The sequence below is a fragment of the Streptomyces sp. NPDC111802 genome (assembly GCF_055634335.1).
Genome location: NZ_JBVKCZ010000005.1, coordinates 1 through 57,671, shown reverse-complemented (window position 1 = coordinate 57,671; position 57,671 = coordinate 1). Strand labels below are relative to the sequence as shown.

Below are 57,671 nucleotides of genomic sequence, written 5' to 3'. Positions count from 1 at the left end.
CGTGGTCGAGGGCCACGAGGAGGATGGCCAGGGCGTAGATCGCGAGGCCCAGGAGGAGGGCGTTGCCCAGGACGCTCTTGTAGCCGTGGTGGTCGACGTCGAGGAAGGGGTAGAGATAGCGGCCCGGCGTGCCGGGGGCGAGTAGTTCGCCTCGGGTGAAGGTGAAGGCCAGGTAGGTGAGGGGATAGAGGAGCCACGTCGTCGCCTGGCGCAGGTGCAGGTGGCCGGAGGATGTGAGGAGCAGCCAGTCCAGCAGGGCGGCGACGGGGGTGGCCGTGTGCAGGACCTGGTTGGTGATCGCGTGCCAGCCCGTTGGGTCGGTCGCCGTACCCGTGAGGACGCCCGGCAGTGCGAAGGAGCTCCCCTCGTTCGCCAGGAGCAGGTGGTAGACGAGGCCCGTGATCACGGCGTAGAGCAGCGTGGCGCCCGTCAGGGTCGAGGGGAGCGGGCGGCGCGCGGTCCAGGCTAGGCGGGCCGAGAGGGCGAAGACCACGGCCAGCAGGACGTTGCTCTGGATGGCGAAGTGACTCAGGGTGCGAAGGGGGCTGCCGAGGGCCAGTTCCACGGTCACCGCCGCCGTCGCCGCCAGGGCCACCAGCAGGCGGAATACGGCGGCCAGACGTCGGGGTGTCGGGGCCACCACCGCCGTGGCGGGGACGTGGGAGGGGAACAGGACGGGTATGCCCGGTATCGCGGGGAGATCCGGGATGTCCCTGGGTATCGGGGCGGTCATGCCCTCACGCTAAGCAGTGTGGGCGAAATGGGCGATATGGGTGGGCCGGGTGGGTTACGCCCCGCCCGGCACGGCCTCCCAGTTAGCCCCACAGCAACCTCGTAGCCCCACAGCCTGGCCGCCTCCGTGCGCGGGCGTTCACTGTCTCGCCCGGTCGGCTACTCCCGCTCCACCAACGTCAACAACGTCGCCTCCGGCGGGCACGCGAAGCGGAACGGGGTGTAGCGGTTTGTGCCGCAGCCTGCTGAGACGTGCAGGTAGGAGGTGCGGTCCTCCGCCGTGTGCGTCGACAGGCCCTTCACCCGGTCCGTGTCCAGGTCGCAGTTGGTGACCAAGGCGCCGTAGAAGGGGATGCAGAGCTGGCCGCCGTGGGTGTGACCGGCCAGGATCAGGGGGTAGCCGTCGGCCGTGTACGCGTCCAGCACGCGCAGGTACGGTGCGTGGACCACGCCCATCGCGAAGTCGGCGGCGCCCGACGGGCCGCCCGACACCTGCTCGTAGCGGTCCCTCTTGATGTGCGGGTCGTCCAGGCCGGTGAGCTCCACCGCCACGCCCTCGACCTTCAGCGTCCCGCGGGTGTTCGTCAGGTTGAGCCAGCCCGCGGCGTCGAAGCCGTCGCGCAGGTTCTCCCAGGGGTTGTGGATCGCGCCGACGGCCGGCGGATTGCCGTTCAGGCCGTGGCGGCCCTGGGTCTTCTCCAGCAGGTAGCGGGCGGGATTGCGTAGCTTCGGGCCGTAGTAGTCGTTCGAGCCGAAGACGTACGCGCCGGGGAACTCCATCAGCGGGCCCAGCGCGTCCAGCACCTCCGGCACGCCCTCGGGGTCCGACAGGTTGTCGCCCGTGTTGATCACGAAGTCGGGGCGCAGGCCGGCCAGTGAGCGCAGCCAGCGCTGCTTCTTGCGCTGGCCGCCGACCATGTGGATGTCGGAGACCTGGAGCACCCGCAGCGGCCGCATACCGGCCGGCAGGACGGGGATCGTCACCCGTCGCAGGCGGAAGGAACGGGCCTCGAAACCCGCCGAGTACAGCAGACCGGCGGCGCCAACCGCCGTGATTCCCAGGGGTACTCCGTATCGCGCGCGCATACGACCATCGTGTCAGACCGGGCGAGCGTCCCATGGCGGCAGTCCTTCGCCCCTCCACGCACGCCCCTTGAAATCAACGGGCGTTCCCGGCCCCGCACCTGCGACAATCAACCCCATGACCACGCTCAAGTCGAAGCTTCAGGAAGACCTCAACGCCGCGATCAAGGGGCGCGACGAGCTCCGCTCCTCGACGCTCCGGCTGACGCTCGCCGCGATCACCAAGGAGGAGGTCGCGGGCAAGGAGAAGCGCGAGCTCTCCGACGACGAGGTGCAGAAGGTGATCACCCGCGAGGCGAAGAAGCGCCGTGAGGCGGCCGAGGCCTTCGCGCAGGGTGGTCGCGCCGAGCAGGCCGAGCGGGAGAAGGCGGAGGGCGAGGTGCTTGCCACGTACCTGCCGAAGCAGCTCAGCGACGACGAGCTGAACGAGATCGTCGCCCAGGCCGTGCAGGAGGCCAAGGCGGCAGGCGCCGAGGGGCCGCGTGCCATGGGTGCCGTCATGAAGATCGTGAACCCGAAGGTCGCGGGGCAGGCCGAGGGTGGCCGGGTGGCCGCGGCGGTGAAGAAGCTGCTCGCGGGCTGACCCCACCTCCCCACGCCCCACGGCCCCACGCCCCACGGCCCCACAGCGCAACGGCCCCTACTCCCTCGTACGAAGAGATCTCGTACGAAGGGATAGGGGCCGTCGTTGTCCCACGAGCCCTCGGCCCGGCCGGGTCACCGCCTAGTCGCGGCCCCCGTTCCCGTTCCCGTTCGTCTGTCCCTGCCACCAGCCCTCGGGGATCGAGAACGACGGCGACGGGGCCGTACCGCCGTCCGCGCCCCCGTCGGCGCCGCCGTTGCCCCCACCGTTGTTTCCGCCGCCGATCAGGCCGCCGATGAGGTTGTCGTCGCCGTTGTTCCCGTCGTCGTCGCCGTTGTCGTCACCCCGGCCCCGGTCGCGGTCCTCGTCCGGGATGTGGATGGTGTTGAACTCGTCGACGGGCTTGCCCTCGAGGGCGCCGATCATGGCGTCCCGCCAGATCGGGCCAGGCACTCGGCCGCCGTAGACCAGGTCGTTGTAGACGCCGCCGATGTAGATGTTGCGCATCTTGACCTTCTGGGTGGCGCTGCCGACCCAGACCGCGCCCGAGAGGTTCGGCGTGTAGCCGACGAACCAGGCGTTGCGGCGCTCGTCCGTCGTACCCGTCTTGCCGGCGCTGTCGCGGTCGGTGAGACCGGCTTCCTTACCCGTACCGGAGTCGACCACGCCCTGCAGAAGGCTGTTGATGGTGTCCGCGGTCTGCTCGGACATCGCTCGCGAGCATGTCGACTTCGGCACCTCCAGGGACTTCTGCCGGCCGCCGACCTTCTGCGAGATCGACTCGAAGACGATCGGCGTGCAGTACATGCCGCGGGAGGCGAAGGCGGCGTACGCGCTCGCCATCGTCAGCGGGGAGAGGCCGACCGAGCCGAGGGCGATGGCGGGGCGCTCGGGGAGCTTGTCGCCGTTGCCCTGGCGGACCTGCAGCTTGTCGGTCATGTTGACCACCGGGCACAGGCCGATGTCGGCGATCATCTGCACGAAGTAGGTGTTGACCGACAGCTCCATCGCCTTCTTCAGGCGGTAGGGGCCGTGCTCCGACTCGCTCTCGTTCTCCAGCTTCTCGCCGTTCAGATTGGTCCACGGCGTGCTGTCGCACGTCTGGACCGGGCTCGGGTACTCCATCTCGTACGGCGACGGGTACTCCTGCGTCGGCGGCCGCCCCTCCTCGAGCGCGGCCGCCGCGACGAACGGCTTGAACGTCGAACCGGTCGGGAAGCCGTAGTTGGAGCCGCCGTACGCCGAGTCGACCGAGTAGTTGATCTCGGTCTCGTTCTTGCCGTAGCCGAACGGCTTCGACTGGCCCATGCCGAGGATCTTGCCGGTGCCGGGCTCGACGAGGGTGGCCGCGGCGGCGACCTTGTCGTCCTGGTAGACGTGGTCCTTGAGCGAGGCCTGGACCGACTTCTGGGCCTGCGGGTCCAGGGTCGTCGTGATCGTCAGGCCGCCCTGGTTCCAGATCTTGGCGCGGGCCTCGCGGTTCTTGCCGAAGACCGGGTCGCCGAGGAAGACCTTCTCGACGTACTTGCAGAAGAAGCTGGCGCCCTTGACCGCGGTGATGCAGCCGTTCTTGGGCTTGCTGACCTTCAGGCCCAGCGGCGTCTCCTTGGCCTTGTCGGCCTCGCCCTGGGGGACGTCGCCGAGGTCGGCCATGCGCTGCAGGACGATGTTGCGCCGCTTGGTGGCCTCGGCCTCGTCGTTGATGGGGTCGTAGCGGCTGGGCGACTGGACGATGCCGGCGAGCAGCGCGGCCTCTTGGAGCTTGAGGTCCTTGGCGGACTTGGAGAAGTAGCGCTGGGCGGCGGCCTCGACGCCGTACGCCTGCTGGCCGAAGAACGTGATGTTCAGGTAGTTCTCGAGGATCTTCTTCTTGCCGAGCTCCTCCTCGACCTGGATCGCGTACTTCAGCTCCTTGATCTTGCGGCCGAGGGTCTGCTGGGTGGCCTGCGCGACCTTCGTCGGGTCGTCGCCGGCCTCCTCGACGAAGACGTTCTTCACGTACTGCTGGGTGAGCGTGGACGCGCCCTCGCTCACACCGCCGCTCTGGGCGTTGCGGTTGAGGGCGCGCAGGACGCCCTTGAGGTCGACCGCGCCGTGCTGGTAGAAGCGGGCGTCCTCGATCGCGACGATCGCCTTCTGTATGTACGGCGAGATGTCCTTGAGGTCCACCACCGTACGGTCGCGTGAGTAGACCGTGGCGATCGTGCCGCCCTTGGAGTCCAGGATCGTGGTGCGCTGACTCAGCGGCGGTGTCTTGAGGTTGGTCGGGAGCTCGTCGAAGCTCTCGACGGACCCCTTGGCCGCGAGTCCCAGCGCGCCTACGGCGGGCAGCGCGATACCGGCCAGCACGGCTCCCGCGAGCACACTGACACCGAGGAACTTGGCGGCCTGCTGGGTCGGCGACAGACCACCGCCCGAGCGGTTCTTTGGCATGAGGGCAGCCTAAACCGTAGAGATGAGCGAACCGAGGGCCGATCGTGTGTGAGCCCGGCACGGCGATGTGAGACAGGCCATGGGCGGGGGCGGGGTCCCTGGGCCACGGTGCGACTCAGCCGGCGTCTGCCCGTGGGCGGCACTCGCTGATGGATGCAACCCGATGCAGCCCGCAGCCCGATGCGGCCCATTCGCCGGACAGGCGCGCAGGCGTTGGCCTAAGCTGCTCTCAACTGTCACAGCAGCGCGGCCACGTATCAATACGTCCGGCGACCCCGAATCGTTCTGGCGGTAGCCCACTTTTTTGGTGGGGGCGTGTCCGAATCCGCCTTGTGTGTCATCTGGCGTCCGTTGTGACCCAATAGAACTGTCCTGGATTGCCGGAAAAGTCACGCATGTCGCAGGCTCACTCCCCCGGGTGATCTGCCGCTTACGCATAGTCCGTTCGGGCCATTCAAGATTGGGCCCGAAGGGGGTGTTGCGCTGTGCCCACCTTCCGTAACGTCCTCAACTGGCGGCGGTGAATATGCCGCTGCCGCCGTGGGGGAGCCTCGATTCGGGAGAGGACGGCGCCGGTATGGGCTGGGTAGTCGACTGGAGTGCGCAGGCGGCCTGCCGCACTACCGATCCGGATGAACTGTTCGTTCAAGGTGCAGCGCAGAACAGGGCCAAGGCGGTGTGCACCGGATGTCCGGTGCGTACGGAGTGCCTGGCGGACGCGCTCGACAACCGCGTGGAGTTCGGTGTGTGGGGAGGAATGACGGAGCGCGAGCGCCGTGCGCTGCTACGCAGGCGGCCCACGGTCACCTCGTGGCGCCGGCTGCTGGAGACAGCGCGCACGGAGTACGAACGCGGGGCTGGCCTGCTTCCGCTCGACGACGACGAGGTGTACGAGAGCTTCGCGGCGGTGGGCTGAGGGCACCGCGGGCTCGCTGCGTGTGTGCGCCCGGGGCTCTCCTCAGGCGCTCGTCCCAGGCAGCTGCGGTCAGGCGTCAGACGCTCGTCTCGGGCAGCTCCGGCCGATGGGCCGCGAGTCGGTTTCCGATGTCCCGCAGCCCCGTCAGGTCGTGCACATCGCCGGGCAGCGCGGCCACTTCGGCCACGGCCACCTCGGGGTGGAGCGCGGTGAAGCGGTCACGTGTGCGCTGCTCGCGGAAGAGAAGCTGCATACGCTCGGCATGCAGCTTCAGCAGGCCTGCGGTGAGCTGGTCGACGGACCGCTCCACATGCGGAACTTCGGCCGGCGAGCCGACGGACTGTGGGTCGAGGGGCTGCGAGCCGACGGACTGTGGCTCGACGGGCTGTGGGTCGTCCGTGGCTGAGGTTCGCTCCAGGTCCGTGGCGGCGGGGGAGCCTGCGTCGGGAGCCGGTGCCTCGGAAGCGGCCGATTCTGAACTGCCGTACGTGTCGGGGGAGTTACGAAGTCCAGCTTTCCCGCCCTCCTGATCCACAATGCGAGGCTCTTCAAGATTTTCCGCGGCGGCGAGCGCCCGCTCGGCCGACAGCCGGCCGGCGTCGCTGCCGTGGACCCGGTTGAGTACCAGACCCGCCAGCGGCATGTCCTCCGCGGCCAGCCGCTCCACGAAGTACGCGGCCTCCCGCAGCGCGTCCCGCTCCGGCGCGGCCACCACCAGGAACGCCGTCCCGGGCGCCTGAAGCAGCTTGTACGTCGCGTCCGCGCGCGTACGGAACCCGCCGAACATCGAGTCCATCGCGGCCACGAATGTCTGTACGTCCTTCAGCAACTGCCCGCCGAGCAGCTTGCCCAGCGCTCCCGTCATCATCGACATGCCGACGTTCAGAAACTTCATCCCCGCGCGCCCGCCGACCTTCGCCGGGGCCAGCAGAACGCGGATCAGCTTGCCGTCGAGGAAGGACCCGAGCCGCTTGGGCGCGTCCAGGAAGTCCAGCGCGGACCGGGACGGCGGGGTGTCGACGACGATGAGGTCCCACTCGTCCTTCGCCCGCAGCTGGCCCAGCTTCTCCATCGCCATGTACTCCTGCGTGCCCGCGAAGCCCGCCGAGAGCGACTGGTAGAAGGGGTTGCCCAGGATCGCGGCGGCCCGCTCGGGGTCCGCGTGCGCCTCGACGATCTCGTCGAAGGTGCGCTTCATGTCGAGCATCATCGCGTGCAGCTCGCCGTCGCCCTCGACGCCCTTCACCCGGCGCGGGGTGTTGTCCAGCGAGTCGATGCCCATCGACTGGGCCAGCCGGCGCGCCGGGTCGATGGTGAGCACGACCACCTTGCGGCCACGCTCGGCGGCCCGCAGCCCCAGCGCCGCGGCGGTCGTGGTCTTGCCGACGCCGCCCGAGCCGCAGCACACCACGATGCGGGTCTTGGGATCGTCGAGCAGTGGGTCGAGGTCGAGCACGCGCGCGGGGGACAGGGCGTGGGGCTGGCGGGCGGCGTCCTGTGCCGCGCCCGGTTCCGGACGACTCATGACATCCCCTGCTTCCGACGTACCGCGTACGGCTCCCGACTTGTGAACGGACTCATGACAGGCTCTGTTCCCGCAGTTGGCGAGCGAGTGCGTACAGGCCGGCCAGGTCCATGCCCTCGGCGAGCAGCGGCAGTTCGTGCACCGGCAGCTCCAACTCGCTCAGGACCGCACGCTGCTCGTGCTCCAGCGCGTGCCGCTCGGCGTACTCGTCGGCCTGCACCAGCAGCGGGTCCACCAACCGCTCGGCGTTCCCACCGCGCCGCGCCCCGCCGAGCCCGGCCGAGGACAGCGACTTGGCGACGGCCGCGCGCGGGACGCTCCGTACGAGTTCCAGATCGGTCGCGTCCAACACCTCGGGTCGCACCATGTTCACGATGATCCGCCCCACCGGCAGCCGCGCCGCTCTCAGCTCGGCGATCCCGTCCGCGGTCTCCTGGACGGGCATCTCCTCCAGCAGCGTCACCAGATGCACGGCCGTCTCCGCCGACTTCAGCACCCGCATCACGGCCTGCGCCTGATTGTGTATCGGCCCGATCCTGGCGAGCCCCGCCACCTCGTCGTTGACGTTCAGGAAGCGGGTGATGCGTCCGGTGGGTGGCGCGTCCATGACCACACAGTCGTATACGAACCGCCCGGCCTTGTCCTTGCGCCGCACGGCCTCACAGGCTTTCCCGGTGAGGAGTACGTCTCTGAGGCCCGGCGCGATGGTGGTGGCGAAGTCGATGGCGCCGAGCTTCTTCAGAGCCCGGCCCGCGCCGCCCATCTTGTAGAACATCTGGAGGTAGTCCAGAAGGGCCAGTTCGGGGTCTATGGCCAGGGCATACACCTCCCCTCCCCCAGGAGCGACGGCGATCTTCCGCTCCTCATAAGGCAGCGCCTCTGTCTCGAAGAGCTGCGCGATGCCCTGCCTGCCCTCGACCTCGACGAGAAGCGTCCGCTTCCCCTCCGTGGCGAGGGCGAGCGCGAGCGCGGCGGCGACCGTGGTCTTTCCGGTCCCGCCCTTGCCGCTGACGATATGGAGCCTGCTCACGTCTTCGAGCCTAACCAGTCGGTGCGCCGGCCACGCGGCAGCCTGTGGACAACCTGTCGGTGATCGGCCGCACGGCACCTTCCGGGCAACGGATAAAGTCGGCCACATGACCAAGTGGGAATACGCAACCGTGCCGCTGCTCGTCCACGCTACGAAGCAGATTCTGGACACCTGGGGCGAGGACGGCTGGGAGCTCGTCCAGGTCGTGCCCGGGCCGAACAACCCCGAGCAGCTCGTGGCCTATTTGAAGCGGGAGAAGCAGGCATGAGCGCGGTCGAGACGAAGCTCGCCGAGCTGGGCCTGACGCTCCCGGAGGTCGTGCCGCCGCTCGCCGCGTACCAGCCGGCGGTCCAGTCGGGGGTGTACGTCTACACCGCCGGCCAGCTGCCCATGGTGGAGGGCAAGCTTCCGGTCACCGGCAAGGTGGGCGCGGAGGTCACCGCCGAGGAGGCCAAGGACCTCGCCCGTATCTGCGCCCTGAACGCCCTCGCGGCCGTGAAGTCGGTGGCGGGCGACCTGGACCGGATCGCACGCGTGGTGAAGGTCGTGGGGTTCGTGGCGTCGGCGTCCGACTTCACGGGGCAGCCAGGTGTCATCAACGGCGCGAGCGAGCTCCTGGCGGAGGTCCTCGGCGACAAGGGCGTGCACGCGCGCAGTGCGGTGGGCGTGGCGGTGCTGCCGCTGGACGCGCCGGTGGAGGTCGAGGTTCAGGTGGAGCTGGCGGGGGCGTAGAGCCTTCGGCGGGAAATCGGCGGCAGCGGGCCGGTGAATCGGTGGCGGCTCGGCGGCGAAGCCGTCGTATGCCGACTGTCGTGTCGCGGCGGCCCGGTGGGGATCGCAGCAGCCTGTCCGGGATGATGCCCGGACAGGCTGCCCGGACAGGCTGAACATCGCTGAGCGGCGGCGAAAATGAGCCGCTGCCGGGCCTCCCGGCAGGGCACAGTGGCCCCATGGCCGAGACTGTTCTCCGCAAAGGGCTCGACGCCCAGGGGTACATCGCGCGCGAAGGGTCCCTCGCGCGCGTTTCCCGCGACTTCAGGCCCGTCGTCGCCGCCGCGCGGGACCGCGTTCTGGACGTGTTCGGGGCGCGGCTGCACAGTGCTTATCTCTACGGGTCGATCCCGCGCGGCACCGCGCGCGTGGGGCGCAGCGACCTGGATCTGCTGGTCGCCCTGCGCGAGGAGCCGACCGAGGCGGACCGGGCGGACGCGCGCGTGCTCGACGAGGGGCTGGACAAGGAGTTCGCGCAGATCGACGGGTCGGGGACGCTGGTCAGCAGCCGCGGACAGTTGCTGAGCGAGCTGGAGAGGTACGACGGCGGGTGGTTCGTCGCCTGTCTGTGCACGCCCCTGCTGGGGGAGGATCTCGCCGAGTATCTGCCGCGCTACCGGCCCGACACGCTGCTCGCGCGCGAGACGAACGGCGATCTCGCCCTCCTGCTGCCTCGGTGGCGGGCGCGCATCGCTGGCGCCGACGACAGCGATGACGCGCGCCGGCCGCTCGTCCGGTTCATGTCGCGGCGTCTGGTACGGACGGGGTTCACGCTGGTCATGCCTCGGTGGGGCGGGTGGACCAGTGATCTGGCGGAGATGGCCGAGGTGTTCGGGTCGTACTACCCCGCGCGGGGCGAGCAGATGAAGGTCGCGGCGGGGCTGGGGTGTGAGCCGACGGGTGACGCGAGTGTTCTCCGGTCGTACGTCGATGATCTTGGGCCGTGGCTTGCGGGGGAGTACGCGCGCGTGCATGGCGTCAAGGCGCCGCGGCCTGATGACGTGGGGGCGGGTGGGGGCTAGAGGGGGGTGGGCGCGGGCTGGATGGGGAGGGTGCGGGCTAGATGAGGCCGTGCTCCTCCAGGTAGTCCAGCTGTGCCCGTACCGACAGCTCGGCCGCCGGCCACAGGGAGCGGTCCACGTCCGCGTACACATGGGCGACGACCTGGGCCGGGGTGCGGTAGCCGTCCTCGACGGCCGTCTCGACCTGGGCGAGGCGGTGGGCGCGATGGGCGAGGTAGAACTCGACCGCGCCCTGCGCGTCCTCCAGGACGGGCCCATGGCCCGGGAGCACGGTGTGCACGCCGTCGTCGACCGTGAGGGACCTGAGCCGTCGCAGCGAGTCCAGGTAGTCGCCGAGGCGGCCGTCGGGGTGCGCCACGACCGTCGTGCCGCGGCCCAGGATCGTGTCGCCGGTCAGGACGGCCTGGTCGGCGGGGAGGTGGAAGGAGAGGGAGTCGGCGGTGTGTCCGGGCGTAGGTACGACCCGCAGCTCCAGTCCGCCGACGTTGACCACGTTCCCGGCGCTGAGCCCTTCGTCGCCGAGCCGTAGCGCCGGGTCGAGGGCACGCACGCGCGTACCGGTGAGTTCGGCGAAGCGTACGGCGCCCTCGGCGTGGTCCGGGTGGCCGTGGGTGAGCAGGGTCAGGGCGATGCGCTTGCCGGACTTCTCGGCCATGGCGACGACGTTGCGCAGGTGGCCGTCGTCGAGGGGGCCGGGGTCGATGACGACGGCCAGGTCGGAGTCGGGCTCCGAGAGGAGCCAGGTGTTGGTGCCGTCCAGCGTCATCGCGGAGGCGTTGGGTGCGAGGACGTTGACGGCGCGGGGGGTGGCGGGGCCGGTGAGGACCCCGCCTCGCGGCTGGCCGGGGAGGGCTGCTGCGTCCGTCATGCGTGGGGGCCTTCCGGGGCTGCGGGCGGTGCGGGCGCTGTGGGGGTTGCGTGCACGGTCATGCGGGGGCTCCGCCGGTTGGGATGTGCTTCGTGAACTCGTCGTGGCCGGGCCAGGCGAGGACGATCTCGCCGTCTTCCAGGCGGGCCTGTGCCAGTACGGGCGTGAGGTCGCGGGTGGGTGCTGCGGCGAGGGCCTCGGCGGCGCTGTCGTACGCGGTGAGCTGGCGCAATGTCGCGATGGTGGGCGGCATCATCAGCAGCTCGCCCTTGTCGTACGAGGCGGCGGCGTCCGCGGGACGGATCCACACCGTGCGGTCGGCTTCGGTGGAGGCGTTGCGGGTGCGCTGGCCCTCCGGGAGGGCGGCGACGAAGAACCACGTGTCGTAGCGGCGGGGTTCGAACTCCGGGGTGATCCAGCGGGTCCAGGCGCCCAGGAGGTCGGAACGTAGCGCCAGGCCTCGGCGGTCCAGGAACTCGGCGAACGAGACGTCGCGGGCGACCAGGGCCGCGCGGTCCGCTTCCCAGTCGTCGCCGGTGGTGTCGCCGACGACGGAATCGGCGGTGGGGCCGGCGAGCAGGACGCCCGCCTCCTCGTATGTCTCCCGTACGGCGGCACAGACGATGGCCTGGGCTTCCGCCTCCGCCACGCCGAGCCGTTGTGCCCACCACGCGCGCGTGGGGCCGGCCCAGTGGATCTGCTGCTCGTCGCGCGGGTCCACGCCGCCGCCGGGGTAGGCGTACGCGCCGCCGGCGAAGGCCATGGAGCTGCGGCGGCGGAGCATGTGCACGGACGGGCTGGTGCCGGTGCCGGTGTCCCTGAGCAGCATGACCGTGGCCGCCCGTTTCGGAGCGACGGGGGTGAGGCTTCCTTCCGCGAGCGCACGGATACGGTCTGGCCACTCCGGTGGGTACCACTGCCCGTTTGCCATGGGCGGAGGCTATCTCGTGGTGGGCGGATGTTCGAGGGGTGGCTGGGTGGGGTGCCTGGGGTGCTCGTAGCGCCGACGGTTTGGTGGGTGGGTCGGGGCCGTGCCGGGGGGTGTCCGTCCTCGGTCGGGCGGTTGCCGTCGGGCAGAGAGGGGACGTTTCTTGACGCCCGCCGCTGCGGGCGGACACCCCCCCCGGCACGTCCCCTTGCCGCCGTACGCGACTACCGGCCCGTGGGGGTACGCCTCCTCCTCGACGCCGGTCCGCGCCATCCAGCCCGTCCGGCGTTTGAGGACGAGGCCCGTTCAGGACCGACGGGGGTCCAGGGGGCGGAGCCCCCTGGTGGGGTCGAAGGGGCGGAGCCCCTGGGGACGGGACGGGTAGGGGCGGCGGGGGCGAGAAACCACCACGTTCAACCACAACGGGGCCCCGCCTCGCAATGAGGGGGACCCCGGTGTCGTACGGCTCGATGGGTCTATCGCGACCGCTTCGCCAACCGCTCCACGTCCAGAAGGATCACCGCACGAGCCTCCAACCGCAGCCAACCACGCTGCGCGAAGTCCGCCAGAGCCTTGTTGACCGTCTCACGGGACGCGCCGACCAGCTGGGCCAGCTCCTCCTGCGTCAGGTCATGGACGACGTGGATGCCTTCCTCGGACTGCACACCGAAGCGGCGGGAGAGGTCGAGCAGCGCGCGCGCCACACGGCCGGGGACGTCCGAGAAGACGAGGTCGGACATCGCGTCGTTGGTGCGGCGCAGTCGGCGGGCGACGGCGCGCAGCAGCGCGGTGGCCACCTCGGGGCGGGCGTTCAGCCAGGGCTGGAGGTCGCCGTGGCCCAGGCCCAGCAGCTTGACCTCGGTCAGCGCGGTGGCGGTCGCCGTGCGCGGGCCCGGGTCGAACAGGGACAGCTCGCCGATGAGCTCGCCGGGGCCGACGACGGCGAGCATGTTCTCGCGGCCGTCGGGGGACGTGCGGTGGAGCTTGACCTTGCCCTCGGTGACGACGTAGAGCCGGTCGCCCGGGTCGCCCTCGTGGAAGAGGGAGTCGCCACGCGCGAGGGTCACCTCACTCATGGAGGCACGCAGTTCCGCGGACTGCTCGTCGTCGAGAGCCGCGAAGAGCGGATTGCGCCGCAGAGGGTCGTCCACGAGTTCTCTCCTTGTCGACCTGCTCAGGGGATCGCTCCCCCGCGTACCAGGGGACCGTGTTCCCCATTTTGCCGGACGGTCCAAACAGTGTGATCTGTCACAAGGATGCCGCACAGGTGTCCCGAGGTAAGCGGCAGGGGTCCAATTGGGGGCCGATCTTCAGGGTCCGGGGCGGATGTCAGTGTCGGGCTTTAGGCTGGCCGGGTGTCCAAATCGCCGGTGAGAGCACAGGCCAAGGGGGCTGGGCGGGTGGTTGTACGTCGAGATTCCGCTGTGGGCGAACAGGACCCCGGTGGCGGAAGGAAAGCGGCGAAAGCGGAGAAATCGGCGCCGGGCGGGACGGCTGTCGATGGCGAGAAAGCGGTGGTGAAGAAGGTGGACAAGGCGGAGAAAACGGAGAAGGCGGGGAAGTCGGCCGCCGCGAAGGCCGCCCCTGCCACGAAGGCCACGCCGGCCAGGAAGACTGCTGCCACCAAGAAGACCGCCTCCGCGAAGAAGACGACCACCAAGACGGCCGCCTCCGCGAAGAAGACGACCGCCAAGAAGACGGCCACCAAGAAGACGACCACCAAGAAGGCCACCACGACGAAGGCCCTCAGCAAAAAGCCCGCCATCGTCCCGGAGAAGGCCACCGCCCCCGTGAAGGGGGCCTCCCCGGTCAAGACCGTCGCCGCCAAGCCCCCCACGGCCGAGTCCCGCACCGCTCTGGTCCGTCGAGCCCGGCGTATCAACCGCGAGCTCGCCGAGGTCTACCCCTACGCCCACCCGGAGCTGGACTTCGACGACCCCTTCCAGCTCGTGGTCGCCACCGTTCTGTCCGCCCAGACCACCGACCTGCGCGTGAACCAGACGACCCCGTCGCTGTTCGCCAAGTACCCCACCCCCGAGGACCTGGCCGCCGCCAACCCCGAGGAGGTCGAGGAGATCCTCCGGCCGTGCGGGTTCTTCCGGGCCAAGACCAAGTCGGTCATGGGACTGTCGAAGGCGCTGGTGGAGAACCATGGAGGGGAGGTGCCGGGGCGGCTGGAGGATCTCGTCAAGCTGCCCGGCGTCGGGCGCAAGACCGCCTTCGTCGTGCTGGGCAACGCCTTCGGCCGGCCCGGCATCACCGTGGACACGCACTTCCAGCGGCTGGTGCGGCGCTGGGAGTGGACCGCGCAGACCGACCCGGACAAGATCGAGGCCGAGATCGGCGCGCTGTTCCCGAAGAGCGACTGGACCGACCTCTCGCACCATGTGATCTGGCACGGCCGCCGCATCTGCCACGCCCGCAAGCCCGCCTGCGGCGCCTGTCCCATCGCGCCGCTCTGCCCGGCGTACGGCGAGGGCGAGACGGACCCGGAGAAGGCGAAGAAGCTCCTCAAGTACGAGAAGGGCGGCTTCCCGGGGCAGCGGCTCAATCCGCCGCAGGCCTATCTGGACGCGGGTGGGAAAGCCGCCCCGCCGCTGGGGGCCGGATGACGGAGCGAGCGAGCAGGAGGGGGCGGGGCACTGTCGGGCGGGCAGACGGGCTCCGTGCGAAGGCGAAGGCCGACACCGGGGCGGTCGTATCGCCGAATCGGAACGATCTAGGTGCCCTCGGGCGTTGGACTCGACAGGACGACGGGGGTGGCGATGACGCGGGCGAGTGATACGCAGGACGGGTCGGTGGTGGTCAGCAAGGACGGGTTGCCGGAGTGGCTGGAGCCGGTGGTGCGGGTCGTGGAGACCGTGGAGCCGGTGCAGCTGAGCCGGTTCCTGCCGCCGGAGAACGGGGCGGGGCGTCAGTCCGCCGTGCTGATCCTCTTCGGTGAGGGCGAGCGTGGGCCCGAGCTCCTGCTGATGGAGCGGGCCAGTTCGCTGCGGTCGCATGCCGGACAGCCGTCGTTCCCCGGTGGTGCCCTCGACCCCGAGGACGGCGACCCGCAGGGCGACGGGCCGCTGCGGGCCGCTCTTCGCGAGGCCGAGGAGGAGACCGGGCTCGATCCGGACGGCGTCCAGCTCTTCGGTGTGCTGCCCAAGCTGTACATCCCGGTCAGCGGCTTCGTCGTCACGCCCGTGCTGGGCTGGTGGCGGGATCCGAGCCCGGTCGACGTCGTCGATCCGAACGAGACGGCCCGCGTCTTCACCGTCCCCGTGGCGGATCTCACGAATCCCGACAACCGCGCCACCACCGTCCACCCCAGCGGTCACAGAGGTCCGGCATTTCTGGTCGAATCGGCGCTGGTGTGGGGTTTCACGGCCGGGATCATCGACCGTCTGCTCCATTTCTCGGGGTGGGAGCGGCCCTGGGACCGGGGTAACCAAGTCCCGCTCGACTGGCGGTCATGACAGGGTGTCTGCCGTGCTGTGTTTTCCCGGGGTCCGCCCTGTCCGATTTCCGCTGTGCGACGGGCCGGGCCCCCGGTCGAGCTGGGGGGACCGGAGAGTGACGAGGCGAGGCCTGAATCGGTGAACGTGCTGGACATCTTGCTGCTGGTCGCCGCCGTGTGGTTCGCGATCGTGGGCTATCGCCAGGGCTTCGTCGTCGGCATCCTGTCGGTGATCGGCTTTCTGGGCGGCGGCCTGGTGGCGGTCTATCTACTCCCGGTCATCTGGGACGCGTTGACCGACAACGCCGAAGTCAGCACGACCGCCGCCGTCGTCGCGGTCGTCGTCGTCATCGTCTGCGCCTCCATCGGCCAGGCCCTGACCACCCACCTCGGCAACAAGCTGCGCCGGTACATCACCTGGTCCCCGGCCCGCGCCCTGGACGCGACCGGCGGCGCCCTCGTCAATGTCGTCGCGATGCTGCTGGTGGCCTGGCTGATCGGCTCCGCCCTCGCCGGGACGACGCTGCCGACGCTCGGCAAGGAGGTCCGTAGCTCCAAGGTGCTGCTCGGTGTTTCGCGGGCGCTGCCCAACCAGGCGGACACCTGGTTCGCGGACTTCTCCACCGTGCTCGCGCAGAACGGCTTCCCGCAGGTCTTCAGCCCGTTCTCCAATGAGCCGATCAACGAGGTCCAGCCGCCCGACCCGGCCCTGGCCAACAGCCCGGTGGCCACCCGCGCCAAGCGTTCCATCGTCAAGGTCATGGGCACGGCGACGAGTTGCGGCAAGGTCCTGGAGGGCACCGGCTTCGTCTTCGCCGACCGCCGCATCATGACCAACGCGCATGTGGTCGGCGGCGTCGACGAACCCACCGTCCAGATAGGCGGCGAGGGCAGGCGGTACGACGCGAAGGTCGTCCTCTACGACTGGGAGCGCGACATCGCCGTACTGGACGTACCGGACATGGACGCGCCCGCGCTGCGGTTCACGGCCACCGACGCCGAGAGCGGCGACAGCGCGATCATCGCGGGCTTCCCGGAGAACGGCGCGTACGACGTGCGTGCCGCGCGGGTGCGCGGGCGGCTGCCGGCCAACGGTCCGGACATCTACCACCGCGGCACCGTGCGCCGTGATGTCTACTCGCTGTACGCGACCGTCCGCCAGGGCAACTCCGGCGGCCCGCTGCTCACGCCCCAGGGCAAGGTGTACGGCGTGGTCTTCGCCAAGTCCCTCGACGACGCCAAGACCGGCTACGCGCTCACCGCGGACGAGATCCAGGAGGACATCGCCAAGGGGCGTACCGCCAACCAGCAGGTGGACAGCGACAGCTGCGCGCTGTAGGCCGGTGAGCCCCGGTCAGGGGGCGTGCCCTGAGGTGGAAAGGCGGCGGCCGGTCAGCCGCGCGGGTGGCGCAGGCGTACCGAGACCCAGCGGGCCCGGCGGCGCAGAATGCGCGGAATGCCCACCCGGAGATCCGAGCCCGGCATCTGCGGGGCAGCACCCCGCTGGTGGGAGCTCAGCCCACTGGCCGAGCGGCGGTTGCGTGCTGCGTCACTGTAGTCGTGCGTCCAGCCCATACCCCGACGTCTGCCCCTGCCCCACGATCGATAACCGCCTCTGGCGCCCCCAATTGGCCTATGCGCCAGGCAATTGGCTGTTCGTAGTACACGTGTTCAGATCCGGATACCGGGCGCATCGGCGCGGTCACCGATCGGGTTCGGGATCCTTGAGCCAGTTGATGAGCTCGGTGGAGAAGGCGACCGGGTCCTCCTCGTGCGGGAAGTGCCCGAGCCCGTCGAACAGCCGCCAGCGGTACGGCGCTTCGACGTACTCGCCCGAACCGGCCGCGCTGCGGGTGCGCATGACAGGGTCGAGGGAGCCGTGCAGATGCAGGGTCGGCACGCGCACCGGGCGCTTCATGCGGCGGTTGAACTGGATGCCGTCGGGGCGGGCCAGTGAGCGCACCATCCAGCGGTACGGCTCGATGGAGCAGTGCGCCGTGGACGGGATGCAGATCGCGCGGCGGTATGTCTCCACCGCGTCGTCGTCCGGCAGCCGCGGGCCCGACCAGTCCCGGACCAGTCGGCCCACGAGCGCCCCGTCGTCGGCCGTCAGCTGCCGCTCGGGAATCCAGGGCCGCTGGAACCCCCAGATGTAGGAACTCGCACTCGTCTGCTTGACGTCGGAGAGCATCGCCGAGCGCCAGCGCCTGGGGTGCGGCATGGAGGAGACCGCGAGCCGCCGTACCAGCTTGGGGCGCATCACGGCCGCCGTCCACGCCAGATATCCGCCCAGGTCGTGGCCGACCAGCGCGGCGTCGGGCTCGCCGAGGGAGCGGACCACGCCGGTGATGTCGAGGGCGAGGTTGGCCGGGTCGTAACCGCGCGGGGTGCGGTCGCTGCCGCCGACGCCGCGCAGGTCCATGGCGACGGCCCGGAAGCCCGCGTCGGCGAGCGCGACGAGCTGATGCCGCCAGGCCCACCAGAACTGCGGGAAGCCGTGCAGCAGCAGCACCAGCGGTCCGTCGCCCAGTTCGGCGATGTGGAAGCGCGCACCATTGGCGGCCACGTCCCTGTGTGTCCAGGGACCATCCGGTCTGACGACCGAGGAGGGTTGAGCCGAAGGAGCGGCGGGATCCGTCATGACGACGAGCGTGCCACAGCCTCGATGGCCGCGGGCGCCCGGTCCTCCAGCTCCGGCGCGGAGGCCGGACGCGGGTGCGGCTTGGCCTTCTGCAGGACGCCCGCCGTCTCCTTCATCGAGGCGGCGACATTCTGCCGGCCCTGGCTCTTCTTGGCCTTCTTCGCGAAGAAGACGCCGATCAGCGCGAGGACACCGGCGACAAGGACATTTGCCGCGAAGGACAGCACGAAGCAGATCGCGAGGTTCCAGTCGCTCCAGGTCCTGATGCCGTACGCGAGGGCGAAGTTCAGCATCGGAAGCGAGAACACCAGCACGGCGCCGGCCATCGTGAACGCGCCGCCGCTCGTCGCGCCGCGCTTGACGTCCCGCTTGAGTTGCGCTTTCGCCAGTGCGATCTCGTCATGCACCAGCGCCGACATCTCGGTCGTCGCCGTGGCGAACAGCTGGCCGATGCTGCGTTCGGCGCCGACCGGGCTGCCGTCGGGTGCGCTCATCGCGGTCTCCCTCGTCATGTACGGTTCCGTCTTCTGCCTGACTGCGTACGGTTCCGTCTTTGTACCGTCCCGTCAGATCATGCCCGACGGTGCTCCTCCTCGCCTGCCCTGCCCGCTACTTCGGCAAGCGCGTGGCGCGCGGCGACCTTCTCCTCGGCGATGCGGCGGTGCTCGGCGGCCTTGCGTTCGTGGATGGCGGCCATGCGCAGGTGGTACTCCGGCTCGTCCTCTTCGTAGATGTCGGGAATGCCGCTCTCGTCATCGTCGCGCTCCTCGGCCTCGACCATCCCGCGGTACTTGGCGTTACGTATCTTCAGCAGCACCGTCGCCAGGGTCGCCGCGATGAGGGAGCCCAGGAGAACCGCGGCCTTGGCCTCGTCGGTCAGCGCGGCGTTGCCCACGAAGGCGAGCTCGCCGATGAGCAGCGACACGGTGAAGCCGATGCCGGCGAGGGTGGCCACCGCGAACACGTCGGCCCACTCCAGGTCGTCGCTGAGCGAGGCCCTGGTGAAACGTGCCGTCAGCCACGTACCGCCGAAGATGCCGATCGTCTTGCCGACCACCAGCCCGAGCACGATCCCGAGCGTCTCCGGCCGGGTGAACACCTCGCCGAGCGCGCCGCCGGAGACGACGACACCGGCGCTGAACAGTGCGAACAGGGGGACGGCGAGCCCCGCCGACAGGGGGCGTACGAGATGCTCGATGCGCTCACCGGGGGAAAGCTCCTCGCCCTCGTGCCGATGGCAGCGCAGCATCAGGCCCATCGCGACGCCCGCGATGGTGGCGTGGACGCCGCTGTTGTACATCAGCCCCCAGATGACGAGGGCGAGCGGGACGTACACGTACCACCCGCGTACGCCCTTCTTCAGCAGCAGCCAGAAGACGACCAGTCCCACGACAGCGCCGCCGAGCGCGGCGAAGTGGATCTGTGACGTGAAGAAGATCGCGATGATCAGGATCGCGAACAGGTCGTCGACCACGGCGAGGGTGAGGAGGAAGGCGCGCAGGGCGCTCGGCAGCGAGGTGCCGATCACAGCGAGCACGGCGAGCGCGAAGGCGATGTCCGTGGCGGTCGGGACCGCCCAGCCCTCCAGCGAGCCGCCCCCGGTGAAGCTGGTCAGCGTGTAGACGAGCGCCGGCACCGCCATCCCGCACAGTGCCGCGACGACCGGGAGGACGGCCGCCTTGGGGTCCTTGAGATCGCCGGCCACCAGCTCACGCTTGAGCTCGATACCGGCGACGAAGAAGAAGATCGCGAGAAGTCCGTCGGCGGCCCAGTGCTCGACGGACAGGTTCAGTCCGAGCGCCTCGGGGCCCAGGTGGAAGTGGCCGACGGTCTCGTAGCTGTCGCGCAGTGCGGGGACGTTCGCCCAGACCAGCGCGGTGATCGCGGCGACGAGCAGCAGCACACCGCCGACGGTCTCGGTGCGCAGCGCTTCCGCGACGAAGTTCCGCTCGGGGAGGGACAGCCGTCCGAAGACCTTGCGGGCGGGAGCGGAAGCGGGAGTGGGGGTGCGGGGCGCGGCCACGGGGGAGACCTCCGGTCGGTGGGCAGGACGGGACACTTGCCGACCAGACTTCCCGGCACACCTGAGGACGCGTTTGTTTTCCTTAGCTTACCTAAGGTTGCGCGAACGTGCGCGCGGGTGCGCGCGGGAAGTGCATCCGTCGATCTCCACGGTACGTACACGAAGGGCACCCGGCGCGCCATTGCCGGGTGCCCTCGGTGGCCGTGACCAGTCGTCGGCCGCGATCAGTTCTCGCCCGTGATCAGTTCGCGGCCGTGATCAGAGATCGGTCGTGATCAGAGATCGGTCGTGCTCAGTCCTCGCTCGGCGCTGCCGGGAGCTTTGCCTGGATGAGGTCCATGACGGTCGAGTCGGTCAGCGTCGTCACGTCACCGAGCTGGCGGTTCTCGGCGACGTCCCGCAGCAGCCGGCGCATGATCTTGCCGGAGCGGGTCTTGGGCAGCTCCGCGACCGGCAGGATCCGCTTCGGCTTGGCGATCGGGCCGAGCGTGGCGCCGACGTGGTTGCGCAGGTCGGCGATGAGGTTCTCGTCCTCGGCGTTGGCCGTACCGCGCAGGATCACGAAGGCGACGATCGCCTGCCCGGTCGTCTCGTCGGCGGCACCGACGACTGCCGCCTCGGCGACGGACGGGTGGGAGACCAGGGCGGATTCGACCTCGGTGGTGGAGATGTTGTGGCCCGACACGAGCATGACGTCGTCCACGCGCCCGAGGAGCCAGATGTCCCCGTCGTCGTCCTTCTTCGCCCCGTCACCGGCGAAGTACCTGCCCTCGAACCGCGACCAGTACGTGTCGATGAACCGCTGGTCGTCGCCCCAGATGGTGCGCAGCATCGACGGCCACGGCTCGGTCAGCACCAGATAGCCGCCCCCGCCGTTGGGCACCTCGTTCGCCTCGTCGTCGACGACGGTGGCGGAGATGCCGGGCAGCGGACGCTGGGCCGAACCGGGCTTGGCCTCGGTGACGCCCGGCAGCGGCGAGATCATCATCGCGCCGGTCTCGGTCTGCCACCAGGTGTCGACGACCGGCGTCTTGTCGGCCCCGATGTGCTTGCGGTACCAGATCCACGCCTCGGGGTTGATCGGCTCACCCACGGAACCCAGCACGCGCAGGCTGCTGAGGTCGAACTTCGCGGGGATGTCGTCGCCCCACTTCATGAACGTACGGATCGCGGTCGGCGCCGTGTACAGGATGGTCACCCCGTACTTCTGCACGATCTCCCAGAACCGGCCCTGGTGCGGGGTGTCCGGGGTGCCCTCGTACATGACCTGCGTCGCGCCGTTCGCCAGCGGCCCGTACACGATGTACGAGTGGCCGGTGACCCAGCCGACGTCGGCGGTGCACCAGTACACGTCAGTCTCCGGCTTGAGGTCGAAGACGGCGTGGTGCGTGTACGCGGTCTGGGTGAGGTAGCCGCCGGAGGTGTGCAGGATGCCCTTCGGCTTACCCGTCGTACCGGACGTGTACAGGATGAACAGCGGGTGCTCGGCGTCGAAGGCCTCGGGGGTGTGATCGGCGGACTGCCGCTCGACGATCTCGTGCCACCAGACGTCACGGCCCTCGGTCCAGGCGACATCCTGGCCGGTACGGCGTACGACGAGCACATGGTCGACATTGCCCGCCTTGTTGGCAGCCTCGTCGACGGCCGGCTTGAGCGCGGACGGCTTGCCGCGCCGGTAGCCGCCGTCGGAGGTGATGACGACCTTGGCGTCCGCGTCCTGGATACGGGTGGCGAGGGCGTCCGCCGAGAACCCGCCGAAGACGACCGAGTGGGCGGCGCCGATCCGGGCGCAGGCCAGCATCGCGACCGCTGTCTCCGGGATCATCGGCATATAGACGGCGACCCGGTCGCCCTTCTGAACACCCAGCTCCAGCAGGGCGTTGGCCGCCTTGGAGACCTCGTCCTTGAGCTCGGCGTAGGTGATGGCGCGGCTGTCGCCGGGCTCGCCCTCGAAGTGGATGGCGACCCGGTCGCCGAGCCCGGCCTCCACATGCCGGTCCACGCAGTTGTACGCGACGTTCAGCTCGCCGTCCTTGAACCACTTCGCGAACGGCGGGTTCGACCAGTCCAGTGTCTGAGTCGGCTCCTTGGCCCAGGTCAGCCGACGGGCCTGCTCGGCCCAGAAGCCGAGCCTGTCAGCCTTGGCCTGTTCATACGCCTCCGCCGTGACGTTGGCGCCTGCGGCCAGGTCGGCGGGGGGTGCGAACCTGCGCTCTTCCCTCAGCAGGTTGGCCAGGCTTTCGTTGCTCACGACATCTCCCTTTCCCAGGGTGTCCGTTGTGTCCCAGGCCACAGCTCATCAGACCCGGGGGTCCGATGACAAGGGTCGACAGAAAATTGGTTTAGACCTGTCGGCGGGGGGTGAGGCCCGAGCCGTCGCCGGTGCCGTCGCCGGTGCCGGGGTCATCCGTTTCCACGGACGCCGACCGGACGCGGTTCAGGTCTGTTATCCCTTTCACATTCCGGCCGGACGCAGGCGAAACCCGGCCCCATGGTGAGCGCGGCTGCGCTCGAACGGCCCCAAGCGAAGCGCGGCCCCGCTCCGAGCGGGGCCGCGCATACTTCCTTGGTCAGGCCGAGAGATCCGCCACCCCTACGTGGTCGAACACCTCGTCCGCGAGCCCCTCGGCCAGCAGATACGCCTGCGCCTCACCCACGTGGAAGTACATCCCGTGCAGCTCCAGCGCCCCTGCCCGCAGGGCCCGGCTCACCGACTCATGGGCGCGCAGATGCTCCAACTGCTGGACCACGTTCGTCAGACAGAGCTGCTCGACCGCGTCTGCCGGCGCCCGCCCGGCGAGTCTGGCCCACGGCCGGCTCTCGTCGGCGATCCGCTCCAGGCTCGGCTGCCCGTGCCGCAGCCAGCGCCTGAGCGGGGTCTGCGGGCCGCCGGGATCGGAGGTGAGCAGCGCCTGCATGGCGCCGCACCCGGAGTGCCCGCACACCGTGATCGACCGCACCCGGAGCACGTCCACCGCGTACTCGATCGCGGCCGCCACCGAGTCGTCCCCGCTCTCCTGGCCGGGCAGCGGGACAAGGTTGCCCACGTTGCGCACCACGAACAGGTCGCCGGGACCACTGGAGGTGATCATCGACGTGACCAGCCGTGAGTCGGCGCAGGTGAGGAACAGCTGCGAGGGCTGCTGTCCCTCACGCGCCAGCCGCGCCAGCTCGCCCCGCACCAGGGGCGCGGTGTTGCGCTGGAACGCGCTGATGCCGCGGGCCAGTTGACGTGCACTCGGTCGGCTGCCGTCGGTGGCTCCGCCGGTAGCTACGTCTGTGACTGTGGCGGTGACTGAGGCTGTGTCGCCTCCGCTTGCTTCGGCGACGCTTTCCACGAGGCGACCGGGCTCGATGGGGCGACCCGAGTCGGTCGTTCCGTCGGCTCCGCCGCTCCCGCCGATCGGGTCGAGTTCGCCGGTGCCGGTGGGGACGTCGGCGTCGGAGGGCGTGCCGGAGCCGTGGGTGCCGTCGGCGCAGGTCGCCCGCGCTTCCCGGGACTGTCCGTCGCGGGGCGGGACGGTCTCCGGGATCTCGCACTGGTGGTTGCGCCAGGGCGTCCAGGGGTGGCAGCGGCAGTCGGCCGGCTCCTCCGCGATCCTCCCGATGGCGGCGTGCAGGCCGGAAGGTCCCGTCGGCTCACCGATCCGGACTCCGGCCCTGCGGCCGACCAGCTCGACTGTGCCGCCGTGCGCCGTCTGTGTGTTCTGCCAGTCCTGCAGTGACTCGTACGCCGCGTGGTCCATGAACGACCCGTCCAACTCCACCACGGCGTGGGCGCCTTGGGGTACGAGATGCAGGGCCCGGCTGAGCCGCGGCACCGCGAGGAAGGTCAACTGACCTCGTACATGTACGTGATGGACTCCTTCCTGCTCGTCATGGGTGATCCGGGTGCGGGTGAGGCGGTGCAGGGCGACTCCGACGGCCACGGCGATTCCCAGCGCCACACCCTCAAGGACGCCGAGGAGCACCACGCCGAGAGTGGTGACGGCGTAGACCAGCACCTCTCGGTGGCGCGTCACCGTGCGGATGTGGTGCAGGGACACCATCTGGATGCCGACGGCCATCACCAGGGCGGCGAGCGAGGCGAGCGGGATGAACTCCAGGATCGGGACCATCAGCAGCGCGGCGACTACTACGAGAACGCCGTGCAACATCGTGGAGTTCCGGCTGACGGCACCGGCTTGCACATTCGCGGAACTGCGTACGGCGACGCCCGCGATGGGCAGCCCGCCGAGCGCGCCGGAGACGACATTGGCGGCGCCCTGACCGAGCAGTTCGCGGTCCAGGTCCGAGCGTCCGACACGGGCGGACAGCTCCGGGCGGCCGGCCACCAGTTTGTCCACGGCGACCGCGCCGAGCAGCGACTGGACGCTGCACACCAGCGTGATGGTGAGCACGGCGGCGATCAGGCCGAGTACAGGGCCCTTGGGAAGGGTGGCCAGCGCGTGGCTGCTCCAGGACGGCAGGTCGACCTTGGGCAGACGGAGGCCGGCGAGCGAGGCGGTCGTGGTGGCGACGGCGACGGCGACGAGCGGGGTCGGCACCTTGCGCAGCAACCGGCCGATCCGGCCCGGGAGCCGGGGCCAGAGCACCAGCAGGGCGAGGGTCAGCACGCTCACCGAGAGGGCGGCGGGATGCACACCGGCCAACTGGGCGGGCAGCTCCCGCAGATTGTCCAGGACCGAGCTGTGCGGGACGCCGCCGAGGACGATGTGCAGCTGGGCCACGGCGATGGTGACGCCGATGCCCGCGAGCATGCCGTGCACGATGGCGGGGCTGACTGCGAGCGCGGTGCGCGCCACGCGCAGCAGGCCGAGGCCGAGTTGGGCGAAGCCCGCGAGGACGGTGATGGCGCAGGTCGTGCGCCAGCCGTATCGCTGGATGAGTTCGGCGGTGACGACGGTGAGTCCGGCGGCGGGGCCGCTCACCTGGAGCGGGGCACCGCCGAGGCGTCCGGCGACGAGCCCTCCGACGGCGGCGGCGACGAGGCCGGCCTGGAGGGGCGCGCCGGTGGCGAGGGCGATGCCGAGGGACAGAGGGAGTGCGATCAGGAAGACCGCGATCGAGGCCGATACATCGGCGCCCGCGACACGAGGGCGGCGGGGCCGGCTCGGGGGTGGACTGTGGGGCTCGTGGATGCGCTTCTCTCGACGTGGTTCGTCGGCGCGGGTGGGAACGCAGGCTGACATGTTTCCCGTCTCCTCCGGGGCAGCGCGGTCGCGGAACTGGGGGTCCCCCCGCTCGGGGGCGAGGGGTCGGGTCGCGGCCGTGTGGTCACGGCGTGCAGTGGCGGGATGCAACTGTCGGTAAACGGATCGTAATGCAGAGTAAAGGGAGGGAATAGTTTTTCCGAGCAAATGGACTAATAAATCCCCCTGAAGAGTGAAGTGGCTCATTAGTCGGCTTGTCGTATTAATTCCTTCTCTGTCCCATGCGACCTTGGCGGCGCCGTCGGCACCCGAGAGAAGGAAGAAGGTGGACGGAACATGGCCGCCACCCGCAGGTTCGCCGCCCCCCGCACCATCGCCGCGACGCACAGGATCGCCGCGGGCACCGCTGCCGCCGCGGTCTGCGCCGCGTCGCTCGCCGGATGTGCGAGCAGCCATGACGCCACCGGGCACGCAGCGCCCGGACCGCACAAGCCGAAGCCCGCGGCGCCCGCGCCCCGTACCGCGATCCGCCTGATCGGCGACGGGTCCACCGCCTACACCGGTGTGCAGCCGCATCTGCCCATGCCCGAGCGACTGAAGCCCGGTCAGAAGCCCCCGCAGTTCGTGGTGTTCTCCTGGGACGGCGCCGGCGAGGACAGCCAGAAGCTGTTCTCCCACTTCCGCGAGGTCGCCAAGGCCAACAACGCGACGATGACCTACTTCCTCAGCGGCGTCTACATGCTGCCGGACCACAAACGCGACCTGTATCGCCCGCCACAGCACTCCCCGGGCCGCTCCGACATCGGCTTCAACGACGAGGAGGGCATCGCCGACACCGTGCAGCAGCTGCGTCACGCGTGGCTGGAGGGCAACGAGATCGGCACCCACTTCAACGGCCATTTCTGCGGCAGCGGCGGTGGGGTCGGCGAGTGGTCGGTGGAGGAGTGGAAGGACGAGATCGTTCAGGCGAAACGATTCGTCAAGTCCTGGAAGACCAATACCGGCGCCACGAAAGCGGCGCCGCTGCCCTTCGACTACGACAAGGAGCTCATCGGCGCCCGCACACCCTGCCTGGAAGGCCGGAGGAACTTCGTCAAGGCAGCGCGTGAGCTGGGCTTCCGCTATGACTCCAGCGGTGTCAACAACCAGCTCTGGCCCAGGAAGAGCGAGGGCCTGTGGGACCTGTCGATGCAGCTGGTGCCGTTCCCCGGGCACTCCTACGAGCAGCTCACCATGGACTACAACTTCATGGTCAACCAGTCCGGCACCGCGACCCAGGGCGACCCCGACAAGCACGAGTTCTGGGGCGAGCAGATGCGGAACGCCCTGCTCATGGGCTTCCGCCGGGCCTACGACGGCAATCGCGCGCCGCTGATCATCGGCAACCACTTCGAGTCCTGGAACGGCGGCACCTATATGCGTGCCGTAGAGGAGGTCGTCGAGGCCGTCTGCAACAAACCCGACGTGCGCTGTGTGTCGTTCCGGCAGCTCGCAGACTGGCTGGACGCCCAGGACCCGGCGACGCTGAAGAAGCTGCGCACCCTGGACGTGGGCCAGGCCCCGAAGGAGGGCTGGGCGTCCTTCCTGTCCGGGCGTCCGGCCCCGGCTCCGAAGGGGGTGCCCGGGGCGTCGGCGGGCAAGCCGTAGGGGTCGCTCGTGCTGGTTGATGTCGGCGTCATGGCTGTGACGGGCCCGCCAGGGGTCGCGAGATGGCGGATGAGCAGGGAGGACAGGCTCGTCTTGCCGTTGCCGCCTTTCCGAGGGAAGTGATCCTCCTGTTCACGCACAGTGGTCTCTCGCTAGCTGTATGGGGCAGGCGTGCGTGAAGAAGGCCACTCGATCGCGGGGTGCGGGGCCGGGGTGCGTAATGTCGTACTCATGAGTACGACAGGTGCGTCCGCCGATCCGCTCGCGGCCCTCGGTTCACTGCCCGGGGTGCCCGAGTCCGTGGAGTCCGTGCGCAAGGCGGTGGACCGGGTCTACGGGCACCGGATCATGCGGCGCCGCAGCAACGAGATCACCTCCGAGGCGGCCCTGCGCGGCGCTCGTGGCTCCGGTGCGCTGTCCGGCGCCGACTGGGCGCTCGAAGAGGTGCGCCGGCGTACCGACTTCAGCGGTGACGACGAGGCCCGGACCATGGGTGCGGCCCTGCGGTTGACGGCCGAGGCGGGCCAACTGCTGTCCATCTGGCGGCAGTCGCCCCTGCGCGTGCTGGCCCGGCTGCACCTGGTGGCAGCGGCGAGCAAGGGCGACGAGGTCGGGCGCCCGCGTCAGGAGGGCGAGGCGGTCGAGGAGCCGCTGGTCGAGCTGCCGCTGCCGGGCGCGGCGGAGGTGCACGGCCGGCTGGAGGGGCTGTCCGAGCTGATCATCGCCGGCGGTGCGGCGCCGGCCCTGGTGACGGCCGCCGTGGTGCACGGCGAGCTTCTCGCGCTGCGCCCCTTCACCTCCCACAACGGCCTGGTCGCGCGCACGGCCGAGCGCATCGTCCTGGTCGGCAGCGGCCTGGACCCGAAGTCCGTCTGCCCGGCCGAGGTCGGCCACGCCGAACTGGGCCGCGCGGCGTATCTGGCGGCCCTCGACGGCTACGTCTCCGGCACCCCCGAGGGTGTGGCCGCGTGGATCTCCCACTGCGGCAGGGCGATCGAGCTCGGGGCGCGCGAGTCGACGGCGGTGTGCGAGGCGTTGCAGCGCGGGGCGGCGTAACCGGCATCACGCACGCGCGCGTGATGCGTGGTGTGACGCGCCGACAAGAGCGCGCGTTGGGAAGCCGTGCGTGGGAAGCCGCGAGTGGGGACCCACAAGAGTTGCGGCGGTACGAGGATTCGTACCGCCGCTGGCATGTTCACCGGGTTACCAAGCGTCCTCGATATATTGCCCATCAGGTCGGGAACATTGCCCGTCACCTGGTGCGGCTGGCCCGTAATCGACGGGTCGACGTCGCGTGGGTGCTCGATGTTCATGCTGGGTCCGTGGGGCCAAATGCGTATTAAAGGTGATCCTCTCGGATGTCCTTGGTCTCGCGAGCCGTTGACTCCTTTGTACTCCAGGTCACAACCAAGCGGAAGGCCTGTCCGCAGTTCTTTACTTTTGCTCTCAAATCGCTTCAAACGGACATCGATTTGTCGAGCGCGGCTTAGGGAATGCGGGAGCGCAGGTCAGGCGGGCGCCGTACGGCGTCGGTTCGCGTACCAGACAAGGCCGGCGGTGGCCGCGGCTGCTCCTATGGCGGCGGCCGCGACGAGGGCCGGGCGCGGCGGTACGGAGAAGGAGGGGATCCGCTGCTTGAGTCGGACCGGGCGATGGAAGTCGAGAATCGGCCACCCGCGCGCGAGTGCCTCGCGGCGCAGCGCGCGGTCCGGGTTCACCGCGTGCGGATGCCCGACCGAATCCAGCATCGGCAGATCGGTCGCCGAGTCGCTGTATGCGTAGCAGCGGTCGAGGTCGTAGCCCTCGGACTTTGCCAGTTCCCTGATCGCTTCGGCCTTCGTCGGGCCGTAGGCGTAGTACTCCACCTCCCCGGTGAAGCAGCCGTCTTCGCCCACGACCATGCGCGTGGCCACCACACGGTCGGCGCCGAGCAACTCGCCGATCGGCTCGACCACCTCGGCTCCCGACGTGGACACGATCACCACGTCGCGGCCCTTGGTGTGGTGCTCCTCGATGAGGGAGGCGGCCTCGTCGTAGATGATCGGGTCGATCAGGTCGTGAAGCGTCTCGGCGACGATCTCCTTGACCTGCTGGACGTTCCAGCCGCGGACGAGCGCGGAGAGGTACTTGCGCGTGCGCTCCATCTGATCATGGTCCATACCGCCCACGCGGAAGACGAACTGGGCGTATGCGGTACGCAAGGCGGCCCTGCGGTTGATCAGACCGCCTTGGTAGAACGACTTGCTGAAGGTGAGCGTGCTCGACTTCGCAATGACCGTCTTGTCCAGGTCAAAGAAGGCCGCTGTGCGGGGCAAGGAGTGGTTTTCCACGGCCCTGAGCATAGGGGCAGCCCATTCGGCGTAAGGTGGGCGCGTGGGTTTGCCTGAGAGGGCTCTCGGGTACACCATGGAAGTCACGGATCGTTCGCGACCGTGCTAACCCGGTCCGACTCCTCCCCCCCCGAGTCGGCCGTGGAGACGACCCCCGCTCTCCCCCCCGGCGGGGGTCGTCGCATGTCCGGGTGGGTTTTCCTCTTCTGTGTGCGGCCGCGAGGCCGGTGCGAGGTCGCTGCGTGCGGCCTGTTCGGCATGTCCATGATTCGTAACCGTGTGTAGTCGTCGTGCTGCTCTGCGGAAGTCGCACACGGGTCGCACACGGGCCGGTGCGGGGTCACCGGTTTGGGTGACGGCGATATTCACAACTGCCGAGTTGTCCACAGTTATCGACCAAGATCCACACGATTTCCGGGATCGCTGCACGGTGATTCCAACACGTCCCGCTCGACCGACTTCATGGCCGGTTCTGCTTAGTCGGGCGTGTTTGGCCGGTTCGCATCGGCCGTTCATATGGAGGCCGGTTGCCGGTTCTTCACACGTATGGGAATCGCGGGGCCGCAGGGCTGCGCGAGTGATGCAGCGAAGGGGGACGGAAACCGTGACCGCAGCCGTCACACACGATCCGCCGCACGCCGCCTACGGGCGGCCGGGCAAGCCGTTGATCGTCACGGAGGACGCCGAACTGCTCGACGACCTGCTGCGCCTGTGCGCCGCGGCCGGCGCCACACCCGAGGTCCACCACGGGGTGCCCGAGCCCAGAAGCAGCTGGGAGGCCGCGCCGCTCGTCCTGGTCGGTGACGACGCCGCCCGCCGCGTACGCGGGGCCGGACGCAGGCGCGGAGTGGTGCTCGTCGGACGGGACCAGGACGACGCCGGGGTCTGGCGCCGGGCCGTCGAGATCGGCGCCGACCATGTCCTGATGCTGCCCGACGGCGAGCAATGGCTGGTCGACCGCATTGCCGACGTGGCGGAGGGCGTCGGCAGGCCTGCCCTCACCGTCGGCGTCATCGGCGGCCGCGGTGGCGCCGGAGCCTCCACGCTCGCGTGCGCCCTCGCCGTCACCGCCGCGCGTGAAGGGCTGCGCACGCTGCTCGTGGACGCCGACCCGCTGGGCGGCGGACTCGACGTCGTGCTCGGCGGTGAAGCGGCCGAAGGGCTGCGCTGGCCCTCGTTCGCCGGCTCGCGCGGACGGCTCGGCAGCGGGGCGCTGGAGGAGTCGCTGCCGAAACTGCACTCCTTGCGGGTCCTGAGCTGGGATCGCGGCGAGTGCGTCGCCGTTCCGCCGCAGGCGATGCGTGCCGTGCTCGCCGCGGCCAGGCGTCGGGGCGGTGCCGTCGTCGTCGACCTGCCCCGTCGCATCGACGACGGGGTCGCGGAGGCGCTCGCCCAGCTCGACGTCGGGATCCTCGTGGTCCCCGCCGAACTGCGCGCCGTCGCCGCCGCCCGCCAAGTGGCCTCCGCCGTCCGGCTGGTCCTACGGGACCTGCGGGTGGCCGTGCGCGGCCCGTACGCACCCGGGCTCGACGACCACGAGGTGGCCCGGCTGCTGGAGCTGCCCCTGGTGGGTGAGGTGCCGGTCGAGCCGGCGCTGCTGCGGCCGCACGAGAGCAAGGAACCACCGGGCGCGGCGGCACGGGGGCCGCTTGCGCGGTTCTGCCGGGAGTTCTGGGAGCGGGCGTTGCTGGAGGCGAGGGCGGGATGAGTGCGGGCGTGGGGATTGATCGGGGCAGTGGTGGCGGCGTGGCTGGTTTGGTGGAGTCGGTGCAGTCGGTGGTTGAGCGGGGGCGATCGGGCGGGGCGGTGGCCGACGGGACGGGGGTTGGAGGGGAGGGGAGTGGTGCGGCGCGGAGGACGCCTCGGTGGGCGGCTGATCGTGGGGCGCGCGCGGGAGCGGGCCACGACGGGGCGTCTGGCCGCAGTGTGAGTACGGGTGCGCTGCGGTGGGCGTCGGGTGGTGGCGTACGTCCGTCCGGGCGGCGGAGGGTATCCGACGGCAGGGCAATCGCGGGCGCGTCGCGATCGGCGTCGGGAGGCTCGGGTGGCCACGACCTAGGGCTGTCGCAGGCCGTGGTGAGTACGGCCGTGTCCTGGCGGGAGTCGGCCGAGGTGCGGCGGGACTCGGCAGACCGGACCGGTCCGCAGGGTGTGCGGTGGGCGTCGGTCGGAACTGTGGCCGGGGCGGGCATGCCGTCGGAGCTGCTCGACGGGGTGCGGCAGTGGCTGGCGGAGAGCGGGGGCGAGCCGACACCCGCGCGCGTGGCGCAGGCGCTGCGGGAGCAGGGCAGGGTGCTGGGGGACGCCGAAGTCCTCGGGGCGGCCGAGCAGTTGCGCTCCGAACTGGTCGGGAGCGGCCCGCTGGAGCCGCTACTCGCCGATCCGTCGGTGACCGACGTGCTGGTGTCGGCGCCGGACCGAGTCTGGGTGGACCGGGGCGGCGGCCTGGAGCTGACGTCCGTGTCCTTCCCGGACGCGGCGGCCGTACGACGCCTCGCGCAGCGCCTCGCGGCGGTGGCCGGGCGGCGACTGGACGACGCCCGGCCCTGGGTGGACGCCCGCCTGCCCGACGGCACCCGTCTGCACGCGGTGCTGCCACCGGTCGCCATCGGTTGTACGTGCCTGTCGCTGCGAGTGGTACGACCACGGGCGTTCACGCTCGACGAACTGGTCGCGGCGGGCACAGTGCCGCCGGGAGGGGACCGGGTGCTGCGGGCTCTGGTCGACGCGCGACTGTCCTTCCTCATCAGCGGCGGCACCGGCACGGGCAAGACCACGCTGCTGAGCGCGTTGCTCGGTCTGGTCGGGCCGGGCGAGCGGGTCGTGCTCGCCGAGGACTCCGCGGAGCTCAGGCCGGACCATCCGCACGTCGTACGGCTGGAGAGCAGACCCGCCAATCAGGAGGGCGCCGGTCTGGTCACCCTTGAGGACCTCGTCCGGCAGGCGCTGCGGATGCGGCCGGACCGGCTCGTCGTGGGCGAGGTGCGCGGACCCGAAGTGGTGCATCTGCTGGCCGCGTTGAACACCGGCCACGAAGGCGGATGCGGGACCGTCCACGCGAACGCGGCGGGCGATGTGCCCGCTCGGCTGGAAGCGCTCGGCACGGCGGCAGGGCTCGACCGGGCTGCGCTGCACAGCCAGTTGGCGGCCGCGCTGTCGGTCGTACTGCATCTCGTACGGGACCGGAGCGGGCGTCGGCGGATCGCCGAGGTGCATGTGCTGGAGCGGGACTCGTCGGGGTTGGTGCGGACGGTGCCGGCGCTGCGGTGGGGCGAGGAGGCGTTCGCGTACGAGCGGGGGTGGGAGCGGTTGCGGGGGTTGCTTCGGAGTGCGGGCGAATGAAGGGCGTCGTGGTCGCGGGGCTGCGAGTGCCTTGGACGACCGCGGTGATGGTGAGGACCGCGGTGGATGTGAGGCACGCGGCGGCCGTGAGGAACGCGGCAGCGGTGAGGGATTCGGTGGTCGTGAGGGGTTCGGTGATTTGAGTGGGTGAGGTGTCGGCGGGCGTGGCCGTGCTGTGCCTCGGCGTGGCGGTCTGGTTGCTGGGCGGGCAGAACTCCGAGGCTCGGCGGGCGCAGTTGCTGCTTGCGGGAGGTGGGGCGGTGGGTGCCGGGCCGCCCGACTGGCGGCGGCTGGCAGGGGATCTGCGGCGATTGCGGGGGCGGATGCGGGCCGAGTGGTGGGCGCCGGCCGTCGGGCTGGTGCTGGCAGTGCTGGGGTCGTCGGTGCTGCCCGTCGTCGCGGGGGCGGCCGGGGTGCCGTTGCTGCGGCGGGTACGGCTGGCCCAAGAGGCGCGGCGGGCGCGGGAGCGGCACGGGGACGCGGTGATCGCGCTGTGCGCGGCGCTCGCCGGGGAAGTGCGGGCCGGGCGACAGCCGGGTGAGGCGTTGCTGCGGGCGGCCCGGGACTCCGGTGGGCTCGGTGAGGCGCAGTCGGCGGTGCTGGCGGCGGCGAGGTTCGGCGGGGATGTGCCGGGCGCGCTCACCTCGGCGGCACGGCAGCCGGGCGCAGAGGGCCTGTCGGGCCTGGCAGCGTGCTGGCGGGTGGCCGTGGATCAGGGCGCGGGGCTCGCGGCCGGACTCGACCGGCTGGAAGGGGCGCTGCGGGCCGAGCGGGACCAACGGGCTGATCTGCGCGCCCAGTTGGCGGGGGCCAGGTCGACGGTGGCGATGCTCGCCGGGCTGCCGGTCCTGGGGCTGCTGCTCGGTGCCGCCATGGGGGCCGATCCGCTGCATGTGCTGCTGCACACCGGGGCGGGGATCGCCTGCCTCGTCGTCGGCGGAGTGCTGGAGGGGGTGGGGATGTGGTGGGCGACGCGGATCGTGCGGGGCGCGGAGGCGGTGTGAGGACCCCAGTCCAGCGAGGACGTGAGGAGGAGGTGGCGGCGTGAGCGCGGAGGTTGTCCACAGGCTGGGGACGGCTCTGGGGGCGGTGCTGGTCGTCGGGTGGCTGTTGCGGTGGTGGGCGGAGGTCCGCAATGAGCGGAGGGTCCGGCGACGGTTGGCGGGGTTGATGACGAACGCCGACGTGGCGCCGACGCGTAGACGGCTCGACGTCCGGCAGGGCGTGCGGCATGGGCTGCCCGTGGTGGCGGTCGGGGGCGCCGGGTGGGCGTTGGTCGGCGGGGTCGCCGGTCTGGTGGTGGGGCTGGTCGCCGCGGGCGGGCTGTGGGCGTGGCGGCGCCGCCAGGAGGCCGATGGGGCTGGCGTGGCAGAGGTCGACGCCGGTGAGGTGGCACGTCGGCTTCCGCTCGCCGCCGATCTGCTGGGGGCCTGTATCGCGGCGGGAGCCGGTCCGGTGATCGCGGCGCAGGCCGTGGGCGAGGCGCTGGGCGGTCCCGTCGGGGACGGGCTGGCGAGAGGCGCGGCGGAGGTGCGGCTCGGCGGTGAACCGGGCGAGGCATGGCAGCGGCTGGCCTCGATGCCGGGGGCGGCGGCGCTGGCGCGGTTGCTGGAACGGGCCGATGTGACGGGGCTTCCGGCGGCCGGACCGGTCGCCCGGCTCGCCGCGGAGGCCCGTGCCGAGTGGACGCGCGCTGCCACGGAACGGGCCAGACGGGCGGCCGTCACGGTCACCGTGCCGGTGGGGCTGTGCTTCCTGCCCGCGTTCATCGCGGTCGGCGTGGCGCCGGTGGTGATCGGGCTCGCGGGTGGGGTGTTGGGAGGGGGTGGTGGATGACGGGGTGAGACGGGTGTGGTCGTCGCAGGTCGGCGGACGGGAGTGCATGACTCTGCCGGCGGCGGCACGGTCGTCGTCGCCGACCGCGAACGGGAGCGCGGCGGAGGGCAACCGGCAGTAGGCAACGGCCTCCGGGCCATCGGGCCGTACGACAGCGGGGATCCGACTGCGGTCATCCGACTGCGGTCATCCGAGAGCGGACATCCGACGGCGGAGCTTCAACAGCGGACATTCAACAGCTGGTTTCAACAGGACTGAACCTTACGGGGGTTGAGATGTACAAGGCGGTACGGGCGCGGATGCGCAGGCAATTGTGGAGGGTGCGAGCGGCGCGGAGGGACGCCGGGATGGTCACCTCCGAGTACGCGATGGGGATCGTCGCGGCGGTGGCGTTCGCCGTGGTGCTCTACAAGGTCGTGACGAGCGGCGAGGTAAGCGCGGAGCTGCAGGCCATCGTGAAGCGGGCGCTCGATGCGCGGATGTGAGCGGGAAGGGAGGCGCGAGCGCAGGGCGGCCTGGTGCTCGGACCGGGGATTTGTGACGGCTGAGTCGGCTGTCGTGCTGCCCGTGCTGGTCATGTTCGCGATGGCGCTGGTGTGGGGCCTGCTAGTGATGGCGGCGCAGATCCAGTGCGTGGACGCGGCCAGGACGGGCGCTCGCGCGGCAGCACGGCAGGATCCGATCGACGAGGTCATCGAGGTGACCCGTGAGGCGGCACCGCGCGGTGCGTCGGTCACGGTTGACCGAGAGGGGGACGAGGTCCACGTGGTCGTCGTGGCCAAGCCACCGGTGCTGAGGGGGCTCGCCTTCGAGGTACGGGAGGAGGCCGTGGCGTCGACGGAGGAGACGGTGGGGGCGGGGACATGAGGAGCAGAGGTTGCGCAACCGGGAGCAGTCCTCGTGCAGGGCTCTGGTCGAGGCGTGACTCAACTGGAGGTCGGCGCACGGCCCGCAAGCTCGCCGTCGCCCTCCGCGCCGACCACAGCTCGGACCGTGGTTCCGCCACCGTCTGGAGCCTCGGTGCCATCACCGTGCTCTGCGTCGTCTTCGGCGTCGTACTCGCCCTGGGCCACGCCGTGGTGACCCGGCACCGTGCGGCCGGCGGTGCGGATCTCTCGGCGCTGGCGGCGGCCGATCACTGGGCGGAGGGCGGTACGGCCGCCTGTGCGCGGGCGGAACGGGTTGCGCGGGCGCAGGGAGTGCGGCTCGTGCGGTGCGTGATGGTCGGCGAGGTCTCGGACGTGACGGCGGCGTCGGGCCGAGGGCCCTTCGAGGCGGAGGTCAGGGCACGGGCGGGGCCTGCGGGGTCGACGACGGCTTCGGGGACGCTGGGGTCGACGATGGCTTCGGGGACGCTGGGGTCGACGACGGCTTCGGGGACGCTGGGGTCGACGATGGCTTCGGGGACGCTGGGGTCGACGACGGCCCCGGGGGCGCGGGGGTCGACGACGCGTTCGGAGACTCCGGGCTCGACGCCGCCTTCGGGGACTCCCGGGTCGGCGGGGCCACTCGGTCGGACGGGACCTCTCGGGTCGACGGAGCCTGCGAGGGCGGCCGTTCCGCCGACAGGGCCGCTGCTCGGCCCGGCGCGGACGGACCGGTCGAGACCGGGTCCGTGAGCGGCTGAGCGGCCGACGTGGGCCTCCCCGGCCCCTCCCGGGCCGGGACGGATCCCCCCTCCCCTTCGCCCTCCCCGCCCGGGGCAGTGAACTCGTCCGGCGTCGGCCCAGTCACCCCGCCCCGGTCAGCCACTTCATCCGGCGTTGGCCCAGTTGCCCCACCCCCGGCTGCCACCTCGCCCTGCGTCGGCCGCCCAGCAACCTCGCCCCGAGTCGACCCCTCAGCCACCCCATCCCGAACAGACGAGGGCAACGCCCCATCCCCACCCCCACCCCCACCCCCACCCCCACCCGCGCCGGCCTCCCCCTCCGCCGCCCCCTTCAACAGCACACCGAGCAACCGCACCGCCCCCCTCTTGTGCAACGGGTCATTGCCGTTGCCGCACTTGGGGGACTGGATGCAGGACGGGCAGCCGGCGTCGCACTCGCAGGAGGCGATGGCCTGGCGGGTGGCCGTGAGCCAGGAGCGGGCCGTGTGGAAGGCGCGTTCCGCGAAGCCGGCGCCGCCGGGGTGGCCGTCGTAGACGAAGACCGTCGGGAGCAGCGTGTCGGGGTGGAGCGGGATCGAGACGCCGCCGATGTCCCAGCGGTCGCAGGTCGCGAAGAGCGGGAGCAGCCCGATGGAGGCGTGCTCGGCGGCGTGCAGGGCGCCGCCGAGGATCTCCGGGTTGATCCGGGCCTCGTCCAGCTGGTCCTCGGTGACCGTCCACCACACCGCGCGCGTGCGCAGCGTACGAGGAGGGAGGTCGAGTTTCGTCTCGCCCAGTACTTCGCCGGTGATCACCCGGCGGCGCAGGAAGGAGACCACCTGGTTGGTGACCTCGACGGAGCCGTAGCACAGGCGGCCGTCGCCCCATGGGACCTCGATGTCCGTCTCCAGGACGGAGATCGCCGTCGTGTCGCGGGCGACCGTGGCATACGGCGGGGCAGCCTCCTCGACCAGGGCGACCGAGTCCTCCAGGTCGAGGGAGCGGACGAGGTAGGTGCGGCCCTGGTGCAGATGGACCGCGCCCTCGTGCACGGTGCCGTGCGCGGCGCCCGCGTCGACCGTGCCGAGCAGTCGTCCGGTGCCGGCCTCGACCACCTGGACCGGGCGGCCGCCCTCGCCGCGGATGTCGGTCAGGTCGGCGGCCCGCTCGCGGCGCGTCCAGTGCCAGGCCTTCGTACGGCGGCGCAGCAGCTTCGCGGCCTCCAGCTGCGGCAGCAGCCCCTCGGCCTCGGGGCCGAACAGCGCCAGGTCCTCGTCCGTCAGCGGGATTTCCGCGGCCGCCGCGCACAGGTGAGGGGCCAGGACGTACGGGTTGTCCGGGTCGAGGACCGTCGATTCCACCGGACGGTCGAACAGGGCCTCGGGGTGATGGACGAGGTAGGTGTCCAGCGGGTCGTCGCGGGCGACCAGGACGGCCAGCGCCCCCTGCCCGGAGCGGCCGGCCCGGCCCGCCTGCTGCCACAGAGAGGCTCGTGTGCCGGGGTAGCCGGCGATCAGTACGGCGTCCAGGCCGGAGACGTCGATGCCGAGTTCCAGGGCGGTGGTGGCGGCCAGGCCGAGGAGTTCGCCGGAGTGGAGGGCCTGTTCCAGGGCGCGGCGCTCCTCGGGGAGGTAGCCACCCCGGTACGCCGCGACACGCCGGGCGAGGGAGCGATCTACTTCGGCGAGGCGTTCCTGGGCGATCAACGAGATCAGCTCGGCGCCGCGCCGGGAACGTACGAAGGCGACCGAGCGGATGCCCTGCACGGCCAGATCCGTCAGGAGGTCCGCCGTCTCGGCAGTGGCGGTACGCCGGACGGGGGCGCCCTTCTCGCCCCGGAGCTCGGTGAGCGGGGGCTCCCAGAGGGCGAAGACCAGTTCGCCGCGCGGGGAGGCGTCGTCGGCGACCTCGACCACCGGGAGCCCGGTGAGGCGGCGGGCGGCCACCGCGGGCTCGGCGGCGGTCGCGGAGGCCAGCAGGAAGACGGGAGAGGCGCCGTAGCGGGCGCACAGGCGGCGCAGGCGGCGCAGGACCTGGGCGACATGGGAGCCGAAGACGCCCCGGTAGGTGTGGCATTCGTCGATGACGACGTACTTCAGCGACTTGAGGAAGGAGGACCAGCGGGGGTGGGACGGGAGTATGCCCCGGTGCAGCATGTCGGGGTTGGTGAGCACGTAGTTGGCGTACTGGCGGATCCACTCGCGTTCCTCGAATGGAGTATCGCCGTCGTACACGGCGGGTCGAACAGAATTGCCCAGCGGATGTGAAAGTTCCTTCACCGAACGGCACTGATCCGCCGCAAGAGCCTTGGTCGGAGCCAGGTAGAGAGCGGTGGCGCCACGGCCGTTCGGGGCCTCGGAGCCGTCCAGGAGTGTCGAGAGGACCGGCACGAGGTAGGCCAGGGACTTGCCGGAGGCCGTGCCCGTGGCGACGACCACCGATTCGCCGTCCAGGGCGTGCTCGGCGGCGCGTGCCTGGTGGGCCCAGGGATGTTCGATTCCGGCCGTCTGTACAGCGGCGATGACCTCCGCGCGGATCCGGTCGGGCCAGACGGCATGGCGGCCCGCACGCGGGGGCACATGCTCCGTATGAGTGATGCGCGAAGCCCGACTCGGCCCCGAGGCGAGTCGGCCCAGCACCGCGCCCGGGTCCACCCGGGAAACGGGGCCAGTCGGGGATCGATCGGATCGGTGATTCTTGGCCATCGGGACCGAGTGTGTCACTGGCGTGACGGACAATGGGACCAAGGCGTCGTGCACGCCTGCCGGTAAGTGATTGAATGCCATCGCGGCTGGCGAACTGTCCTGGGGACTGCAAGCCGAGGTGTCCCGAGGGACGACCGCTCGATAGCAAGGTGCTGGAGGATCCGTGGACCTGTCCCTGTCGACCCGTACCGTCGGCGATCGTACGGTCGTCGAGGTCGGTGGCGAAATCGACGTATATACCGCGCCCAAGTTGCGCGAGCAGCTGGTCGAGCTGGTGAACGACGGGAGTTTCCACCTCGTCGTCGACATGGAGGGCGTGGACTTCCTCGACTCCACCGGGCTCGGCGTGCTGGTCGGCGGCTTGAAGCGGGTTCGTGCCCATGAGGGCTCCCTGCGCCTGGTCTGCAACCAGGAGCGCATTCTCAAGATCTTCCGCATCACCGGCCTCACCAAGGTGTTCCCGATTCACACCTCGGTCGAGGAAGCGGTAGCGGCGACCGACTGATCACCGGACCCGGGCGCGCCGCACGGCGTGCCCGGGGCGGCAGAAGTTGAAAGGGAAGGGGGAGCGGGCTTTCGGCGGCCCGGTTCCCCCCGACAGCACGCCCGAAGTTCCGAGGGGGATGCATGGCCACCGTTGAACTCCGCTTCAGCGCGCTGCCCGAGCACGTCAGGACCGCCCGGCTGGTGGCGGCAGCGGTGGCGCGCAGGGCCGGAGTGGACGAGGCCGTCCTGGACGAGGTCAGGCTCGCCGTTGGCGAGGCCTGCTCCCGGGCCGTCGGGCTGCACCAGAGCGTCGGCCTCACGGCGCCGGTGAAGGTGGCGCTGATCGAGGAGGAGAAGCAGTTCTCCATCGAGGTCGGCGACGAGGCGCCGCGTTTCGCTCCCGGTGAGCGGGCTCCCGGTGCCGCGGGCGACGACGGCGAAGTCGACGCCGAAGAGGACGAGATGGGACTCGCGGTCATCAGCGGTCTCGTCGACGACGTGGAGGTCTCCGCAGGGGAGCATGGTGGGCTGATCCGTATGACCTGGCCGACCACACCGCCGGCCGCGGTGCTCCCCTGAACGAACGACCCACCGAACGACCTCATCACGAAGGGGCCCTGCTCAGCAGGGCCCCTTCGTGTTTTCATGAGGGGTGCCGAGAATTCGTGAAGGAATTCACGATCGATCTCCCGATAATTCGATCAAGCTTCAATGCTCACGTCAATGGTTTTAGGGCGTTAGCGCTTTCGGGTCGTGTGGCGGGATGTCGATCATTTGCTGAACGGCATGTGAAGGCCGATTCCGTTTACCGCCATCTGTTTTGATCAGGTTCCGGTACCTAGAATCCGTCCACATCTTGAGCTCAGCCCAAGCGTCAAGGAGGACGAATGGCGGGGCTTTCTACCCCTCAGCTGGACCATCCCTCAACCCTCGCAGCCGCGGTGTTGACCGACGACAACCGGATCATCGTCACGGTCATCGGCGTCGTCGCGCTGGCCGCGCTCGTGGTCGCCGGCGTCCTGGTGCGCCAAGTGCTGGCGGCGGGCGAGGGCACCGACAGCATGAAGAAGATCGCGGCAGCGGTCCAGGAAGGCGCCAATGCCTATCTGGCCCGGCAGCTGCGCACGCTCGGCGTATTCGCCGTCGTCGTGTTCTTCCTGCTCATGCTGCTGCCCGCGGACGACTGGAATCAGCGCATCGGCCGATCGGTGTTCTTCTTGATCGGCGCCGCGTTCTCGGCGGCCACCGGTTATATCGGCATGTGGCTCGCCGTGCGCACCAATGTCCGCGTCGCCGCGGCCGCACGGGAAGCGACCCCGGCGGAAGGTGAGCCCGAAAAGGATCTCACCACCGTCTCGCACAAAGCAATGAAGATCGCTTTCCGCACGGGCGGCGTCGTCGGCATGTTCACGGTGGGGCTCGGTCTGCTGGGCGCCTCCTGTGTGGTGCTGGTGTACGCGGCCGACGCGCCGAAGGTGCTCGAAGGATTCGGTCTCGGTGCCGCGCTGATCGCGATGTTCATGCGTGTCGGCGGCGGCATCTTCACCAAGGCCGCCGACGTCGGCGCCGACCTGGTCGGAAAGGTCGAACAGGGCATTCCGGAGGACGACCCGCGCAATGCCGCGACCATCGCCGACAACGTGGGCGACAACGTCGGCGACTGCGCGGGCATGGCGGCCGACCTGTTCGAGTCGTACGCGGTGACCCTGGTCGCCGCCCTGATCCTCGGCAAGGCGGCCTTCGGCGACTCCGGTCTCGCCTTCCCGCTGATCGTGCCCGCGATCGGCGTGATCACGGCGATGATCGGCATCTTCGCCGTGGCTCCGCGCCGCACCGACCGCAGCGGCATGACCGCGATCAACCGCGGCTTCTTCATCTCCGCGGTGATCTCGCTCGCGCTCGTGGCAGCGGCCGTATTCATCTATCTGCCGTCGTCGTACGCCGACCTCGACGGCATCAGCGACGCGGCCATCGCCGCCAAGGACGGCGACCCGCGGATCCTCGCGCTCGTCGCCGTGGGTATCGGCATCCTGCTCGCCGCCGTCATCCAGCAGCTGACCGGCTACTTCACCGAGACCAACCGGCGCCCGGTCCTGGACATCGGCAAGTCGTCGCTGACCGGTCCCGCCACCGTCGTCCTCGCCGGCATCTCCGTCGGCCTGGAGTCGGCCGTCTACACCGCCCTGCTGATCGGGCTCGGCGTGTACGGGGCGTTCCTGCTCGGCGGTACGTCGATCATGCTGGCGCTGTTCGCGGTGGCGCTGGCCGGCACCGGCCTGCTCACCACGGTCGGCGTGATCGTCGCCATGGACACCTTCGGGCCGGTCTCCGACAACGCGCAGGGCATCGCCGAGATGTCCGGCGACGTCCAGGGCGCGGGCGCCCAGGTGCTCACCAACCTGGACGCCGTCGGCAACACCACCAAGGCCATCACCAAGGGCATCGCCATCGCCACCGCCGTGCTGGCGGCGGCGGCGCTCTTCGGGTCGTACCGCGACGCCATCACCACCGGCGCGCGGGACGTGGGCGAGAAGCTCAGCGGCGAAGGCGCGCCGATGAACCTGATGATGGACATCTCGCAGCCCAACAACCTCGTCGGCCTCATCGCGGGCGCCGCGGTCGTCTTCCTGTTCTCGGGGCTGGCGATCAACGCGGTCTCGCGGTCGGCGGGTGCCGTGGTGTACGAGGTGCGGCGGCAGTTCCGCGAGCGGCCCGGGATCATGGACTACACCGAGAAGCCGGAGTACGGCAAGGTCGTCGACATCTGCACCCGGGATGCCCTGCGCGAGCTCGCCACGCCCGGTCTGCTCGCCGTGCTGGCGCCCATCTTCATCGGGTTCACGCTCGGGGTCGGCGCCCTCGGCGCGTTCCTCGCGGGCGCGATCGGCACCGGCACGCTGATGGCGGTGTTCCTCGCCAACTCCGGCGGCGCCTGGGACAACGCCAAGAAGCTCGTCGAGGACGGCCACCACGGCGGCAAGGGCAGTGAGGCCCACGCCGCGACGGTGATCGGCGACACGGTCGGTGACCCCTTCAAGGACACCGCCGGTCCCGCGATCAACCCGCTGCTGAAGGTGATGAACCTGGTCGCGCTGCTCATCGCGCCCGCGGTCATCCAGTTCAGCTACGGGGAGGACAAGAACGTCGGCGTACGGGTCCTGATCGCCGTCGCCTCGCTCCTCGTGATCGTCGGCGCGGTCTACGTCTCCAAGCGGCGTGGCATCGCCATGGGTGACGAAGGCAACGCCGAGCGGGTCACCAAACCGGCTGATCCCGCGGTGGTTTCGTAGGCGGTCATACGACGGCCCAGCTCAAGAGGCGGGCGGGCGGCGCGCGTTGGTGCGCCGCCCGCCCGCCTTGTGCGTTTTCACGCCCTAGCCGTGACCCTTCTCTCACATGGTGCAAAGAGTCGGACAACGTAATGAATGCCGCATTCGACGCACAGCTGTTCGTCGCCCGACGTGTAAGGTCCGTTGGCCGAGAGCCACGGAAGGGACCGAACCGGTGAACAAGAAGCTCGCGGCCGCACTGTCCGGCGGTGCGGTACTGGTGCTGGCGCTGACGGGATGCACGAGCGACGAGGGCAACAAGGAACTCGACGCCTGGGCCAAGAAGGTCTGCGACGCGGTGCCGGCGCAGAACGCGAAGATCTCGGCGGCCTACGTCGCGATCACCAAGGCCGCCAAGGACACCACCAGCACGCCCGAGGAACTCCAGCAGGCCGACTCCAAGGCCTTCCAGGACCTCGCCGAGGGCTACAAGGCCCGCGCGACCCTCATCGGCAGCGCCGGGGCGCCTCCGGGGGTCGAGGGCGGCGCGACGGTCCAGAAGGACGTCGTCAAGAAGCTCACCGCCCTCTCCGCCGCCTACGCCGACCTGAAGAAGCGGGTCGACGGGCTGGACACGAAGAACCAGGGCAAGTTCGCGTCCGGTCTGAAGGACGTGTCGGCCGAGATGAAGCAGGTGGAGACCCAGCGCACGAGCGCGATCACGGCGCTGAAGAAGCTGGAGTCCGGCGACACCAAGAAGGCGCTGACCTCGCAGGAGGGCTGCAAGCAGGCCGCCGTGGCGTCCGGCGCGGCCGAGGCCACCGACAGCTGAGCCGACGCGGCCTGCGACGGCCGAGCCGTTTCGCCGCCTCCGCGGCTGAACCGTTTCGCTGCCCTCCGCTGTCGAACCGTTCCGCTCGCAGGTAGCCATGCCGACTCGGGGGGCGGGCGCGGGCCACAATGGGGTCGTGAGTGACTCCGCGCTGCCTGCCCTGCCCGACTCCGACCGCCCCGATGTGGCCGCCCGGCTGCGGGAGGCCCTGCTCGGGGCCTCCTTCACCGCCGACGGGCTGCTCGAACTGCTCGGCGCGCCCGCGTACGCGGCGCTCGCGCGCAGTGAGACCGTGCCCGCGCTCCGGGCGACCCGGGGAGACACGCCCCTGGAGGCGCTCGTACGGCTGTTCCTGTTGCAACAACCCGTGCCGCACGCGCGCGTGGCGGACGTACTGCCTCTGGACGCGTGTCTGGAGAGCGGGTGGCTGGTCCGGGTCGGCGGCGACTCGGGCGACGACGTCTCCGCGACCGTGGATGTACGGCCGTACGGCGGGCCCGAAGGCGAGGACTGGTTCATCGTGTCCGACCTGGGATGCGCGGTCGGCGGAGCGAGCGGCATCGGCAGCAAGGACGAGGGTGTCGTCCTCGGCGTCGGCGGCGCCTCCACGACCCTCGCCGGCATCACCGTCCGTACGCCCGTCCCCGCCGCCCTGGACCTCGGCACCGGATCCGGCATCCAGGCGCTGCACGCCGCGCAGCACGCCACGCGCGTGACGGCGACCGACCTCAATCCGCGCGCGCTCCACATCACCGCGCTGACGCTCGCGCTGTCCGGCGCCCCGGCCGCGGACCTGCGGGAGGGCTCGCTGTTCGAACCGCTCAAGAACGGCGAGACATACGACCTGATCGTGTCCAACCCGCCGTTCGTGATCTCACCGGGCGCGCGGCTGACGTATCGCGACGGCGGGATGGGCGGGGACGATCTGTGCCGGTCGATCGTTCAGGGAGCGGGGGAGCGGCTGAACGAGGGCGGGTTCGCGCAGTTCCTCGCCAACTGGCAGCACGTGGAGGGGGAGGACTGGCAGGACAGGCTCAGGTCGTGGGTGCCACGCGGGTGCGACGCGTGGATCGTGCAGCGCGAGGTCCAGGACGTCACGCAGTACGCCGAGCTGTGGCTCAGGGACGCCGGTGACCACCGGGGTGACCCGGCCGAGTACCAGGCGCGGTACGACGCGTGGCTGGACGAGTTCGAGGCGCGCAAGGTGAGGGCCGTGGGGTTCGGCTGGATCACCCTGCGCAAGGCGTCGGCCGCCGTGCCCTCGATCACGGTGGAGGAGTGGCCCCATCCGGTCGAGCAGCCGCTCGGCGACACGGTGCGGGCGCACTTCGACCGGCTCGACTATCTGCGTGCCCGCGACGATGCGGCCCTGCTGGCGGACCACTTCCGGCTGGTCGCCGAGGTGGTGCAGGAGCAGGTCGGGATGCCCGGCGCGGAGGACCCGGAGCACGTGGTGCTGCGCCAGCACCGCGGTATGCGCCGGGCCGCTCAGGTGGACACGGTCGGCGCGGGTTTCGCCGGCGTGTGCGACGGCACACTGAGCGCGGGCCGCATCCTGGACGCCATCGCCCAACTGATGGGCGAGGACCCGGTCTTGCTGCGCGACCGTACCCCCGCACAGATCCGGCTGCTGGTGGAGCAGGGCTTCCTCGAACCGGCGCGGTGACCCGGGCCGGGCTCGCGCTTCTTGGCACACCTGAGGTGTTTCGGCACCTCTGATGGCCTTGCCTCCCGGCGCGCCTTCGGGGGGCGCTGTCCCGGGTCTCGGGGAGGCGTGATGGCGGGGGAGAGGCCGGATCACCGCGAAGGCGCCGGGGAGGCTCGCGTACGACGAGGAGTTGGCCTGCGAGGTCGCGCCGAAGGAGATCGCGCTTGCGGACGTGCCGATGGACGCGAGCGAGACCTCGCGGCGCATTGCGCGGGCCCGCAGCGAGGCCCCGGACGCGGTGGATCTCCAGGCCGTCGTACGGAGTTCGGGGCCGCTGACTCCTGTTCAGGCGGCCCGTGTCGGGCTCGACGCGCGGACCGCCGGGCTCCGGATCAGCATTTTCCACAGGGATGTGAAACCGGCCAACATCCTTCTGGCATCGGCCGCTTCGGGCGACCTCTACGCGCGCGAGTTGCTCACCGACTACGGCATCGCCCTCCAGCCCGAGTCCCGCAAGCAAGCCCCGTCTCACGGCCACCGCGGGCATCCTCGGGCCCCCCGGCTCCCTCGCCCCAGAGCGCGCCCGCGGCGAACCGCCCACGCCCGCCGCCGACCAGTTCTCCCTCGGCACCACCCTGTATGCCGCCGCGGCCGGCCCGCGGCCTCTTCGACCGCCACGGCGGCACCCCACCCCGACGGCCATGCTCGGCGAGGACCCGACCCCACCGCTCCGAGCCGCCGCACGTGGGCTGGACAGGCCAGCCGCCATACACCGGGAGCCCCCGCCTCGTCGCCGCCGTACGCCGCGAGCCCCACCCCGCCCCCGTACACGGGAGTCGCGACCACGCCGTCGTACCGACGAAGGACCGGTTCGCCGCGACGGGCAGCGGTACGGCATGTCTCGTACTCGGCAGGCATGCGACTGCTGGGTCTACGAAGAACAGGAGGACGGTTACAACGCCCCGTTGATCGACTGCTCCGAACCGCACACCGACCAGGCCATAGGCACGGTTCAGGCGCCCGGCGAAATGAACCACAAGAAGGGCCCCACAACATCACCAAGCTGTGCGGGAACAAATTCGAGTCGCTCTGGGTGCCGGGTACCGAGGGGACCGTCTACGGCTGGATCGCGGACGAGGAGGACTGGGAACTGGGCTTCAGCAAGGTCGTGTGCATGGTCAGCCGGGGCCGACGGATCCGAGACGACCGGAAAAATATTCGTGTCCGGCGCGGTCTGAGGCGGGCGAGGCCGGCGAGGGTGGAGGATCCTGTGGGGCGGCTGTGGCAGGCGGGACCGCGGGGTCTGGAGAGTCCACAGTCGCGTCGGTTCCGCGTTCACCTGAGGTTCGCCTGAGCGCCGTCCGCACGTGTCAGCCTCGCCGGGCTGGGGCACACGTGGACGGGAGAAAAGGGGCAAGCGGGTCATGGAAAGGGGACCGGCGATCTTCGCTGGGATCGTGTTCGCCCTGTTCGGAGGCGGGCTGCTGGTGTGGACCGCGGTCCGGGTACGACAGCGCCAGCCCGTCGCCCACGGTGTGAACCCCGTCGCATCAGCGACCCTCGCGGGCCTTGTCTCGGTGATCGCGCTCATCCTCGGAACGTGGTGCTTCACCCGCCTCTGAGAACGGCCGATGAGCTGGGCGACCGATAATTGGCGAGCCGTCTTCCGGAAAGGCTCGAATAGACCTGTGGCGACTCCGGGCGGCAGGAATGGCGGAAGTCGGGTTACCGTTCGAGTGGCCGTTGCGGGCTTTTCCCGTTTGACAACGGGGCGGGATGTACCGTCACACTCCGCAGCGTCACCACCACCACCCGACCCCGGGACCCAAGCGACCTGGGGAGGCCCCAGCGTCGACCGGAGAGAAGAGCGAAGTTGTCCCCGACCAGCGAGACCGCACAGGGCGGCCGCCGACTCGTCATCGTCGAGTCGCCTGCCAAGGCGAAGACGATCAAGGGCTACCTCGGCCCCGGATACGTAGTCGAGGCGAGCGTCGGGCACATCCGCGACCTCCCGAACGGCGCCGCGGAGGTGCCGGAGAAGTACACCGGCGAGGTACGCCGCCTCGGTGTGGACGTCGAGCACGACTTCGAGCCGATCTATGTCGTCAACGCCGACAAGCGGGCTCAGGTCAAGAAGCTCAAGGACCTGCTGAAGGACTCCGACGAGCTCTACCTCGCCACCGATGAGGACCGCGAGGGCGAGGCCATCGCCTGGCACCTCCAGGAGGTCCTCAAGCCCAAGGTCCCGGTCAAGCGGATGGTCTTCCACGAGATCACCAAGGCCGCGATCCAGGCCGCCGTCGCCAACCCGCGCGAGCTGAACCAGAAGCTGGTGGACGCCCAGGAGACCCGCCGCATCCTCGACCGTCTCTACGGCTATGAGGTCTCGCCGGTCCTGTGGAAGAAGGTCATGCCCCGGCTGTCGGCCGGCCGTGTGCAGTCCGTCGCCACCCGGCTCGTCGTGGAGCGGGAACGCGACCGCATCGCGTTTCGTTCTGCTGAGTACTGGGACCTGACGGGCACCTTCGCGACCGGCCGCACGGGGGACTCGTCGGACCCGTCGTCGCTGGTCGCCCGCCTGCAGACCGTCGACGGCAGGCGGGTCGCGCAGGGCCGCGACTTCGACTCCCTGGGACAACTCAAGAGCGCGAACACGCTCCACCTCGACGAGGCGAACGCCCGCGCCCTCGCCGCCGCCCTGGAGCAGACGCGGTTCGCCGTCCGGTCCGTCGAGTCCAAGCCGTACCGCCGCTCGCCGTACGCCCCGTTCCGTACGACGACGCTGCAGCAGGAGGCCAGCCGCAAGCTCGGCTTCGGCGCGAAGGCCACGATGCAGATCGCGCAGAAGCTGTACGAGAACGGCTACATCACGTACATGCGTACGGACTCCACGACGCTGAGCGACACCGCAGTCTCGGCCGCCCGCGCCCAGGTCACGCAGCTGTACGGCGCCGACTACCTGCCGTCCGCCCCGCGCACCTACGCCGGGAAGGTCAAGAACGCCCAGGAGGCGCACGAGGCGATCCGCCCCTCCGGCGACCGCTTCCGCACGCCTGCCGAGACCGGGCTGACCGGCGACCAGTTCAGGCTCTACGAGCTGATCTGGAAGCGGACCGTCGCCTCCCAGATGAAGGACGCGACCGGTAACTCCGTCACCGTCAAGATCGGCGGCACGGCGGCCGACGGACGGGACGTCGAGTTCAGCGCGTCCGGCAAGACGATCACCTTCCACGGCTTCCTGAAGGCCTACGTCGAAGGCGCCGACGACCCTAACGCCGAGCTGGACGACCGCGAGCGCCGACTCCCGCAGGTCAACGAGGGCGACGCGCTCAGCGCCGAGGAGATCACGGTCGACGGGCACGCCACCAAGCCCCCGGCCCGCTACACCGAGGCCTCCCTGGTCAAGGAACTCGAAGAGCGCGAGATCGGCCGCCCGTCGACGTACGCGTCGATCATCGGCACGATCCTGGACCGCGGCTATGTGTTCAAGAAGGGCACGGCGCTCGTCCCGTCCTTCCTGTCCTTCGCCGTGGTCAACCTCCTGGAGAAGCACTTCGGGCGGCTCGTCGACTACGACTTCACCGCCAAGATGGAGGACGACCTCGACCGCATCGCCCGCGGCGAGGCCCAGTCCGTGCCGTGGCTGAAGCGGTTCTACTTCGGCGAGGGCACGCACAACGGCAGCGCGGCCGACGCCGGCAACGGCGACGGGGACCACCTCGGCGGCCTCAAGGAACTGGTGACCGACCTGGGCGCGATCGACGCGCGCGAGGTGTCGTCGTTCCCGGTGGGCAACGACATCGTGCTGCGCGTGGGCCGCTACGGCCCCTACATCGAGCGCGGCGAGAAGGACACCGAGCAGCACCAGCGCGCCGACATCCCGGACGACCTGGCGCCTGACGAGCTGTCCGTGGAGCTGGCCGAGGAACTGCTGGCCAAGCCGAGCGGCGACTTCGAGCTGGGCAACGACCCGCAGACCGGCCACGCGATCGTCGCCAAGGACGGCCGCTACGGCCCGTACGTCACCGAGGTGCTCCCCGAGGGCACCCCGAAGACCGGCAAGAACGCGGTCAAGCCGCGCACGGCCTCGCTGTTCAAGTCGATGTCGCTCGACACGGTGACGCTGGAGGACGCGCTCAAGCTGATGTCGCTGCCACGCGTCGTCGGCACCGACGCGGACGGCGTGGAGATCACCGCGCAGAACGGCCGCTACGGCCCGTACCTGAAGAAGGGCACGGACTCGCGCTCGCTCCAGTCCGAGGACCAGCTCTTCACGATCACGCTGGAAGAGGCGCAGGCGATCTACGCCCAGCCCAAGCAGCGCGGTCGCGCGGCCGCCAAGCCGCCGCTGAAGGAGCTGGGCACCGACCCGGTCAGCGAGAAGCCGGTCGTGGTCAAGGACGGTCGCTTCGGGCCGTATGTGACGGACGGCGAGACCAACGCGACCCTGCGCTCCGGCGACAGCGTCGAGACGATCACGCCGGAGCGCGGCTTCGAGCTGCTCGCCGAGAAGCGCGCCAAGGCGCCCGCCAAGAAGACGGCGAAGAAGGCCCCGGCGAAGAAGACGGCCGCCAAGAAGGCCGCCCCGGCCAAGAAGACGGCCGCCAAGAAGACCGCGGCGAAGAAGACGACGACGGCGGCGGCGGCGAAGAAGACCACGGCGAAGAAGACGGCCGCCAAGAAGGCGACGGCCTCCAATTCGTCGGCGGAGGACTGAGCCGCCCTCACCCCGGGACCAACCGGGCTCCCATGGAGGCCGGTTGACGGTCCGGTTCTTCACTTACGGTTCGCAAAACGAACGCCTCGGCATCAGTTTGGTGTCGGGGCGTGCGTACGTTCGGGCGGGAGCGCCGGGCTGTCGGTGGCTCCCGATAGGCTGAAAGCATGACGCGAGCCGAGCAGCCAACGGCCCCCAACACGGCCCCCGACGACGCCCTCGCGGCGGACTCACGCGAGCGCGCCGTCCGCGCCCTGCTGCGCCGACCGCAGCTCAAGCGACTGTGGAGCGCGCAGTTGGTGGGCGGTGTCGGCGACATCCTCGCCCTTTTTGTGCTGGTGCTGCTGGCCCTTCAGGCGGCGATCGCCGAAGGGTCGTTCGGCGGTGGCTACCGGGGCGTGGCGTTCGCAGTGGCGACCGTCTTCGGCGTGCGCATCCTGGCCACGCTGCTCTTCGGCGCCATACTCCTCGGCCCGCTGACGTCGCTGACCTCGCAGGACGGCCCGCTCGACCGGCGCTGGACCATGGTCGGCGCGGACGGACTGCGGACCGCCCTGCTGATCGTCGCGCCCCTGTGGATCGACTGGACGCCGGACAACGCGCTGGCGCTCCTCCTGGTGACCGTCTTCGTGACCGGCGTGGCCGAGCGTTTCTGGACGGTGTGCCGGGAGAGCGCGGCGCCCGCGCTGCTGCCGCCCCCGCCGCCGGAGGGCGCGACGGTACGACCGCTGCCCGACCACATGGACGCCCTGCGCCGCCTGTCGCTGCGTACGAGCTTCGTGGCGGTCCCGATGGCCGCCGCCGCACTCGTCGCCGCCGCCCTGCTGAACAATCTGCTCGGTGCCGGGCTCGCCTGGTTCGAGCAGCACCAGGCGGCCCTCGCGTCGTATGTCGCGGCCGGTCTGTTCGCCGCGTCCCTGTCCGTGCTGACCTTCCTGGAGCTGCCCGACACGCGCACCCCGCGCGCGCGGTCGCCGCTGGAGGGACTGCGCCGCCCGAAGACCGGCTCGGGCGTGGACAAGGGCCGTACCGGCGCGATCGCGCTGCTGGTGACGGCATGCGCGGCGGTCGCCGCAGCGGTGGCCGCGGCCGTCGCCGTCGCCGTGCTGCACGCCAAGGACCTGGGCGGCGGCCCGGTGCTGTACGGCCTGCTGATGCTCGCGCTGACCGGCGGCGTGGTCGTCGGCATCCGTACGGCGCCCTCCGTGCTGCCCGCCCTGTCGCGGCGCCGGCTGCTGGCGCTGGCCATCGCCTTCACCGGCATCGCGCTGCTGGCCGCGGGCCTGGTCCCGGACGTCACGACCGTCCTGCTGATCGTCGCGTTGGCCGGGGTCGGCGCGGGCGTGTCCGCCAACACCGGGCACACGCTGATCGACCAGGAGGCCGAGGAGTTCCGGCGGGCGCGCACGACCGAGCATCTGCACGCGGTCGTACGGGTCTGTGTGGCGCTCGGCGCGGTGATCGCGCCGCTGGTGGCCGCGCTCATCGGGCCGCATCGGCTGGAGAGCGGCAAGTTCGTCTTCGCGCACGGCGGTGCGGCGTTCACGCTGATGCTGGTCGGGGCGCTGCTGCTGCCGGTGGCCGTGCTGGTGCTGGCCAAGGTCGACGACCGTTCCGGTGTGCCGCTGCGGCAGGACCTGCGGGACGCGGTGCTCGGCGGGGACGACCCGGAGCAGGTGCCCGCGACGTCCGGTTTCTTCATCGCCCTGGAGGGCGGCGACGGCGCCGGGAAGTCCACCCAGGCCGAGGCGCTCGCCGAGTGGATCCGGGGCAAGGGCCACGAGGTCGTCGTCACCCGCGAGCCCGGCGCGACGCCGGTCGGCAAGCGGCTGCGGTCGATCCTGCTGGACGTGTCGAGCGCCGGCCTGTCGCACCGCGCCGAGGCACTGCTGTACGCGGCGGACCGCGCGGAGCACGTGGACACGGTGGTCAGGCCGGCGCTGGAGCGCGGCGCGGTCGTGATCTCGGACCGGTACATCGACTCCTCGGTCGCCTACCAGGGCGCGGGCCGCGACCTGTCGCCGACGGAGATCGCCCGTATCAACCGCTGGGCGACGAACGGACTGGCACCCCACCTGACCGTGCTGCTGGACGTCTCGCCGGAGATCGCCCGCGAGCGGTTCACCGAGGCGCCGGACCGGCTGGAGTCGGAGCCCGCGGAGTTCCACGCGCGCGTGCGCTCCGGCTTCCTGACGCTGGCTGCTGCCGACCCCGGGCGTTACCTGGTGGTGGACGCGGGCCAGGAGCCGGAGGCGGTGACGACGGTCATCCGGCACCGGCTCGACCAGCTGCTGCCGCTGTCCGAGGCGGAGATCCAGGCGCAGGAGGAAGCGCGCCGGAAGGCCGAGGAGGAGGCCCGCCGCAAGGCCGAGGAAGAGGCGGCCCGCAAGGCCGAGGAGGAGCGCCTGGAGCGCGAGCGCCAGGAGCAGCTCGCCCGGCTGCGCGCCGAGGAGGAGGAGCGCAAGCGGCGCGAGCTGGAGGAGGCGCAGCGGCGCGAGGCCGAACGGCAGGCGGAGGAGGCCCGGCAGCGGGCCGAGGAAGCGAGCCGACGGGCCGAGGAGGAGCGCCAGCGCCTCCTCGCGGAGGAGAAGGTGCGCGCCGAGGAGGAAGCGCGCCGCAAGGTCGAGGAGGATCGGCGCCGCAAGCAGGCCGAGGAGGAGGCACGCATCCGTGCCGAGGCCGAGGCGCGGCGCCTGGAGAAGCAGCGCAAGGCGGAAGAGGCCCTGCTGCGGGCGGAGGAGGCCCGGCGGCTGGCCGAGCAGGCCGCGGCCGCGGCGGAGGCGGGTCCGAAGCCGACGGAGCCAGAGGCCCGGGCTGCCTTCCGGGACGCGGCGACGGTTCCCACGCCTTTGGTGACGCCGGGGAACGCGCCGGGTGGGGCGTCGGACGAGACGACTGTGCTGCGGCCGGTGCGCGATGAGGAGCGTGGCGGCGAGCGGCCGTCCGGTGAGCGTGCTTCCGGGGAATCGTCCGAGTCGGAGTCCGAGGTGACGACGAGGCTGCCGCAGCCTCCGGCGCCTCCGGGTGCGGCAGATGAGACGGCTGTGCTGCCTCCTGTTCCCCCGGGTGCGGCAGATGAGACTGCTGTGCTTCCGCCGGTTCCTCCGGGTGCCGCGGACGAGACGGCCGTTCTGCCTCCCGTGTCGGGGGACGAGCCCGGGGGTCGGGTTCCGCCGGGGCACTTCCGCGACGAGGAACGTACGCGTGAGATGCCCCAGATCGACGAGGCGGGTGCGCCGCGGCGCAGGGCTCGGTCCGACTGGGCCGAGGAGACGCCGCTGGACGATCTGCCGACGCTGGCGGACGAGCTTCTCGGTCCGCATGAGGACGAGTACGACGAGGACGGGGGCCGGGGGCGGGGTCGGCGGCGCTGAGTCGGCGGGGTCGCGTCGGCCGAGTGCGGCTGTGTCTGGGCCGGCGTGACCTGACCAAGTAGACAGAGGCGCGGCCGACGTGCCCCGACCCACCCAAGGGGCGCGGGGAACTGCGCGCTCAGCCCCCACCGGCCCGCACCCGCCGCCCGACCGCCAGTCCTGCCCGCTCCCCGACCCACCGTCGCCCGACCGCCGGCGCCGGCCGACGTGACCGGACCCGACCCGCCCGGCGCCCGTTGTCAGTGCCGCCCCGCACAATGGGTCGGGCGACGTGAAGTGTGACGAAAGGCGGGCGTGACCCCATGACCGTATGGGACGACCTGGTCGGCCAGGAGCGGGTCAGTGAGCAGCTGGGCGCTGCCGCTCGGGACGCCGACGCCCTCGTCACCGCCGTTGCCACCGGCGCGCCGCCCCCAGAGGCATCCAAGATGACGCATGCCTGGCTGTTCACGGGGCCGCCCGGGGCGGGCCGGAATCAGGCGGCCAGGGCGTTCGCCGCGGCGTTGCAGTGCGTGAGCCCGGACCGCGCGCTCGGCGGTGCCCCCGGCTGCGGTTTCTGCGACGGATGCCATACGGCGCTGGTGGGCACGCACGCAGACGTCACGACCGTCGCCGCCGTCGGCACCCAGATCCTCGCCGACGACATGCGGGACACCGTCCGCAAGTCGTTCACCTCGCCGGCGAACGGCCGCTGGCAGATCATCCTCGTCGAGGACGCGGAGCGGTTGAACGAGAAGTCCGCCAACGCCGTCCTGAAGGCAGTGGAGGAGCCCGCCCCCCGCACGGTCTGGCTGCTCTGTGCCCCCTCCATCGAGGACGTCCTGCCCACCATCCGCTCCCGCTGTCGCCACCTGAACCTGAGCACGCCCTCGGTCGACGCCATCGCCGACATGCTGGTACGCCGGGAGGGCGTCGACCCCGCCGTGGCCGCTGCGGCGGCCCGCGCCACCCAGGGCCACGTCGATCGGGCCCGCCGCCTGGCCACCGACCCGGCGGCCCGCGAGCGCCGGGCCGCCGTGCTCAAGCTGCCGCTGCGCCTCGGCGAGGTCGGCGCCTGCCTCAAGGCCGCCCAGGAGCTGGTGGATGCCGCCGCAGAGGACGCCAAGCAGCTGGCCGAGGAGATGGACGGCAAGGAGACCGAGGAGCTGAAGGCGGCGCTGGGTGCGGTCCAGGGGGGCAGGATGCCGCGTGGCACGGCGGGCGTGATGAAGGATCTGGAGGACAAGCAGAAGCGGCGCCGTACGAGGACGCAGCGCGACAGCCTCGACCTCGCCCTGACCGACCTCACCGCCTTCTACCGCGACGTCCTCGCCCTCCAGCTCGGCTCCCGCATCGCCCTCGCCAACACCGATGCCGAGGACGCCCTCGACCGCATCGCCCGCGACAGCTCGCCGGAGTCCACGCTCCGCCGCATCGAGGCGATCGCCGCCTGCCGCGATGCACTCGAGAGCAATGTGGCGCCGCTGCTGGCGGTGGAGGCGATGACCATGGCACTCAGAGCGGGCTGAGCCGGCCCCGGCTCCAGCGCGGCCCGGGCTCTCATCCGCAAGTGATCAACGGGAGGTTGACCGTGTAACACGTACGAGCCGCAGCCTGCGCACGCAGAGCATCCGAACCACTGCACAGAGTTACGCTCGCCAGATGCACACCAGGTACAGCTCCCCACTCAGCCCAGACCCGAGCCGGAGCGGACCGGATCCACGCAACCGCCGTCGGCACCACCGGCGGACGGGCACACTCGGCACCCTCCTCGCCGTCGCCGCGCTGCTCGCCTCCGCCTGCACCTCCGGCGGATCGACGCACCCGGGGAGCCCGGCGGCCGAGGCCGCGCTGGCCGCGTTGCCGCAGTCGACACCGGCCGCGCTCGCACCGTACTACGGGCAGAAGCTGACCTGGCGCGACTGTGGGGCGCCCGGCTTCCAGTGCGCCACCATGCGGGCGCCGCTCGACTACGCGAAGCCGGAGGCCGGGGACACCCGGCTCGCTGTGACCCGCAAGAAGGCGACGGGACCCGGCGAGCGGCTCGGATCGCTGCTCGTGAACCCGGGCGGGCCTGGCGGTTCGGCGATCGGTTATCTCCAGCAGTACGCGGGGATCGGCTACCCGACCGTGGTGCGCGCCCGCTACGACATGGTCGCGCTCGATCCGCGCGGAGTCGCCCGCAGCGAGCCGGTCGAATGCCTCGACGGCAAGGAGATGGACGCCTATACACAGACGGACTTCACGCCGGACGACGAGCGGGAGACCGGCGAGCTCGTCGACGCGTACAAGAAGTTCGCGGAAGGGTGCGGAGCGGACGCCGCCGGTCTCCTCCGCCATGTCTCCACCGCCGAGGCGGCCCGCGACATGGACATCCTGCGTGCGGCGGTGGGGGACGACAAGCTCACGTATGTGGGGGCGTCGTACGGCACCTTCCTCGGGGCGACGTACGCCGGGCTCTTCCCCGACCGGGTCGGCCGGCTGGTCCTGGACGGCGCGATGGATCCCTCACTGCCCGCCCGCCGGATGAACCTCGACCAGACTGCGGGGTTCGAGACGGCGTTCCAGGCGTTCGCGAGGGACTGCGTACGGCAGCGGGACTGCCCGCTGGGCACCAAGGCGAGCGAGGTCGGCCGCAACCTCAAGGCCTTCTTCGAGAAGCTCGACGCGAAGCCCGTCCCGACCGGCGACGCGGACGGTCGTGAGCTGGGCGAATCCCTTGCCACCACCGGTGTGATCGCGGCGATGTACGACGAGGGCGCCTGGGCACAGCTGCGCGACGCGCTGCACTCGGCGATGCGGGAGAACGACGGAGCGGGCCTCCTCGTCCTCTCCGACAGCTACTACGAGCGCGACGCCGACGGCCGCTACACGAACCTGATGTTCGCCAACGCCGCCGTGAACTGCGTGGATCTCCCAGCGGCCTTCTCCACCCCCGACGAGGTCCGCAGATCCCTCCCCGCGTTCGAGAAGGCGTCCCCCGTCTTCGGCGAGGGCCTCGCCTGGGCCACCCTGAACTGCGCGTACTGGCCGGTGGCCGCCACCGGCGAACCGCGCCGCATCGAGGCGAAGGGCGCGGCCCCGATCGTCGTGGTCGGCACCACCCGCGACCCGGCGACCCCCTACCGCTGGGCCCAGGCCCTCTCCCGCCAGCTCTCCTCGTCCCGCCTCCTCACCTACGACGGCGACGGCCACACGGCGTACGGCCGGGGCAGCACCTGCATCGACGACACGATCAACGCGTACCTCGTCCGAGGGACGCCACCGACCCGGGACAAGCGCTGCGCATAGCCACCACCAACCGCCCCGGAATGCGGCCCTCCGGGGCGGCGGAGGGCCGGGCAGGCGTTGGTACGGAGCACTTCAGAAACTGTGTAGACTTACCGACGTTGCTGATCGCACCATAGTGCGGACAGCGTGCCGCCTTAGCTCAGATGGCCAGAGCAACGCACTCGTAATGCGTAGGTCTCGGGTTCGAATCCCGAAGGCGGCTCATCTTGCGCCCAGGTCAGACATCGTCTGACCTGGGCGTACTTCATTTGACCGGCGCGGGCCGTGGGTGGAGGCAGAGGCGCAGGCATGGTGGCTTCTTGAGCCCGGAGTCGGAGCGCGAGACCGGGTGGCCGGTTGTTCCTGCTCTACCGTTCAAGTGCACGAGCACTCGACGGGTTGCTCAGCAGTTGTCACCGCTTCCCACGCCGCCGCCCGGCACGTACGGCGCGGCCGTGTCGCAGCTGGATGCGTATCCCTCGGACATGTCGGACGCCGAGTGGGCGAGGGCCGGGGCGGTCAGCCGGAGGGTTGCTGTCACCGGCAGATGCTTCCGCCGTAGCCACGGAGAGCGAGAACCTGTGTACACTCGTCCGAAGACTGGACCTAGTGGATTCTGCCGACCAAACCCTGACGATGAGTCAGGAACCCGGCGATTTCCTCTTGACCTATTGATATCCACTTCGTGGTGATGGTCATGGTCCGTAGTGGTTCAGGAGCTGGTCGGGGGGCTGGTGTAGTGACAGCGGCTGCATGCGATATTGCCGTATTGGTCGGTCTTGACCGCTTGGAATGCCAGGTCGTGCAGGGTGGAGAGGTTCCCGGGCAGGCGCGCAGTGCGGGCCTGGCGGCGCTCCTCCTCGAAGGTGTCATCCAGGACGTGATGCCGGTACTCGGCGGGCCAGTGCAGCTGTTGACGGACCGCCAGGTCGCTGGGTCTCGCGTCCGAGGCCGGCAGGCTGGTGATACCGAACACGTATTCCTTCGACCACGGTTGCGGACTCCATGCCCGCGCGCCAAATCCGGCAAAGCATGGCTGATCACGAGAACTGTCTGACCATCACCATGGAACGGAACTCGCCGGGGCCCTGGTGATGAAAAACGCCGTTTCCGACAGCCAAGCCCATTGACGAGGTCCTGTCCCAGGCTATTCGGGGGAAACCTGTGCCGCAAACCTTGCTGAGCAAGCCTTGCTGAGCGTCCATGGCCCTGGACGGCCAGTGGGCGAATTTTCTGAGACAGTGGTCCCCGCAATCGATGAATTGGACCACTGTATCATTCATGCCCTGCGTATCGACGGTCGGGCGCCGTTCAGCCGGATCGCCGAGGTTCTGGGCGTCTCCACGCAAACAGTCGCCCGTCGCTACGGGCGGCTGAGCAGCGAGCTGTCGCTTCGCGTTGTCGGGGTGGTGAACCCGCGGCAACCGTCAGCTGGGAAGTGGATTCTGAGGCTCACGGCCAGCCCGAACACCGCTCAGAGTGTCGCGTACAGCCTGGC

General features: G+C 70.5%; 44 protein-coding genes, 1 tRNA gene and 2 pseudogenes (1 of these 47 running past the window's edge). 29 read left to right on the top strand and 18 right to left on the bottom strand.

What is annotated here, in order from left to right; genetic code table 11:
- Together ACZ7NC_RS06475 and ACZ7NC_RS06470 are read right to left on the bottom strand one after the other, a co-directional pair.
- A protein-coding gene (locus tag ACZ7NC_RS06475) for a Pr6Pr family membrane protein (RefSeq protein ID WP_471485455.1) crosses the window boundary here: on the bottom strand, nucleotides 1-733 show its 5' portion. 77 nt of this gene lie to the left of the window's left edge; 733 of the gene's 810 nt are visible here — the first part of the coding sequence; its start codon is at nucleotides 731-733; its stop codon lies off the left edge, out of view.
- Nucleotides 734-891: 158 nt separating this feature from the next.
- Nucleotides 892-1,818 carry a metallophosphoesterase gene (locus ACZ7NC_RS06470; RefSeq protein ID WP_471485453.1) on the bottom strand — a complete coding sequence of 309 codons (927 nt, stop codon included), beginning with the start codon at nucleotides 1,816-1,818 and terminating at the stop codon, nucleotides 892-894.
- Nucleotides 1,819-1,933: 115 nt separating this feature from the next.
- Here ACZ7NC_RS06470 and ACZ7NC_RS06465 point away from each other — a divergent pair, with 115 nt between their 5' ends.
- Nucleotides 1,934-2,398 carry a GatB/YqeY domain-containing protein gene (locus ACZ7NC_RS06465; protein ID WP_471485451.1) on the top strand — a complete coding sequence of 155 codons (465 nt, stop codon included), beginning with the start codon at nucleotides 1,934-1,936 and terminating at the stop codon, nucleotides 2,396-2,398.
- A gap of 141 nt (nucleotides 2,399-2,539) precedes the next feature.
- On the opposite strand, the gene ACZ7NC_RS06460 is transcribed toward ACZ7NC_RS06465, so the two are convergent.
- On the bottom strand, nucleotides 2,540-4,831 hold the full coding sequence (locus ACZ7NC_RS06460; RefSeq protein WP_471485449.1) for a transglycosylase domain-containing protein: 2,292 nt from the start codon (nucleotides 4,829-4,831) through the stop codon (nucleotides 2,540-2,542).
- A 577-nt stretch (nucleotides 4,832-5,408) separates the two neighbouring features.
- Between ACZ7NC_RS06460 and wblA the strand changes: the two genes are divergently transcribed.
- Complete coding sequence (gene wblA / locus ACZ7NC_RS06455) at nucleotides 5,409-5,747, top strand: transcriptional regulator WblA (RefSeq protein ID WP_471485448.1); 339 nt, start codon at nucleotides 5,409-5,411, stop codon at nucleotides 5,745-5,747.
- Between the two features lie 76 nt (nucleotides 5,748-5,823).
- Here the strand turns inward: wblA and bagB are convergent, their stop codons facing one another.
- Together bagB and bagA are read right to left on the bottom strand one after the other, a co-directional pair.
- A complete protein-coding gene (bagB, locus tag ACZ7NC_RS06450) occupies nucleotides 5,824-7,272 on the bottom strand; it encodes an ATPase BagB (RefSeq protein ID WP_471485446.1) in 1,449 nt (482 codons plus the stop codon).
- Nucleotides 7,273-7,324: 52 nt separating this feature from the next.
- Nucleotides 7,325-8,302: an ATPase BagA gene (bagA, locus tag ACZ7NC_RS06445; RefSeq protein ID WP_471485444.1), complete on the bottom strand. Its 978-nt coding sequence runs from the start codon at nucleotides 8,300-8,302 to the stop codon at nucleotides 7,325-7,327.
- Between the two features lie 106 nt (nucleotides 8,303-8,408).
- On the opposite strand from bagA, the gene ACZ7NC_RS06440 reads away from it, so the two are divergent.
- The 3 genes from ACZ7NC_RS06440 to ACZ7NC_RS06430 all read left to right on the top strand — a co-directional run bounded on the left by ACZ7NC_RS06440 (nucleotide 8,409) and on the right by ACZ7NC_RS06430 (nucleotide 10,095).
- Nucleotides 8,409-8,570 carry a DUF4177 domain-containing protein gene (locus ACZ7NC_RS06440; protein ID WP_003975360.1) on the top strand — a complete coding sequence of 54 codons (162 nt, stop codon included), beginning with the start codon at nucleotides 8,409-8,411 and terminating at the stop codon, nucleotides 8,568-8,570.
- Nucleotides 8,567-9,034 carry a RidA family protein gene (locus ACZ7NC_RS06435; protein ID WP_471485443.1) on the top strand — a complete coding sequence of 156 codons (468 nt, stop codon included), beginning with the start codon at nucleotides 8,567-8,569 and terminating at the stop codon, nucleotides 9,032-9,034. The genes ACZ7NC_RS06440 and ACZ7NC_RS06435 overlap by 4 nt, the downstream gene beginning before the upstream one ends.
- A gap of 218 nt (nucleotides 9,035-9,252) precedes the next feature.
- Nucleotides 9,253-10,095, top strand: coding sequence for a nucleotidyltransferase domain-containing protein (locus ACZ7NC_RS06430; RefSeq protein ID WP_471485442.1), 843 nt, complete (start codon nucleotides 9,253-9,255; stop codon nucleotides 10,093-10,095).
- A gap of 37 nt (nucleotides 10,096-10,132) precedes the next feature.
- Here the strand turns inward: ACZ7NC_RS06430 and ACZ7NC_RS06425 are convergent, their stop codons facing one another.
- The 3 genes from ACZ7NC_RS06425 to ACZ7NC_RS06415 all read right to left on the bottom strand — a co-directional run bounded on the left by ACZ7NC_RS06425 (nucleotide 10,133) and on the right by ACZ7NC_RS06415 (nucleotide 13,042).
- Nucleotides 10,133-10,963 carry an MBL fold metallo-hydrolase gene (locus ACZ7NC_RS06425; RefSeq protein WP_471485440.1) on the bottom strand — a complete coding sequence of 277 codons (831 nt, stop codon included), beginning with the start codon at nucleotides 10,961-10,963 and terminating at the stop codon, nucleotides 10,133-10,135.
- Nucleotides 10,964-11,021: 58 nt separating this feature from the next.
- Nucleotides 11,022-11,894, bottom strand: a complete 873-nt coding sequence (locus ACZ7NC_RS06420) for an NUDIX hydrolase (protein WP_471485438.1) — start codon at nucleotides 11,892-11,894, stop codon at nucleotides 11,022-11,024.
- Nucleotides 11,895-12,367: 473 nt separating this feature from the next.
- Nucleotides 12,368-13,042, bottom strand: a complete 675-nt coding sequence (locus ACZ7NC_RS06415; protein WP_030046018.1) for a Crp/Fnr family transcriptional regulator — start codon at nucleotides 13,040-13,042, stop codon at nucleotides 12,368-12,370.
- Between the two features lie 375 nt (nucleotides 13,043-13,417).
- On the opposite strand from ACZ7NC_RS06415, the gene nth reads away from it, so the two are divergent.
- From nth to ACZ7NC_RS06400, 3 genes are all read left to right on the top strand, one after another.
- Nucleotides 13,418-14,503 (top strand): endonuclease III, encoded by a 1,086-nt coding sequence (nth, locus tag ACZ7NC_RS06410; protein ID WP_471485821.1) that lies wholly within the window; start codon nucleotides 13,418-13,420, stop codon nucleotides 14,501-14,503.
- Between the two features lie 153 nt (nucleotides 14,504-14,656).
- The gene (locus ACZ7NC_RS06405) at nucleotides 14,657-15,352 is read left to right on the top strand and encodes an NUDIX hydrolase (protein WP_471485436.1); all 696 of its coding nucleotides are present in this window, start codon (nucleotides 14,657-14,659) and stop codon (nucleotides 15,350-15,352) included.
- Between the two features lie 120 nt (nucleotides 15,353-15,472).
- Nucleotides 15,473-16,672: a MarP family serine protease gene (locus ACZ7NC_RS06400; RefSeq protein ID WP_471485435.1), complete on the top strand. Its 1,200-nt coding sequence runs from the start codon at nucleotides 15,473-15,475 to the stop codon at nucleotides 16,670-16,672.
- Between the two features lie 53 nt (nucleotides 16,673-16,725).
- Here ACZ7NC_RS06400 and ACZ7NC_RS06395 read toward each other — a convergent pair whose 3' ends face one another.
- The 6 genes from ACZ7NC_RS06395 to ACZ7NC_RS06370 form a co-directional block, all read right to left on the bottom strand.
- Nucleotides 16,726-16,908, bottom strand: coding sequence for a hypothetical protein (locus tag ACZ7NC_RS06395; protein ID WP_471485434.1), 183 nt, complete (start codon nucleotides 16,906-16,908; stop codon nucleotides 16,726-16,728).
- A gap of 127 nt (nucleotides 16,909-17,035) precedes the next feature.
- Nucleotides 17,036-17,974: an alpha/beta fold hydrolase gene (locus ACZ7NC_RS06390; protein WP_471485432.1), complete on the bottom strand. Its 939-nt coding sequence runs from the start codon at nucleotides 17,972-17,974 to the stop codon at nucleotides 17,036-17,038.
- The gene (locus ACZ7NC_RS06385) at nucleotides 17,971-18,468 is read right to left on the bottom strand and encodes a phage holin family protein (protein ID WP_471485430.1); all 498 of its coding nucleotides are present in this window, start codon (nucleotides 18,466-18,468) and stop codon (nucleotides 17,971-17,973) included. Before ACZ7NC_RS06385 ends, ACZ7NC_RS06390 begins: the two co-directional genes overlap by 4 nt.
- A gap of 77 nt (nucleotides 18,469-18,545) precedes the next feature.
- Nucleotides 18,546-19,997, bottom strand: a complete 1,452-nt coding sequence (nhaA, locus tag ACZ7NC_RS06380; protein ID WP_471485428.1) for a Na+/H+ antiporter NhaA — start codon at nucleotides 19,995-19,997, stop codon at nucleotides 18,546-18,548.
- 292 nt (nucleotides 19,998-20,289) lie between these two features.
- Nucleotides 20,290-22,248, bottom strand: a complete 1,959-nt coding sequence (acs, locus tag ACZ7NC_RS06375) for an acetate--CoA ligase (protein WP_471485426.1) — start codon at nucleotides 22,246-22,248, stop codon at nucleotides 20,290-20,292.
- 319 nt (nucleotides 22,249-22,567) lie between these two features.
- A complete protein-coding gene (locus tag ACZ7NC_RS06370) occupies nucleotides 22,568-25,189 on the bottom strand; it encodes a bifunctional SulP family inorganic anion transporter/carbonic anhydrase (RefSeq protein ID WP_471485819.1) in 2,622 nt (873 codons plus the stop codon).
- Between the two features lie 297 nt (nucleotides 25,190-25,486).
- On the opposite strand from ACZ7NC_RS06370, the gene ACZ7NC_RS06365 reads away from it, so the two are divergent.
- Together ACZ7NC_RS06365 and ACZ7NC_RS06360 are read left to right on the top strand one after the other, a co-directional pair.
- The gene (locus tag ACZ7NC_RS06365) at nucleotides 25,487-26,797 is read left to right on the top strand and encodes a polysaccharide deacetylase family protein (protein ID WP_471485424.1); all 1,311 of its coding nucleotides are present in this window, start codon (nucleotides 25,487-25,489) and stop codon (nucleotides 26,795-26,797) included.
- A gap of 231 nt (nucleotides 26,798-27,028) precedes the next feature.
- On the top strand, nucleotides 27,029-27,853 hold the full coding sequence (locus ACZ7NC_RS06360; RefSeq protein WP_471485422.1) for a Fic family protein: 825 nt from the start codon (nucleotides 27,029-27,031) through the stop codon (nucleotides 27,851-27,853).
- Between the two features lie 452 nt (nucleotides 27,854-28,305).
- On the opposite strand, the gene ACZ7NC_RS06355 is transcribed toward ACZ7NC_RS06360, so the two are convergent.
- The gene (locus tag ACZ7NC_RS06355; RefSeq protein ID WP_471485420.1) at nucleotides 28,306-29,139 is read right to left on the bottom strand and encodes an HAD family hydrolase; all 834 of its coding nucleotides are present in this window, start codon (nucleotides 29,137-29,139) and stop codon (nucleotides 28,306-28,308) included.
- A 568-nt stretch (nucleotides 29,140-29,707) separates the two neighbouring features.
- On the opposite strand from ACZ7NC_RS06355, the gene ssd reads away from it, so the two are divergent.
- The 7 genes and pseudogenes from ssd to ACZ7NC_RS06320 all read left to right on the top strand — a co-directional run.
- Nucleotides 29,708-30,835, top strand: coding sequence for a septum site-determining protein Ssd (ssd, locus tag ACZ7NC_RS06350; RefSeq protein WP_471485418.1), 1,128 nt, complete (start codon nucleotides 29,708-29,710; stop codon nucleotides 30,833-30,835).
- Nucleotides 30,836-31,317: 482 nt separating this feature from the next.
- Nucleotides 31,318-32,469, top strand: coding sequence for a TadA family conjugal transfer-associated ATPase (locus ACZ7NC_RS06345; RefSeq protein ID WP_471485817.1), 1,152 nt, complete (start codon nucleotides 31,318-31,320; stop codon nucleotides 32,467-32,469).
- A gap of 143 nt (nucleotides 32,470-32,612) precedes the next feature.
- A complete protein-coding gene (locus tag ACZ7NC_RS06340; protein ID WP_471485416.1) occupies nucleotides 32,613-33,473 on the top strand; it encodes a type II secretion system F family protein in 861 nt (286 codons plus the stop codon).
- Between the two features lie 40 nt (nucleotides 33,474-33,513).
- On the top strand, nucleotides 33,514-34,305 hold the full coding sequence (locus ACZ7NC_RS06335) for a type II secretion system F family protein (RefSeq protein WP_471485414.1): 792 nt from the start codon (nucleotides 33,514-33,516) through the stop codon (nucleotides 34,303-34,305).
- Between the two features lie 275 nt (nucleotides 34,306-34,580).
- Nucleotides 34,581-34,790 (top strand): DUF4244 domain-containing protein, encoded by a 210-nt coding sequence (locus ACZ7NC_RS06330; RefSeq protein WP_471485412.1) that lies wholly within the window; start codon nucleotides 34,581-34,583, stop codon nucleotides 34,788-34,790.
- A complete protein-coding gene (locus ACZ7NC_RS06325; protein ID WP_471485410.1) occupies nucleotides 34,777-35,172 on the top strand; it encodes a TadE family type IV pilus minor pilin in 396 nt (131 codons plus the stop codon). The genes ACZ7NC_RS06330 and ACZ7NC_RS06325 overlap by 14 nt, the downstream gene beginning before the upstream one ends.
- Nucleotides 35,169-35,612 (top strand): annotated as a pseudogene (locus ACZ7NC_RS06320) (Rv3654c family TadE-like protein); the annotation flags it as partial. The gene ACZ7NC_RS06325 and the pseudogene ACZ7NC_RS06320, both read left to right, overlap by 4 nt.
- Before the next feature lie 619 nt (nucleotides 35,613-36,231).
- Here the strand turns inward: ACZ7NC_RS06320 and ACZ7NC_RS06315 are convergent.
- Nucleotides 36,232-38,679: pseudogene (locus ACZ7NC_RS06315) on the bottom strand (DEAD/DEAH box helicase); the annotation flags it as partial.
- Nucleotides 38,680-38,761: 82 nt separating this feature from the next.
- Between ACZ7NC_RS06315 and bldG the strand changes: the two are divergent.
- The 11 genes from bldG (at nucleotide 38,762) to ACZ7NC_RS06260 (ending at nucleotide 56,396) form a co-directional block, all read left to right on the top strand.
- Nucleotides 38,762-39,103 (top strand): anti-sigma factor antagonist BldG, encoded by a 342-nt coding sequence (gene bldG, locus ACZ7NC_RS06310; RefSeq protein ID WP_003975386.1) that lies wholly within the window; start codon nucleotides 38,762-38,764, stop codon nucleotides 39,101-39,103.
- 122 nt (nucleotides 39,104-39,225) lie between these two features.
- On the top strand, nucleotides 39,226-39,663 hold the full coding sequence (locus ACZ7NC_RS06305) for an ATP-binding protein (protein WP_471485409.1): 438 nt from the start codon (nucleotides 39,226-39,228) through the stop codon (nucleotides 39,661-39,663).
- Between the two features lie 308 nt (nucleotides 39,664-39,971).
- Nucleotides 39,972-42,374, top strand: a complete 2,403-nt coding sequence (locus tag ACZ7NC_RS06300) for a sodium-translocating pyrophosphatase (RefSeq protein ID WP_471485407.1) — start codon at nucleotides 39,972-39,974, stop codon at nucleotides 42,372-42,374.
- A gap of 214 nt (nucleotides 42,375-42,588) precedes the next feature.
- Entirely contained in the window at nucleotides 42,589-43,185 is a 597-nt protein-coding gene (locus ACZ7NC_RS06295; protein ID WP_471485406.1) for a small secreted protein, read from the top strand.
- A 136-nt stretch (nucleotides 43,186-43,321) separates the two neighbouring features.
- Nucleotides 43,322-44,851 (top strand): DUF7059 domain-containing protein, encoded by a 1,530-nt coding sequence (locus ACZ7NC_RS06290; RefSeq protein WP_471485404.1) that lies wholly within the window; start codon nucleotides 43,322-43,324, stop codon nucleotides 44,849-44,851.
- Nucleotides 44,852-46,257: 1,406 nt separating this feature from the next.
- A complete protein-coding gene (locus tag ACZ7NC_RS06285) occupies nucleotides 46,258-46,455 on the top strand; it encodes a hypothetical protein (protein ID WP_471485403.1) in 198 nt (65 codons plus the stop codon).
- A 251-nt stretch (nucleotides 46,456-46,706) separates the two neighbouring features.
- Entirely contained in the window at nucleotides 46,707-49,550 is a 2,844-nt protein-coding gene (gene topA / locus ACZ7NC_RS06280; RefSeq protein ID WP_471485401.1) for a type I DNA topoisomerase, read from the top strand.
- A gap of 167 nt (nucleotides 49,551-49,717) precedes the next feature.
- Nucleotides 49,718-52,924 carry a dTMP kinase gene (gene tmk, locus ACZ7NC_RS06275; RefSeq protein ID WP_471485400.1) on the top strand — a complete coding sequence of 1,069 codons (3,207 nt, stop codon included), beginning with the start codon at nucleotides 49,718-49,720 and terminating at the stop codon, nucleotides 52,922-52,924.
- A gap of 302 nt (nucleotides 52,925-53,226) precedes the next feature.
- Nucleotides 53,227-54,432: a DNA polymerase III subunit delta' gene (locus tag ACZ7NC_RS06270; RefSeq protein ID WP_471485398.1), complete on the top strand. Its 1,206-nt coding sequence runs from the start codon at nucleotides 53,227-53,229 to the stop codon at nucleotides 54,430-54,432.
- Nucleotides 54,433-54,565: 133 nt separating this feature from the next.
- The gene (locus ACZ7NC_RS06265) at nucleotides 54,566-56,194 is read left to right on the top strand and encodes an alpha/beta hydrolase (protein ID WP_471485396.1); all 1,629 of its coding nucleotides are present in this window, start codon (nucleotides 54,566-54,568) and stop codon (nucleotides 56,192-56,194) included.
- Nucleotides 56,195-56,322: 128 nt separating this feature from the next.
- A tRNA-Thr gene (locus ACZ7NC_RS06260) sits at nucleotides 56,323-56,396 on the top strand.
- A 180-nt stretch (nucleotides 56,397-56,576) separates the two neighbouring features.
- On the opposite strand, the gene ACZ7NC_RS06255 is transcribed toward ACZ7NC_RS06260, so the two are convergent.
- Both ACZ7NC_RS06255 and ACZ7NC_RS06250 read right to left on the bottom strand, forming a co-directional pair.
- Entirely contained in the window at nucleotides 56,577-56,714 is a 138-nt protein-coding gene (locus ACZ7NC_RS06255) for a hypothetical protein (RefSeq protein ID WP_471485394.1), read from the bottom strand.
- Nucleotides 56,715-56,885: 171 nt separating this feature from the next.
- Entirely contained in the window at nucleotides 56,886-57,149 is a 264-nt protein-coding gene (locus ACZ7NC_RS06250) for a hypothetical protein (RefSeq protein ID WP_471485392.1), read from the bottom strand.
- Nucleotides 57,150-57,414: 265 nt separating this feature from the next.
- Here ACZ7NC_RS06250 and ACZ7NC_RS06245 point away from each other — a divergent pair.
- On the top strand, nucleotides 57,415-57,671 hold a 257-nt coding region (locus ACZ7NC_RS06245), incomplete at its 3' end, for an AsnC family protein (RefSeq protein ID WP_471485390.1).

Excerpts from the sequence above, each read along its gene's own strand:
- ACZ7NC_RS06395 (WP_471485434.1), bottom strand. The coding sequence starts at position 16,908 with ATGGGCTGGACGCACGACTACAGTGACGCAGCACGCAACCGCCGCTCG.
- ACZ7NC_RS06435 (WP_471485443.1), top strand. The coding sequence starts at position 8,567 with ATGAGCGCGGTCGAGACGAAGCTCGCCGAGCTGGGCCTGACGCTCCCG.
- ACZ7NC_RS06405 (WP_471485436.1), top strand. The coding sequence starts at position 14,657 with ATGACGCGGGCGAGTGATACGCAGGACGGGTCGGTGGTGGTCAGCAAG.
- ACZ7NC_RS06270 (WP_471485398.1), top strand. The coding sequence starts at position 53,227 with ATGACCGTATGGGACGACCTGGTCGGCCAGGAGCGGGTCAGTGAGCAG.
- ACZ7NC_RS06420 (WP_471485438.1), bottom strand. The coding sequence starts at position 11,894 with ATGGCAAACGGGCAGTGGTACCCACCGGAGTGGCCAGACCGTATCCGT.
- ACZ7NC_RS06385 (WP_471485430.1), bottom strand. The coding sequence starts at position 18,468 with ATGAGCGCACCCGACGGCAGCCCGGTCGGCGCCGAACGCAGCATCGGC.
- ACZ7NC_RS06325 (WP_471485410.1), top strand. The coding sequence starts at position 34,777 with ATGCGCGGATGTGAGCGGGAAGGGAGGCGCGAGCGCAGGGCGGCCTGG.
- ACZ7NC_RS06300 (WP_471485407.1), top strand. The coding sequence starts at position 39,972 with ATGGCGGGGCTTTCTACCCCTCAGCTGGACCATCCCTCAACCCTCGCA.
- ACZ7NC_RS06370 (WP_471485819.1), bottom strand. The coding sequence starts at position 25,189 with ATGTCAGCCTGCGTTCCCACCCGCGCCGACGAACCACGTCGAGAGAAG.
- ACZ7NC_RS06345 (WP_471485817.1), top strand. The coding sequence starts at position 31,318 with ATGCCGTCGGAGCTGCTCGACGGGGTGCGGCAGTGGCTGGCGGAGAGC.
- ACZ7NC_RS06355 (WP_471485420.1), bottom strand. The coding sequence starts at position 29,139 with ATGCTCAGGGCCGTGGAAAACCACTCCTTGCCCCGCACAGCGGCCTTC.
- ACZ7NC_RS06465 (WP_471485451.1), top strand. The coding sequence starts at position 1,934 with ATGACCACGCTCAAGTCGAAGCTTCAGGAAGACCTCAACGCCGCGATC.
- tmk (WP_471485400.1), top strand. The coding sequence starts at position 49,718 with ATGACGCGAGCCGAGCAGCCAACGGCCCCCAACACGGCCCCCGACGAC.
- wblA (WP_471485448.1), top strand. The coding sequence starts at position 5,409 with ATGGGCTGGGTAGTCGACTGGAGTGCGCAGGCGGCCTGCCGCACTACC.
- ACZ7NC_RS06285 (WP_471485403.1), top strand. The coding sequence starts at position 46,258 with ATGGAAAGGGGACCGGCGATCTTCGCTGGGATCGTGTTCGCCCTGTTC.
- ACZ7NC_RS06305 (WP_471485409.1), top strand. The coding sequence starts at position 39,226 with ATGGCCACCGTTGAACTCCGCTTCAGCGCGCTGCCCGAGCACGTCAGG.
- ACZ7NC_RS06460 (WP_471485449.1), bottom strand. The coding sequence starts at position 4,831 with ATGCCAAAGAACCGCTCGGGCGGTGGTCTGTCGCCGACCCAGCAGGCC.
- bagB (WP_471485446.1), bottom strand. The coding sequence starts at position 7,272 with ATGAGTCGTCCGGAACCGGGCGCGGCACAGGACGCCGCCCGCCAGCCC.
- ACZ7NC_RS06430 (WP_471485442.1), top strand. The coding sequence starts at position 9,253 with ATGGCCGAGACTGTTCTCCGCAAAGGGCTCGACGCCCAGGGGTACATC.
- ACZ7NC_RS06360 (WP_471485422.1), top strand. The coding sequence starts at position 27,029 with ATGAGTACGACAGGTGCGTCCGCCGATCCGCTCGCGGCCCTCGGTTCA.
- ACZ7NC_RS06330 (WP_471485412.1), top strand. The coding sequence starts at position 34,581 with ATGTACAAGGCGGTACGGGCGCGGATGCGCAGGCAATTGTGGAGGGTG.
- ACZ7NC_RS06425 (WP_471485440.1), bottom strand. The coding sequence starts at position 10,963 with ATGACGGACGCAGCAGCCCTCCCCGGCCAGCCGCGAGGCGGGGTCCTC.
- ssd (WP_471485418.1), top strand. The coding sequence starts at position 29,708 with ATGCAGCGAAGGGGGACGGAAACCGTGACCGCAGCCGTCACACACGAT.
- ACZ7NC_RS06440 (WP_003975360.1), top strand. The coding sequence starts at position 8,409 with ATGACCAAGTGGGAATACGCAACCGTGCCGCTGCTCGTCCACGCTACG.
- ACZ7NC_RS06470 (WP_471485453.1), bottom strand. The coding sequence starts at position 1,818 with ATGCGCGCGCGATACGGAGTACCCCTGGGAATCACGGCGGTTGGCGCC.
- ACZ7NC_RS06390 (WP_471485432.1), bottom strand. The coding sequence starts at position 17,974 with ATGACGGATCCCGCCGCTCCTTCGGCTCAACCCTCCTCGGTCGTCAGA.
- ACZ7NC_RS06265 (WP_471485396.1), top strand. The coding sequence starts at position 54,566 with ATGCACACCAGGTACAGCTCCCCACTCAGCCCAGACCCGAGCCGGAGC.
- ACZ7NC_RS06365 (WP_471485424.1), top strand. The coding sequence starts at position 25,487 with ATGGCCGCCACCCGCAGGTTCGCCGCCCCCCGCACCATCGCCGCGACG.